The following is a 55358-nucleotide window of genomic DNA, read 5'->3' on the forward strand; positions in this document are numbered from 1 at the left end:
GACCATTTGCTGGCCCTGTTCGAGCCGTCGCACATGAACTTCGAGCATGACCGGCGGCAAGACGCGGCGGGAGAGCCTTCGCTGGCGGAAATGACCGGCAAGGCCATCGATATTTTGGCCAGGAATCCCGAAGGCTATCTGTTGCTGGTGGAAGGCGGGCGCGTCGATCACGGCAGCCATAACGGCAACGCCTACCGCACGCTAAGCGACGCGGTCGCCCTGAACGAGGCGGTGAAAACCATTGTCGGCAAGGTCAACCTGGACGAAACGCTGGTGATCGTGACCGGCGATCACAGCCACACGCTGACCATCGCCGGCTATGCCAAGCGCGGCAATCCTATCCTCGGCATTTCCGTCGGCGTCGACGGTAAACCTCGGCTGGGCAGCGACGGCAAGCCCTACACCACCCTCGGTTTCGCCAACGGCCCCGGCGGCGCGATCCCGCTGACCGAGCGCCCGGCATTGACCATGGAGCAAACCACCGCGCCCGACTTTATTCAGCCGGCGCTGGTGCCGCTGAAAAGCGAGACGCACGGCGGGGAAGATCTCGGCATCTACGCCATCGGCCCCTGGGCACATCTGTTCCAGGGTACGGTTGAGGAGAACTACACCTTCCACGTGATGAATTACGCCAGCCGCATCAGCGAACGCCTGTCAGAACGGTAGATACAAAAAAGCCGCATTACGCGGCTTTTTTATCGTTGAAAGCGGCCGGCTATCAGCTGGCTTTTTTCTCGTGCGCCTGGCGGTAGGCCACCAGATCTTCGATGGTCAGCACCACCATGTCGTGCTGTTTGGCGAAGGCGATCACTTCCGGCGCATGCGCCATGCTGCCATCGTCGTTGGTCAGTTCACACAGCACGCCGGCAGGTTTGAAACCGGCCATGGAGACCAGATCGATGGTCGCTTCGGTGTGGCCGCGACGGCTCAGCACGCCGCCCGGCTGCGCGCGCAGCGGGAACACGTGGCCCGGACGGTTCAGGTCGCTCGGCTTGGCGCTGTCTGCCACCGCCGCACGGATGGTGGTCAGGCGATCGGAAGCGGAAACCCCGGTGGTCACGCCCTGCGCCGCTTCGATGGTCACGGTGAAGGCGGTCTGGAACTGGCTGGAGTTGTTGGTCACCATCATCGGCAGCTCAAGCTGCTGACGGCGTTCTTCGGTGATGCACAGGCACACGATGCCGCTGCCGTGGCGAATGGTCAGCGCCATCTGCTCAACGGTCATGGTTTCCGCGGCGAAGATCATGTCACCTTCGTTTTCACGGTTTTCATCATCGAGCACCATCACGCCGCGCCCGTTGCGCAGTGCGTCGATCGCGCGTTCAACGCGTTCTGTCGGCGTGCCGAAGTCTGAAAGTAGCGTCTGATTCATGGTAAAAAACCTCATTAAAAATTATGGATTACCAGAACCAGGGCGATCTTGAGGAGTAGCTAGCAATAGCTAAAAAAATAACGCAAGCGGGCGCATGCCCGGCAGATACCGTTACTCTCTCCCATCCGGACTATAACCGTCGGCCCCGGAATTACACCGGATCTGCTGACCTCTAACCGGCCTTTACAGGCTGGCTGAGCGCTCGCGGGCTTTCACCGTAGAAGGTGATTTACCGCCGGTGGGGACTTTCACCCCGCCCTGAGAATAAGCAAGATGACTATAACGCTAATGGATAGACAGGGCAATTGGCAAAAGCACAATTCGGCCACGCGCGGCGAATGCGCTTAATGGTGTTTATCCGGCGGGCAACTCGCATTACACTAAGCGGCAGCTATTAAACTCTGAAAGGGATACGCCATGATTGACCCGAAAAAAATCGAACAAATCGCACGCCAGGTTCATGAGTCCATGCCTAAAGGCGTTCGTGAATTCGGGGAAGACGTTGAGAAAAAAATCCGTCAGGTGCTGCAGTCGCAGTTGACCCGCCTGGATTTGGTTAACCGCGAAGAGTTCGACGTGCAGACTCAGGTGCTGTTGCGCACCCGCGAAAAGCTGGCGCTGTTGGAACAGCGCATGGCCGAGCTGGAAAGCAAGCTGAGCGCGGCGCCGGCCGCCAAACAGGAAGACGAATAATTCCCGCCAAGGGCGCGCACCGCGCGCCCTTGTTCTTTACGTCGCCCGGCGTTAGCCGCGCCCGTCTTTGATCGCTTTGATGATGTTGGTGGTCGACAGGCCGTCTTCAAAGTTCAGCACTTTGACATCGCCGCCGTTGGCCCACACTTCCGCACTGCCGGCAATCTCTTCCGGCTTGTAATCGCCGCCTTTGACCAGCAGATCCGGCAAGATGTCGGCGATCAAGCGCTGCGGCGTGTCCTCCTCGAACGGCACCACCCAATCCACCGCTTCCAGCGCGCCCAGCACAATCATGCGGTTCTCCAGCGCGTTGACCGGGCGTTTTTCCCCTTTCAGGCGTTTGGTCGACGCATCGCTGTTCACCGCCACGATCAGGCGATCGCCCAGCTTGCGAGCATTGGCCAGATAAGAGACGTGGCCGGCATGCAGAATGTCGAAGATGCCGTTGGTCATCACCACTTTTTCGCCGCGCTGACGCGCCTGCGCGACGGCCTGTTTCAACTGCGCTTCGGTCATCACGCCAAAACCGGTCTCGGCGCGGCCGCGCACCGCGTTCTCCAGTTCGATCGGCGACACGGTGGAGGTACCGAGCTTGCCCACCACCACGCCGGCGGCGGCATTGGCCAGGAAACAGGACTCTTCCAGCGAGTTGCCGGCGGCCAGCGAGGCGGCCAGCACGCCGATCACGGTGTCGCCGGCGCCGGTCACATCGAACACTTCCTGCGCCTGGGTCGGCAAGTGCAGCGGCTCAACGCCCGGCTGTAGCAGCGTCATGCCGTGTTCGGAACGGGTAACCAGCAGCGCCGACAGCTCGAAATCCGCCACCAGCTTCATGCCGCGTTCCACCAGTTCCGCTTCATCCTTACAGTGGCCCACCACCGCTTCGAACTCGGACAGGTTCGGCGTCAGCAGCGTCGCGCCGCGATAGCGCTCGAAATCGGATCCTTTCGGATCGATCAGCACCGGCACCTTGGCGGCGCGCGCCAGTTGGATCATGCCCTGCACCTGGCTGAGCGCGCCCTTGGCGTAATCGGACAGCACCAGCGCGCCGATCTGCGGCAGCGCCTGCTGAATGCGCTCCAGCATCGGCTGCGGATCAACGTTGGAGAAGCCTTCTTCGAAGTCGAGACGGATCAGTTGCTGGTTGCGCGACAGCACGCGCAGCTTGGTAATAGTCGGATGGGTCGGCACCGAGACGAAGTCGCAGCGCACGTTGACTTCATTCAGCTTGGCGCTCAGCGCCCGCGCCGCATCGTCGATGCCGGTCAGGCCCACCAGACGGGAAGTGGCGCCCAGCGAAGCGATGTTCATCGCCACGTTAGCCGCGCCGCCGGGACGCTCTTCGATGGTATCGACCTTGACCACCGGCACCGGGGCTTCCGGTGAAATGCGGCTGGTCGGCCCATACCAATAGCGATCCAACATGACGTCACCGACCACCAGCACACCGGCGCGGCGAAAATCAGGCAGCGTAACTTTCATCCGATAACTCCAAAAAAGAACAAAATTTTAGTGGCGCAGATATTACCACAGACCGCCGGAATACCCGCAAAAAGGTATTAATCCAGCCATTTGGCCCAGCTGGCGCGCACCTGCTCGCGCTCGGCGGCAAACAGCTCGCTGCCGACCTTGCCGGAATGTTCCTGCAGCGCCAGGTGGTGGATCTCGTCGCGCATGGTGACATAGGCCTGGGTCAGCGCGCGCGCCTCTTCATCCGGCATGATGTCGTAATTGGCCATCAGCTCGAAGATGCGCACGTTGTCCGACCAACGCGTCAGGCGCGGTTCACCCGGCGCATAGCGTAAGACCAGATATTGGGCGATAAATTCGATGTCGGTAATGCCGCCCTCATCGGCCTTGATATCAAACAGATCGCGCTGCTTGTTGCCGAGATGGTTGCGCATCTTTTCGCGCATCTCGCGCACTTCGCGCTTCAGGGTCTGCGCATCGCGCGTTTTGCACAGGATCTCGCGCCGGATCGCGTCGAACTGCTGATGCAGCGCCGGATCGCCGTGCACGATGCGCGCGCGCACCAGAGCCTGATGCTCCCAGGTCCAGGCTTCGTTTTGCTGGTAGTCGGCGAACGCCTCGACGGTGCTGACCAGCATCCCCGCGGCGCCGGAAGGCCGCAGGCGCGCGTCCACCTCATACAGAATGCCCGAGGACGTGCGGGTGCTGAACAGATGCATCACCCGCTGCGCCAGCCGCAGGTAGAACTGGCGGCCGTCGATGCAGCGATCGCCGTCGGTCATCACCTCCGGCGGGCAATCCAACAGGAACACCAGATCGAGATCGGAACTGTACCCCAGCTCCCAGCCGCCCAGTTTGCCATAGCCGATCACCGCAAAGCCGCGCCCCTCCCGCTCCTGCAAATGGGTGGGCTGGCCATAGCGCGCCACCATGTCGCTCCAGGCCTGTTGCACCACCGCGTCGATGATCGCCTCTGCCAGATAAGTCAGGTGATCGCTCACTTTCATCACCGGCAGCGCGCCGGCGATATCCGCAGCGGCGATGCGCAGCTGCTGAGCCTGTTTGAACTGACGCAGCGCCTCCAGCTTTTGCTCTTCGTCGTCTTCCGGCACCCGCAGCAGATACTGCCGCAGCTCGCTGCGGTAGGCGTCCAGCGCCACCGGCTGATACAGCGTGGCCGGATCCAGCAGCTCGTCAAGCAGCAGCGGGTAACGCGACAGCTGGTTGGCGACCATCGGCGACGCGGCGCACAGGCGGATCAGATGGCTGAGCGCCGCATGGTACTCCACCAGCAACTCGAGATAGGTAGTGCGGGTGACGATGCTCAGCAGCAGCTGCGCCAGCCGCACCAGCGCGGTCGGTGCGTCCTGCCGCGGGCACACCTCCGCCAGCAGGCGCGGCATCAGCTGATCGAGCACGTCGCGGCCGCGCGGGCCGATGGTGCGCTTGTCGACGTCGTGACGAAAATCGGCGATGGTGCGCAGCATCTGTCGACGCGCCTCTTCGTCAAGGTGCGGCGTCAGCGGCGCCAGCTCGTTCTCCTCCAGCGCGTCCTGCCACAGACTGTGATAGTGCTGGTAATCGGGATCTTCGCCGACATCCGGGCTATCGTCGCCGATCAGGTCGTCGAACACCGCGCGCACCGCCTGCATGTGCACGTCCAGCGCCGCCATCAGCGCCGGCCAATCCGCCAACCCCATGCCGTAGGCCAACCGGGCCTGATCGAGCGCCTCCTGCGGCAGCGTCTGGGTTTGCTGATCGCCGATCGCCTGCAGCAGGTTCTCCAGCCGCCGCAGGAACAGGTAGGCGGCGCTCAGCGCCCGCACCTGCTTGCTTTCCAGCAGCCCCAGCTCGCCCACCGCCTGCAGCGTCGGCAGCAGCGAACGCCCCTGCAGCGCCGGTTCACGGCCGCCGCGGATCAGCTGGAATACCTGGGTGATGAATTCGATTTCGCGAATGCCGCCGGCGCCCAGCTTGATGTTGTCCTTCAGGCCGCGCCGCCGCACTTCACGGGCGATCATGCCCTTCATGTTGCGCAGAGACTGAATGACGCTGAAATCAATGTAACGACGGAACACGAACGGCCGCAGCGTTTTACGCAGCTCCTGGCTGTAGGCGTCTTCCGCCCCGCCCATCAGGCGCGCCTTCACCATCGCATAGCGTTCCCAGTCGCGCCCCTGTTCCTGGTAGTAATCCTCCAGCGCCGCAAAGCTCATCACCAACGGGCCGCTGTCGCCGAACGGCCGCAGCCGCATGTCCACGCGATAGACGAAGCCATCGATGGTCTGTTGATCCAGCGCCTTGATCAGCCGCTGGCCGAGACGGGTGAAGAACTGGGCGTTATCCAGCTCGCGCCGCCCGCCCTGGGTTTGACCATTTTCCGGGTAAGCGAAGATCAGATCGATGTCCGACGAGAAGTTCAGTTCGCCGCCGCCCAGCTTGCCCATGCCGAGGACCAGCAGCGGCTGCGGTTCGCCGTCGGCATTGCACGGCGTGCCCCACTCGCGGCAACAGGTTTGGTACAGCCAGTCGCGCGCGCTGACGATCAGCGTCTCCGCCAGCCCGCTCAGCTGCAGCAACGTTTCTTCGGTCGAACACAGCCCCTGCGCCTGCGCCCAGGCGATGCGCACCAGCGTTTCGCGGCGAAACAGACGCAGCGTGCGCATCAGTTGCGCTTCGTCGCGCACCTCTTCCAGCTCGTCCTGCAACCAGGCGGCGTAGTGTTGCCACTCGCCAGGCGCCGGCGGCTGTTCGCGCAGCGTCGCCAGCCAGGCCGGCTGGGCGAGCAGCGCGTCGCTGACGAAGTCGCTCGACGCCAGCACCCACTGCTCTTGCTCGCTAAAGGCGCAGTCCGCGCCGTGAACTTCCTGAAAACGCTGCACAACCTGCTGTGCCTGAGCCTGTAACGCGGCTGAAAGTGGCGACATAGTGTATGACCCGTTCTGCGGCCCACGGCTGGCGGGCCGGCTGGATTAACGAAGCGCGCCGTTTAACCAGAATGGCGCATGCGATAAGGCCTGTTTGCGGCTGGCTTCATACCAGCCCTGGCGGCGCTCGCTCAGCGCCGCCTGCAGCTCGCGCCAGGCGTCGATATAAGGCCCGGTCTGCTCGTCGGGGTAAGCGCCCGACAGCAGGACCAGCGCCGAAATCTGACGCGTCAGGCGCGGCAATTGTTCCTGATATTCATCTTCGTTCAGCGTACGGCTGAAGGCTTCTTTCAGCTCCGCGCCGCTGCGCCCCAGCATGATGTCGCTGAAGCGTTTGAAAGAACCGTCCAGTTTGGCCTGCCCTTTGGCGTCGATAAACGGCCGCCAGGCGCCGCGCACCAGCCATGATGTGAGCGCCAACTTACATTGCAGATAGGCCGCGCTGTAGCACAGGTTCTCCGGTTGCGCGGCTTTGTCCGCCAACAGCGGTTCGAGCTCGGTCAGGCGGGCGCGCAGATCGGCGCTGGCCTTGCGCGGCACCAGGCCGCCGAAGATCACCAGCGCCTGGCGGATAGTGCCGACCGCTTCGAGGACCGCCCCGCGCGCCTGAGCATCGCCGCGCAGCCACAGCTCCTCATGGTACTGCCAATGGTTGAGCGCCAGTTCGAAGGCGGCGATCATCCCCTGCTCCACGGTCGCCTTCGCCGCCGGCTTCAGCACCCGCAGCGGGCGCACCTCGCGCGGCGGATTGCCCTGCGCCAGGTGGTAGCCGCGCGCCGCCTTGCTCAGGCTGCCCTGACGCAGCCCGCCATGGGCCGCCAGCTCGCCGGCCAATGCCAGCAGATCGGCGGTGTTGCCTTTCAGCAGCTCCAGTTCGATCTCGCTGAGGGCTTCGCTGAGGTCACCGGCGCGCACCTCTCCCTGATCCAAGCCAATCTCGATCTCGCTTTGGCCGTAAGTGACCACCCACTTTTCACGCGCAAAGTCGGTACGGAACAGCGGCTGCAACGCCTGCTGCAGCGCCGCGATATCACAATCCTGTGGCCAGATGTCGGCAGGAAACTGCGCCAGCGCCAGCTGCGGCTCGGCGATAGCGACGTTGTATTCCGGACGTTGGTGCAGGCCGGCCACCACTTTACCGGCGGTTTTGATGGTCATCTCATAACGATCGTCGAAACCGCGAATGCGCAGCCCCATGTCGTGATTGCGCAGGAAGTTATCGGCCGTTTCGAAGTAAATGTTGGTCAGTTTTTGCGGCGCGGAATGCTGATGCGGCCAGGCGGCAAGCCATTGCGGCAGAGCGGCCACCGCTTGCGGCGCGGCGATGAATTTCAGTTCAATTTCAACGGTCATAATTCTTTAACACCAATAAGTTATGCATTCACGTCTGTTTCAGCGCGGCGCGTTCGGCCGCCGCATACTGCCCAATGACGCACAGTTGCCGTTATCTTACCGCGATTCCTGGCGCCTTAACCCTGCTAACTGTAGAAAAAACCTGTTACGTTATAAAACGCCGCGCAACTCACAGAATCAGCCACAGTAAGATAGTTCTCATTCCGGTTTTGGCGTTGCGTCGTCAGACTGAACGCTCTACTATCGTTCCATAAATTCACCAAGAAACGATGAACTAATGCAGAAATTACGCCTGATTTGCCTTGCCGCGCTGAGCTTCAGCATCACTTGGGGCGCACATGCCGAAGATAAACGCTATATCTCCGATGAGTTAAGCACTTACGTCCATAGCGGCCCAGGTAATCAGTACCGTATTGTCGGCACTCTGAACGCCGGTGAAGAAGTCACCCTGCTGAGCGTCAACGACAGCACCAACTACGGCCAGATCCGCGATCCGAAAGGCCGCACCACCTGGATCCCACTCGATCAGCTCAGCCAGACGCCGAGCCTGCGCACCCGCGTGCCCGAGCTGGAACAGCAGGTGAAAACCCTGACCGACAAGCTGGCCAACATCGATAACACCTGGAACCAGCGCACGGCGGAAATGCAGGAAAAAGTCGCGGGCAGCGACAGCACCATCAGCAGCCTGCAGAAGGAAAACCAGGATCTGAAAAACCAGCTGGTGGTCGCGCAGAAGAAGGTTAACGCCGTTAACCTGCAGCTCGACGACAAACAGCGCACCATTATTCTGCAGTGGTTCATGTACGGCGGCGGCGTCGCCGGCGTCGGCTTGCTGCTGGGCCTGCTGTTGCCGCACCTGATCCCGCGCCGCAAGAACAACAATCGCTGGATGAACTGATCTCAGTATCGTTCAGTTTGAGTATGGGCGCCTGCGGGCGCCCTTTTCATTGGCGCCGACATCCCGCGGCCAATTCATGTAATCTGATAGACAGAGCCTTACACGATATTCAGGAGTCAACAGTGCAGATTTATCTGGTCGGCGGCGCCGTTCGCGACAGCCTGCTCGACATTCCGGTGGTCGATCATGATTGGGTGGTGGTGGGCGCCACGCCGGCCGAGCTGCTGGCATTGGGCTACCAGCAGGTCGGCAAAGACTTTCCGGTATTCCTCAATCCCGACACCCACGAGGAGTACGCGCTGGCGCGCACCGAGCGCAAATCCGGCCAGGGATACACCGGTTTTACCTGCTATGCCGCGCCGGACGTCACGCTGGAGGAGGATCTGCTGCGGCGCGATCTGACCATCAACGCCATCGCCCGTTCCGCCGAGGGGGAGCTGATTGATCCTTACGGCGGCGTGGCCGATCTGCAGGCGCGCGTGCTGCGCCACGTTTCCGACGCCTTCGGCGAAGATCCGCTGCGCGTACTGCGCGTGGCGCGCTTCACCGCCCGCTTCGCCCACCTGGGTTTTCGCATCGCCGACGAAACGCTCGGCCTGATGCGCCGGATGGCGCACAGCGGTGAACTGGCCGCGCTGACCGCCGAACGCGTCTGGAAAGAAACGGAAAAGGCGCTGCAAAGCCAGAGCCCGCAGGTCTATTTTCAGGTGCTGCGCGACTGCGATGCGCTGGCGGTGCTGTTCCCGGAAATCGACGCGCTGTTCGGCGTGCCGGCTCCCGCCAAGTGGCACCCGGAGATCGACACCGGCGTGCACACGCTGATGGCGTTAGCGATCGCCGCCCGCCTCACGCCGGAGGTGGACGTGCGCTTCGCCACCCTGTGCCATGACCTCGGCAAGGGATTGACGCCAAAAGAGTTCTGGCCGCATCACCACGGCCACGGCCCGGCCGGTGTGCGGCTGGTTGAGGCGCTGTGCCAGCGGCTGCGGGTGCCCAACCCGGTGCGAGATCTGAGCAAGCTGGTGGCCGAGTACCATGATCTGATCCACACCGTGAACAAGCTGCGGCCGGAGACCCTATTGAAGCTGTTCGACGCCATCGACGTCTGGCGCAAGCCGCACCGGCTGGAGCAGATGATCCTGACCAGCGAGGCGGACGCGCGCGGCCGTACCGGCTTTGAGGAGAATCCCTATCCGCAGGGCGACTATCTGCGCCAGGCGTATCAGGTGGCGAACGCGGTATCTATTAAAGAGGTGGTGGCCAGCGGGCTGCAGGGCACCGCGATCCGCGACGAGCTCAAACGCCGCCGCCAGCAGGCGCTGGCCGAGTGGAAGCTCACCCAAACCATCATCAACGATCAGGCATAAAAAAACCCCGCGGAGCGGGGTTTTTTCTTGGCGTGAAGGCTTACAGGAACACCATGTAAACCACGGCCGCCACGATAAAGCGGTAGATAGCGAACGGTACGAACGAGATGCGTTTGATCAGCGACAGGAAGGTCTTGATCGCAACCAGCGCCACCACGAAGGCGGTGACGAAACCGACGGCGAACATCGGCAGGTCGCCCCAGGTCAGGAAGTGCAGGCTCTTATACAAATCCAGGCCGCTGGCACCAATCATCATCGGCACAGCCAGAATGAAGGAGAACTCGGACGCCGCATAGCGGTTCACGCCCACCAGCATGCCGCCGGCGATAGTGGAACCCGAACGGGAGAAGCCCGGCCACAGCGCCAGACACTGGAAGCAGCCGATCATGAACGCCTGACGGTAAGTGATGTCATCCAACCCTTCCGCGCTAGGCTTCTTCGGCTTCAGCCATTCCGCCGCCAGCAGCAGCAGGCCGCCGACCACCAACGCGTACATCACGTTTTTCGGCGCAAACAGCGACTTGATGAAATCATGGAAGGCCAGCCCCAGCACCACCGCCGGGATCATCGCCAGCAGGATGTGCCCCAGCTTCAGCTGGCCGCTGGTTTTGCCTTCGTGCTCCACCGGCTTGCCGCCGAAATGGATGCCGATCAGACCGAACAACCGGCGCCAGAACATCACGACGACGGCCAGGATCGACCCCAGCTGGATAATGACTTCAAAGGTTTTGGCTTTGTCGCCAGTGAAGCCCAGCCACTCGCCGACGATGATCATATGCCCGGTGGAAGAAACCGGCAAAAATTCGGTTAATCCCTCGACAACCCCAAGAACAAACGCAATAAACAGTGAATGCATGTCTGCCATGTGCTTCGCTCACCCCATAAAATAACGGCTATCACATAAAAAAGCGGCAATGCTTAAAGACAATGCCGCTAAAACAATTCTCAGGATTAAGACCAGGTTAACGGTCTTTCGTTGCAAGCAGATGACATAAAATCATGCGGGACGGGTGCCGCGCTCAATGATCACGCCGACCCGATTGGCATGTGCTACAGCGCCCGGTTTGCTGACCTTAATACGGACCCAGGGGGAATTGAAGCGCTGGAGCAAAATTTCAGATATTTCCTCCGCCACGCGCTCCACCAGCGCGAACCGGTTCGACTCCACGTGTTGGATCACGGCATCGCTGACGTCGGCATAGCTCAGACAGTCATTTACGTCGTCGCTGGCGGCGGCCGGCCGGTTATCCCAGCCCATTTCGATATCGAACACCAGTTTCTGACGAATGCCCTGTTCCCACTCATAAACGCCAATGGTGGTAATTACGGTAAGCTCTTCAATAAATACGATATCCATCACGTCATTCTCTGTTTTTGGCCTTGCCGGATACCACTTCCAGCGGAATGTGCGTATTATCCATAGATGTTGCGAGTAAAACGACCATTATTAAACGGAACCGCGTTATGAGTGCTACCGCGCTTGGCATGATTATCTTCGCGTATCTGTGCGGCTCGATTTCGAGCGCGATCCTGGTTTGCCGGATCGCCAGGCTGCCGGACCCGCGTGAACATGGCTCAGGAAACCCCGGGGCGACCAACGTCCTGCGCATCGGCGGCCGGCTGGCGGCGGCGGCGGTGCTGGTGTTCGATATTCTGAAAGGGATGTTGCCGGTCTGGCTGGCCTACAAACTCAATGTGCCGCCGCTGTATCTGGGCCTGACGGCGATCGCCGCCTGTCTTGGGCACATCTATCCGGTGTTCTTCCACTTCCGCGGCGGTAAAGGCGTGGCGACGGCGTTTGGCGCCATCGCGCCTATCGGCTGGGATCTGACCGGCCTGATGACCGGCACCTGGCTGCTGACGGTGTTGCTCAGCGGCTACTCTTCGCTCGGCGCCATCGTCAGCGCGCTGATCGCCCCGTTCTACGTCTGGTGGTTCAAACCGCAGTTCACCTTCCCGGTGGCGATGCTCTCCTGCCTGATCCTGATGCGGCATCACGACAATATTCAGCGCCTGTGGCGCGGCCAAGAAGGCAAGATTTGGGGCAAGTTCCGCAAGAAGAAAAACGACGCGGATGAGGATAACGGCGACCAGCCGAAAGACGAATAACGTAAGGGCCGGATAATCCGGCCCTTTGTTTTATACCGCAGGCAGTTCCGCCAGCGGCCAGCGCGGCCGCACCGACACGCTCAGCTCCGGGTTGGCGCCGCTCTTCAGCCGCACCATGCCGGCATAGGCGATCATCGCGCCGTTGTCGGTGCAAAATTCCGGGCGGGCATAGAACACTTCCCCGCCGCGTTTCTGCATCATCTCCGCCAGTTTGGCGCGCAGCGTGCGGTTGGCGCTCACGCCGCCGGCCATCACCAGGCGTTTGAAGCCGGTCTGCTCCAGCGCGCGTTTGCATTTTATCGCCAGCGTATCCACCACCGCATCCTCGAAGGCGCGGGCGATGTCGGCACGCGTCTGATCGTCGTTGCCGTTGGAGCGAATGGTGTTGGCGGCAAAGGTTTTCAGCCCGGAGAAACTGAAGTCCAGTCCCGGACGGTCGGTCATCGGCCGCGGGAAGGTGAAACGCCCCGCCGTACCCTGCTGCGCCATCTTCGACAGCATCGGCCCGCCGGGATAATCCAGGCCGAGCAGCTTGGCGGTTTTGTCGAACGCTTCGCCGGCGGCATCGTCGATCGACTCGCCCAGCAGTTCATATTCACCGATGCCGGTGACGCTGATCAGCTGAGTGTGGCCGCCGGAGACCAGCAGCGCGACGAACGGGAACGCCGGCGGGTTATCTTCCAGCATCGGCGCCAGCAGGTGGCCTTCCATGTGGTGCACCGGCACCGCCGGCACGTTCCAGGCGAACGCCAGCGCGCGCCCGACGGTAGCGCCGACCAGCAGCGCGCCTACCAGGCCCGGCCCGGCGGTATAAGCCACGCCGTCGATATCGGCCGGGGTCAGGTTGGCCTCTTTCAGCGCCGCCTGAATCAGCGGCACGGTTTTGCGCACGTGATCGCGGGAGGCCAGTTCCGGCACCACGCCGCCGTAGTCGGCGTGCAGCTTCACCTGGCTGTATAATTGGTTGGCCAACAAACCGGTTTGATCGTCATACACTGCAATTCCGGTTTCATCGCAGGACGTTTCTATACCCAGTACTCGCATTACATTTCCCATCATTCACGTGCGGCCGCCAGTCTACCACATTCCGCCGCATTTACCGCCGATGCGGCGCATCTTGTCACCGGCTTGCGCCTATGTCGATGATTCATCCAGAAAATGCCCGAGCGATTAAACACGAGCATTTTTTTCTGATTAGTCTATAATCAGCGCCCGGTGCAAAATTGCGCACGTTGCGGCAGAGCGACGCGGGTTTCAATTTGCTGTGATGCTTTACAAAGCAGCATCCATTGGAGTAAAATTCCGCACCATTTTGAAAAGGCTGGCGCTTGGCCAGCAACAAACCGAATTTTATTGAGGTGAGAGGCACATGCCGGTAATTAAAGTACGTGAAAACGAGCCATTTGACGTTGCTCTGCGTCGTTTCAAACGCTCTTGCGAAAAAGCAGGTGTTTTAGCTGAAGTTCGTCGTCGTGAGTTTTATGAAAAACCAACTACCGAACGTAAACGCGCTAAAGCTTCTGCTGTGAAACGTCACGCGAAGAAACTGGCTCGCGAAAACGCACGCCGCACTCGTCTGTATTAATTCTTCGGGGGCAACCCCACCGCGTGAATTTCTGATTTTCAAAATCGCGCAGACCGAGTAGTTGCATACGAAGGCCGTGCTTTCCGAAAGGAATGCGCGGCTTGTTCTCGTTTATAGGCTAATGAAGTAAGGGCTTATGGCTGGACGAATTCCGCGCGTATTTATCAATGACTTGCTGGCTCGCACCGACATCGTCGATTTGATCGACGCCCGCGTGAAGCTCAAGAAGCAAGGCAAGAACTACCACGCGTGCTGTCCGTTCCACCACGAAAAGACGCCTTCATTTACCGTTAATGGCGAAAAGCAGTTTTATCACTGTTTTGGATGTGGTGCGCACGGCAACGCCGTCGACTTTTTGATGAATTACGACCGACTCGAGTTTGTCGAAACCATCGAAGAGCTGGCGACCATGCACGGGTTGGAAGTGCCTTACGAAGCGGGCACCGGGCCGACCCAGATCGAACGCCATCAGCGCCAGAGCCTATACCAACTGATGGAACAGCTCAGCGCGTTCTATCAACAGTCACTGCAGCAGTCCTCCGGGGCACCGGCGCGCAGCTATTTGCAGCAGCGCGGATTAAGTGACGACGTTATTCGCCATTTCGCCATCGGCTTCGCGCCGGCGGGATGGGACAACGCCCTGAAGCGTTTCGGCCGCGACGCCGACTCGCGCCGCGCATTGAACGATGCCGGCATGCTGGTGACTAACGATCAGGGGCGTTCGTACGACCGTTTCCGCGAACGGGTGATGTTCCCCATCCGCGACAAGCGCGGGCGCGTCATCGCCTTCGGCGGCCGCGTGCTGGGCGACGGCATGCCCAAGTACCTGAACTCGCCGGAAACCGAAGTTTTCCATAAGGGCCGCCAGCTGTATGGCCTGTATGAAGCACAGCAGAATCACCCTACCCTGCAGCGGCTGCTGGTGGTGGAAGGGTATATGGACGTGGTGGCGTTGGCGCAATTCGGCATCGATTATGCCGTCGCCTCGCTCGGAACCTCGACGACGGCTGAACACATTCAGCTGCTGTTCCGCGCCACCGACAACGTCGTCTGCTGTTACGACGGCGACCGCGCCGGCCGCGAAGCGGCCTGGCGGGCGCTGGAAACCGCGCTGCCGTACCTGAACGACGGGCGCCAGCTGCGGTTCATGTTTTTGCCCGACGGCGAAGACCCGGACACCCTGGTGCGCAAGGAAGGCAAAGAAGCCTTCGAACAGCGAATGGAGCAGGCGCAGCCGCTGTCCACTTTCCTGTTCGAAAGCCTGCTGCCGCAGGTGGATTTGAGCAGCCCGGACGGGCGCGCCAAGCTGAGCACGCTGGCGCTGCCGCTGATTACTCAGGTGCCGGGCGAAACGTTGCGCTTGTACCTGCGTCAGGAGCTCGGCAACAAGCTGGGGCTGCTGGACGACAGTCAGCTCGACAAGCTGATGCCCAAGCAGGCTGAAAATGCGAATCCTTATCAGGCGCCCCAGCTAAAACGCACAACCATGCGTATACTGATAGGGTTACTGGTGCAAAATCCGCAGTTGGCTACACTTATCCCTTCGCTGGAAGGGTTGGAGCAGACCAAACAGGCGGGATTGCCGCTGTTCGTCGAACTGGTGCAGACCTGTTTGGCGCAGCCGGGCCTGACAACCGGGCAATTGCTGGAGCTGTATCGCGACAACAAATTCAGCCAGCAGCTTGAAACCTTGGCGACCTGGAACCATATGATCGTTGAGGACATGGTCGAACAGACCTTTTTGGATACGTTGGCCAGCCTGTACGACTCGGTGCTCGAGCAACGGCTGGAAACGCTGATCGCGCAGGCCAGAACGCGCGGCCTGAGCCCGGAGGAACGTGAAGAAGTCCGTTCCCTCAACCAGGTTTTAGCGAAGAAAAACTGAATACCAAACGGCTTAAGTGCCGATAATTGCGAGGGCAGAGCCCTGCACAGTGCCGCCATAGTGGGCCGCGGCGATAACGAAAACGCCCCAAATGCTATTGTTGGCGGTTTCGCCGACCGACACCAACCTAAATACTCTGAAGTGTGGATACCGTCTTATGGAGCAAAACCCGCAGTCACAGCTGAAGCTACTTGTCACCCGTGGTAAGGAGCAAGGCTATCTGACCTATGCTGAGGTCAATGACCATCTGCCGGAAGATATCGTCGACTCCGATCAGATCGAAGACATCATCCAGATGATTAACGACATGGGCATCCAGGTGATGGAAGAAGCACCGGACGCCGATGACCTGCTGCTCGCCGAAAACTCGAACAGCACGGACGAAGATGCGGAAGAAGCCGCCGCACAGGTTCTGTCCAGCGTGGAATCCGAAATCGGCCGCACCACCGACCCGGTGCGCATGTACATGCGCGAAATGGGTACCGTCGAACTGCTGACGCGCGAAGGCGAAATCGACATCGCCAAGCGCATCGAAGACGGCATCAACCAGGTGCAGTGCTCGGTTGCCGAATACCCGGAAGCCATTACCTATCTGCTTGAGCAGTACGATCGCGTCGAAGCGGGCGAAGCGCGCCTGTCCGATCTGATCACCGGCTTCGTCGATCCTAACGCGGAAGAGGACATCGCCCCAACCGCGACCCACATCGGTTCCGAACTGTCGAGCGAAGAGCAAGACGACGACGAAGAAGATGAGGATGCCGAAGACGACGACACCGAAGACGACAACAGCATCGATCCTGAGCTGGCGCGTCAGAAGTTCGCCGAACTGCGCGATCAGTATGAAGCGACGCGTCTGGTGATCAAAAAGAACGGCCGCAGCCATGCCAGCGCCGCGGACGAGATCCTGAAGCTGTCTGAAGTGTTCAAGCAGTTCCGCCTGGTGCCGAAACAGTTCGACTTCCTGGTCAACAGCATGCGCACCATGATGGATCGCGTTCGCACCCAGGAACGCATCATCATGAAGCTGTGCGTTGAACAGTGCAAAATGCCGAAGAAAAACTTCGTCACCCTGTTCGCCGGCAACGAAACCAGCGATTCCTGGTTCGAAGCCGCACTGGCGATGGCCAAGCCATGGTCGGAAAAGCTGAAAGACGTGGCTGAAGACGTGCAGCGCAGCCTGCAGAAACTGCGTCAGATCGAAGAAGAAACCGGCCTGACCATCGAGCAGGTCAAAGACATCAACCGTCGCATGTCGATCGGTGAAGCGAAAGCTCGCCGCGCGAAGAAAGAGATGGTTGAGGCCAACCTGCGTCTGGTTATTTCCATCGCCAAGAAATACACCAACCGCGGCCTGCAGTTCCTGGATCTGATCCAGGAAGGCAACATCGGCCTGATGAAAGCGGTAGACAAGTTCGAATACCGCCGCGGCTACAAGTTCTCGACGTACGCCACCTGGTGGATCCGTCAGGCTATCACCCGCTCCATCGCCGACCAGGCGCGCACCATCCGTATCCCGGTGCATATGATTGAGACCATCAACAAGCTCAACCGTATTTCGCGCCAGATGCTGCAAGAGATGGGCCGCGAGCCGACGCCGGAAGAGCTGGCCGAGCGCATGCTGATGCCGGAAGACAAGATCCGCAAAGTGCTGAAGATCGCCAAAGAGCCAATCTCGATGGAAACGCCGATCGGCGACGACGAAGATTCGCATCTGGGCGACTTCATCGAGGATACCACCCTCGAGCTACCTCTGGATTCCGCGACCTCGGAAAGCCTGCGTTCCGCCACCCACGACGTGCTGGCCGGCCTGACCGCGCGCGAAGCGAAAGTGCTGCGCATGCGTTTCGGCATCGACATGAACACCGACCACACGCTGGAAGAGGTTGGCAAGCAGTTTGACGTTACCCGTGAGCGTATTCGTCAGATCGAAGCCAAGGCGCTGCGCAAGCTGCGTCACCCAAGCCGCTCCGAAGTGCTGCGCAGCTTCCTGGACGACTAAGTCCGGCGGTTGCACTCAAAACAAAAACCCCGGCCTGCCGGGGTTTTTTTATGCCTCAGAACATGCTGTTGCCGCTGGCGGTCTTCTCCGGCACCGGCTGCGTCACGTCCCAGTGCTCAACGATTTTTCCGGCGCCGTCGAGACGGAAGATATCGATGATCGCCGCTGTCTTGCCGGCCTCGCGCCCGCTGACCTCCACATGCAAAATCACATAGTCACCGTCGACGAACGCCTGTTTTACCTCACTGTGCGAGTTGGGGTAACGCGTTTTCAGCAGCTCGACAAATTGACGAAAACCCGCCACGCCGTCCATGGCGTTGGGGTTATGCTGCTTGTACTGTTCCCCCAAAAACGGCCGCGCCGCCGCAAAATCCTTGTTGTTCAGCCCCTGCCGATAAAACTCCAGCACGTTCTGCTTGTTGCGCGCTTCCTGTGGTGAATGCCCCGCCTGTGCAGCGCCGGTCACCAATAACAGCACCATCACACAGCCTTTCATTATCGATGTCATCGCATACTCCCTTATGTCATTGCAGCGCCAGGAACAGCTCGCGATAGCTGGCGGTAAGCTGCTCCAACGTGGCGCGGTTCAATCCGCTGGGGTTGGGCAATACCCACACCTCGGTTTGCCCCAGCATCATCGCCTGCTTGCCCCAGGGCGCGTTTTTCACCCCGAAGGCGGTGGTGAACGCCTGCTTGCCTAAAATCGCCAGCGCGCGCGGCTGGTAGCGCAGGATCTTCTCTTGCAGCGCCTCACCGCCGCTGCGCAACTCGTCGCGCGACAGCTCGCTGGCCGCCACCGTCGGGCGCGCCACCAGCGCGGTAATGCCGCAGCCGTTATCCTTCAGCTGCTGCCACTGCTCCGGTGCCAACTGGCTCTCGGTAAAGCCGGCCTGATGGATCACCTTCCAGAAGCGGTTGCTGCCGTTGGCGAAAGGGTAGCCCTGATGGGCGGAAGAAAGGCCGGGGTTGATGCCGCAAAACACCACCCGCAGGCCAGGCGCCAGAAGTTCCATGAGTATCGTGAGTCCATTGCAGGGATTTACTGCGGTTATCGCAAAATCCGCCAGCAATTACAACAGGCTAGAACTGCGCAGAAAAGCAACACACGGGCGGGTAACAGTAGACCGCCGCTTAAGGATTCCCTATAATCTCGCGGCTTGGCCCCTTAGCTCAGTGGTTAGAGCAGGCGACTCATAATCGCTTGGTCGTTGGTTCAAACCCAACAGGGGCCACCAAATTTTTGCTTTAAAATCATATAAAAAAGCCACTTTTCTCGAAGTGGCTTTTTTATTTCTTGCTCACAGTGGCGGTAAAATGGCGGCAGTATGCCAACACTCTCAGCTATCTTTACCCTCTTAACCAGCCTATAGCCAGACTTACCAGGAAGCCGGCAAAGAAGATCGCGACAGCCGCAGCGATAGATTTCCACCACTCATCAAACCAGAACAAGGCAACAAATGCCGCTATAGAGAACAGGCCAATGACTATGGACTCAGCCAAGTCAGCAGTTTGTCGGCCAACAAATTTAACGAACTTCACAAGAAAGGATTTTAGCCAGTTCATTGATTTTATTACTTAACGATAGGAAGTCATCATCACTTAACCATTAGTTAAAATCCAACCGCTGGCTTTTGATTGATCCATCCGCTATCGGTCACCTCTTACAAGGCTACACAAAGCAATAGTGACAAACACCAGTAACAGGAATATTGCCGCGCTCAGAATTCGTTGCCACCATTCGTCGAACCAGAACAGTGAGCCAAACGCAGCGACAGAAAATATCCCGCCCAAAATCGCTTCCACAAGGTGCGACAATCCTTTACCGAGCTTACTGCCCCAAGACTTTAGATAGCTCATGATTCACACCTTCACAGAACATTTTCGATTTGCTGGTATAGGCAACAAAGGGTTCAAGATACTCCTCCGCCAGAAAGTAGATCATGTCCAAATTTCGTGGCGTGAGCTTATGGTACGTTGAGGGATATTGTTCCCGCAAACGACGCGAAGAAACGGCGGCCTGTTCAATAATTCCTTGTAAAAGAATGATGTTTAGCCCAGCAATGGTGACACCTTTGAATACCCATTTGAAAAGTGTGCTGCCGATAACCTTTTTCAAAATATGGTGTGTGATTTGCTGAACCAGAATGAACTGCGTCCCCATACGTCCTGTAAGATAACCCTCTACATGGTTTAATTTTTGGCTTAGCACGGTTTGTGTTTGCAGATCCATCCGCTGATAGCAGTCACGGATAATCACCGCTATCAGCTCACGTAGCGGGGCTTCGATACCATAGCCGGCACGAACGACCTTGATGAACCGTTCCGTTTCGATTTCATTGCGGCGCTTAAGCTCTCGACCGCCGAGCCCTGCTCCCTGCCATGTCCTACGAGCACTATAGGCAATGCCCCTTGGTAAAGACTCTATTCCCTCAAGAATTCCTTGAGCTACGGCTTTCGCATCCATAACAATCCCTTATCAGCGCCCTGGCCGTACCCTATACTAACTTCGCTTAAAATATCAACACCCCTTTCATCCTAATGAAGGGCGCCCCTCGGCATAATGGCTTTTTTGTTTCCCGCTGCCGTGCCACACTTCCCTCTCGGCATTCCTGATTTATTCCGACTCATAAGGCCCCTGCATGATCGTCAACTGCGACCACGACAACCTTGATGCCTGGCTGGCGCTGCGCTCGGCGCTGTGGCCCACCTGCCCGCGGGAAGAACACCGCGCAGAAATGCGCGAAATATTGGCTTCGCCGCACCACACCGCGTTTATGGCGCGGGGGCTGGACGGCGCTTTCGTTGGCTTTGCCGAGGTCGCGCTGCGCTACGATTATGTCAACGGCTGCGAATCGTCGCCGGTGGCGTTTTTGGAAGGGATTTATACCGTCGAACGCGCCCGCCGCCAGGGCTGGGCGGCGCGTTTGATCGCGCAGGTGCAGGAGTGGGCCAAGCAGCAGGGGTGCAGCGAGCTGGCGTCGGATACCGATATCGCCAATCTGGACTCCCAGCGCCTGCATGCGGCGCTGGGCTTTGCAGAAACGGAACGGGTGGTGTTTTACCGAAAAACGCTTGGCTGATCAGGCGGCCTTGCTTTGCCGCTGATGCGCCAGCTGCTCGGCGCGCAGCAGGATCTCCTGCAGATCGTCCTCGTCGATATCGAACAGATCCCCCTCCATCAGCGCCTCGTGCAGATCGGCGCGGGTGATGGCAACGGCATCGATCGGCAGATTGGTCGGCTTGGCCTCCGCCGGCGCCAGCGCGTGCGGGTAGCGCCGCCCGGCCAGGTTATTGAACAGAATGGCCAGCGCCGCCAGCAGCACCGAGTTCAGCAGCACCGGGTACAGCACAAAGTGATAGCCCATCTGGTGAATGCCGGGGCCGCCGAGGATGGCGGTCAGCGCCACCGCGCCGCCCGGCGGATGCAGGCAGCGCAGCTTGAACATCAGGCCGATGGCCACCGCCGCCGCCACGCCGCAGGCCAGGCCCGGATCGGGGATCAGCAGACCGGCGCTGACGCCCACCGTCGCCGCCAGCGCATTGCCGCCGACGATCGACCAGGGCTGCGCCAGCGGGCTGTTGGGCACGCCGAACAGCAGCACCGCCGAAGCACCCATCGGCGCGATAAACCACAGGTTCACCTCACCCAAAATAAAGTGGCTGATCCAGCCGGCGAGCATCAGCCCCAAACCGGCGCCGACGCTGGAAATCAGCATCTCTCGCTTGCCCACCGCCAGCGGGTGCGGCCACAGGCGCGCAACTCCCACTCTTACCCGTTCTATCCACTGCGTCTTCATGTTACCCGATACGGCTCAATTCACGTGTTGGCAACAAATATATCACGTCGCGCCAGCGCCGCCGTCCGCCGCGTCATAAAAGAACTTTTAGGCTAACAGATTGATTTTTAGCCTCCCCTCGACAATGATGAATGTTCCCCCCTTAACCCCGAGGAACCGCCGATGTCTCAACCGATCACCGAGCTTTATACCGACAGTGAATTTTTCAGCCCGTACGCCATGTCCGCCTTTGTCGTGCTGACGGAAAAAGGCATTCCGTTCACCGTGAAGCCGGTGGATCTGGCGAGAGAAGAGAACAAAGAGGCAGCCTACGCGGCGCTGTCGCTCACCCGCCGGGTGCCGACGTTGGCGATCGGCGAGTTCCAGCTCTCGGAGTCTTCGGCGATCGCCGAATACCTGGAAGACATCCACCCGGCCCACGCCGTGTATCCGCGCGACGTGAAGCTGCGCGCCAAGGCGCGCGAGATCCAGGCCTGGCTGCGCAGCGATCTGCTGCCGATCCGCGCCGAGCGCTCGACCGAGGTGGTGTTCAACAACGGCAAGTTCCCGCCGCTGTCCGAAGCCGCGCAAGAGGCCGCGCGCAAGCTGATCGCCGCCGTGGAAAAGCTGCTGAGCCACGGGCAGGACAATCTGTTCAGGGAGTGGTGCATCGCCGACACCGATCTGGCGCTGATGCTCAACCGGCTGGTGATGCACGGCGATCCGGTGCCGGAGCGCGTGCGCCACTATGCGCACAAGCAGTGGCAGCGCCCGTCGGTGCAGGCCTGGCTGGCGTTGTCGGAAAAGCGGCGCGCGTGAGAAAAAAATCGGCGGCCACGACGCCGCCGTTCTCAATGCCGAGAAACAACATCACTGCTTGAGGGAAGGCAAATCACCATCCAGAGGGCAGATAGCCTAACAATGAAGCGATGGCGTACACCGCGCTGGCCAGGTACAGCAACACAATGCTGATCTGCAGCAGCGGATGCGTGATCCAGTTGCACTGCCAGCGCGGGGTTTGGTCGCCGTGTTTGCGCGCGCCGCGCAAGATCAGCATCGGCATGATCGACAGGATCACCCCGCTGAACACCCCGGCGAAGTAGAGCGCGTTGACGAACGACACCAGCCCGCTGTAAGCCAGCACGAACGGCGGCACCACCACGAGCAGCAGCACGCCGAAACGGCGCAGCGGCAGCTCGTCGTTGCCCAGCCTAAACTTGTCGAAAATATTGGTCAGAAAACTGCCGCCCAACCCCCAGTACGAGGTCAGCATCGCGCACAGCGCGAAGATGTTGGCGGAGAAGAACGCCCACTGCCCCAGCGCCTGGCCCCAGGAAATGGTGGCCACATCGGAGATGTCATCCAGCCCGCTGAGCGCAATCACCGACATCGGCACCACCGCCAGCAAAATGAAGGTCACGACCATGCCGACGATGATCGCCTTCGGCAGTTGTTCCGGCTTGTCGGCGAAGCCGCGCGCCATTTCCGGCACGATGTACTGCGCCGAGAAGCAGAACACCACCACGTTGAACACCGGCACCATATAGCGCCAGTCGCCGTCCAGCAGGTTGCGCATCTGGGTGGTGTCTTTCAGCAGCGTCGCCGCCACCAGCGCGGTCAACATTACCACCATGCCGATGCTGATGAACTTCTCGCCGCGGCCAATCGCTTTCAAACCGAGGTACAGCACGCCGGCGGCGGGCACGAAGAACAGCAGGCTGCCCAGCGCCGGCGAGATGCCGAACAGCGATTGCAGCAGCTTACCGCTGCCGGTCATATAGGCGGTGAGCGCCCCAACGCTGTTGACGCATACCGAAGCGAACATCAGCCAGGCGCCCAGGCCGCCGACGTAGCGCTTCGCCAGTCCGCTCAGCTGCAGATGCGCGCGGGTACGCAGCGTGGATTCGGCGACGTACAGCATGGTGATGGTGGTCAGGCTTCCCACCAGCACCAGCCAGAACAGCAGCGGCAGAAAGCCGGCCTTGCTGGAGGCGTAGGCGATGGAGAGCACCCCGGCGCCGATGTTGGTGCCGACGATCATCGCCACCCCTTCGAGGAAACTTAACGATTTGGCGGGTGCAGGTGCTCGCACCCCGGCGGCAAGCACCGGAGAAACAGAGATATTATCAGACATGCATCATCCTTTATCGCCCGGCGACACTGGCCGCCGGGATGGGTTAACGTCCTGACGCTCAACAGCTCACATCGATACACAGGTATTTCAGCTCCAGATATTCTTCTATCCCGTAGCGCGATCCTTCACGCCCGAGCCCTGACTGTTTCACGCCGCCGAACGGCGCCACTTCGTTGGAAATCAGCCCGGTGTTGATGCCGACCATGCCGTACTCCAGCGCCTCCGGGACTCGCCATTGGCGCGCGGCGTTCTGCGTGAACAGGTAGGCGGCCAGGCCGAATTCGGTATCGTTGGCCATGGCGATGGCTTCCGCCTCGTCATGGAAACGGAACAGCGGCGCCACCGGCCCGAAGGTCTCTTCTTTGGCGAAGCGCATCTTCTGCGTCACGCCGGTTACCACCGTCGGCTGGAAGAAGGTGCCGCCCAGCGCGTGCGGCTGGCCGCCGGTGGCGATCTGCGCCCCTTTGATCAGCGCGTCGTCGATGTGGCTCTGCACCTTCGCCACCGCATCGCTGTCGATCAGCGGCCCCTGAGTGGTGCCTTCCTGGCTGCCGTCGCCGACTTTCAACTGCTCGACCGCCGCCACCAGCTTCTCCGCCAGCCGCTCGTAGATGCCGTCCTGCACGTAGATGCGGTTGGCGCACACGCAGGTCTGGCCGCTGTTGCGGAACTTGGAAGCCATGATGCCCGCCACCGCCGCGTCCAGATTGGCGTCGTCGAACACGATAACCGGCGCATTACCGCCCAGTTCCAGCGACAGTTTCTTGATGCTCGGCGCGCACTGCGCCATCAGGATGCGGCCGACCTCGGTCGAGCCGGTAAAGCTCAGCTTGCGCACCACCGGGCTGTCGCACAACACCTTGCCCACCTGCGCCGCTTCCCCAGTCACCACCTGCAACACGCCGGCGGGAATGCCGGCGTCCTGCGCCAGCTTGGCCAACGCCAGCGCGGTCAGCGGCGTTTGCTCGGCCGGTTTGACGATGATGGCGCAACCGGCCGCCAGCGCCGGCGCCACCTTGCGGGTGATCATCGCCGCCGGGAAGTTCCACGGGGTGATGGCCGCGCACACGCCGATCGGCTGCTTCACCACCACCAGGCGCTGCGAAGCCTGAGGCGCCTGCAATACCGCGCCGTCCACCCGCTTGGCCTCTTCGGCGAACCAGGTGATGAACGACGCGGCGTAGGTCACTTCGCCGCGCGCTTCCGCCAGCGATTTGCCCTGCTCGGCGGTCATCAGCTGCGCCAGATCTTCCTGCGCGGCCAGCACCTTATCAGCCCAGGCCAACAGCAGCGCGGAACGCTGCTTGGCGGTCAGCTGTTTCCACTCGTTTTGCGCCCGCTGCGCCGCCGCGATCGCCTGCTGGGTTTCCTCTTCGCTGACCAGCGGAATGCTGGCCAGTTCGACGCCGGTGGCCGGGTTGATCACCGCTTCACGTTTGCCGCTCAGGGCATCGCACCACTCGCCGTTGATCAGACACTGGCTGCGCAACAGCTCGGGACTATTCAATTTCATGCCGATCGCTCCTTAGTGGGCCAGCGCGCGGGACAGAATGCCCATCGCCTTGGTGAACTGATCGTCCGGGATGGTCAGCGGGTAGAGGAAGCGGATCACGTTGCCGTTCACGCCGCAGCTCAACAGCAGCAGCCCTTCCTCCATCGCCTTCTGCTGCACCTGGCGGGTGATCTCCGCCGAAGGCTTGCCGGTAACCGGATCGTTGAACTCCACCGCCACCATCGATCCCTGCGCGCGCACATCGGCGATCGCCGGGCTGGTTTTGCGCGCCTGCTGCAACACTTCCACCAGGTGCTGACCCAAGCGCTGAGCGCGCTGGCACAGCTGCTCTTCGTCGATCACGTCCAGCACCGCGTGCGCGGCGGCCACCGCCAGCGGGTTACCGGCATAGGTGCCGCCCAGCCCGCCCGGCGCCGGCGCGTCCATCACCTCGGCGCGGCCCGCCACCGCCGACAGCGGCATGCCGCCCGCCAGGCTTTTCGCCATAGTGATCAAATCGGGCTTAACGCTGTAGTGCTCCATGGCGAACAGCTTGCCGGTACGGGCGAAGCCGGTCTGCACTTCGTCGGCGATCAGCAGGATGCCGTGCTGGTCGCACAGCGTGCGCAGCGCCTGCATGAAATCGGCCGGCGCCACGTTGAAACCGCCCTCGCCCTGCACCGGCTCCAGCACAATAGCCGCCACCTGCTTGGGATCGATATCCGCTTTAAACAGGCGATCCAGGCTGTTCATCGCGTCTTCGGTGGTCACGCCGTACAGCGCGTTGGGATACTGGCCGTGGAACACCGAGCCGGGGAATGGGCCAAAGCCCAGTTTGTAAGGCGCCACTTTGCCGGTCAGCGCCATGGTCATATAGGTGCGGCCGTGGAAGCCGCCGCCGAAGGTGATCAAGCCCGGACGGCCGGTGTAAGCGCGGGCGATCTTCACCGCGTTTTCCACCGCTTCCGCGCCGGTGGTGAAGAAAGCGGTTTTACACGGGCCGGCGATCGGCGCGCGCTGGTTGATGCGCTCCGCCAAAGAAACATAGCTTTCGTAAGGAACGATCTGATAGGCGGTGTGGGTGAAGGCCTGCAGCTGCTTTTCAATTGCGGCGATCACCTTCGGGTGACGGTGCCCGGTGTTCAGCACGGCGATCCCCGAAGCAAAGTCGATCACTTCTTTGCCTTCCACATCCCACAGCGTGGCGTTCTCTGCGCGCTCGGCGTAAAAACCACACATCACGCCCACTCCGCGCGGGGTGGCGTCCTGACGGCGTTGGTTCAATTCTGCGTTTTTCATGCTGTTCTCTCCGGTCGGTGCCAGTTACACGTTTCGTTCACATTCGTGAAACAATGCCGTTTATTTACACAGGATGTGGCCCTATAATCGAGTGCCAGTTACGAATAATTGAGGGATCCAATTGCGCTCATTGAGTGGTGATCTGTTGCTGCAGCGCCTCGGCGAACAGCCCGATGACAAGCTGCACAAGCGGCTTTACAACGCGATCCGCACCAGCATTCTCGACGGCAGCCTGCCGCCCTCCAGCCGCCTGCCCGCCTCACGCGATCTGGCGCAGGAGCTCAGCCTGTCCCGCAACACCGTGTTAACCGTTTATGAACAACTGCTGGCGGAAGGCTACGTGTCGGCGCGCGCCGGCAGCGGCACCTTCGTCGCCGACACGGTGCCGGACAGCTGCCTCTCCACCGGCGGCGCCCCGGCGGACGGCAGCGGGCAACCGCGACGCGTCGAACTGTCGGCGCGCGGCGCCACGCTGCTGCACCACGCCAGCGCCAGCCCCAAACAGTGGGGGGCGTTCATTCCCGGCGTCCCTGACGTCAACACCTTTCCCCATCAGTTGTTCAGCAAGATCCAGGCGCGCCTCAGCCGCCGCCCGACGCCGCAGCGGCTGACCTACAGCAATCAGGGCGGCAGCCCGGAGCTGCAGCATGCGTTGGTGGAGTATTTACGGGTGGCGCGCTCGGTGCGCTGTTCGCCGGAACAGATCCTGATCACCGAGGGCATCCATCAGGCGATCGATCTGGTGACGCGCATGTTGTGCAATCCGGGGGATGACGCCTGGATCGAAGAGCCGGGCTATTGGGGGATCCGCAATATTCTGCGCATCAATGCGCTGAACATCTGCCCGCTGGCGGTGGACGAAGCCGGGCTGGTGCCGCCGGAGCAGCCGACCAACCCGCCGCGGCTGATCTTCGTCACCCCGTCGCACCAGTATCCGCTCGGCTCGGTGATGAGCCTGGCGCGCCGCCAACGGCTGCTGGCGCTGGCGCGCAACGCCGGCGGTTGGATCGTCGAGGACGACTACGACAGCGAATTCCGCTTTTCCGGCCAACCGATCCCGGCGCTGCAAGGGCTGGAGGCCGATGCGCCGGTGATTTACATCGGCACCTTCAGCAAGACGCTTTACCCGGCGCTGCGCCTCGGCTATGTGGTGTTGCCGCCGCCGCTGGTGCAAGCGTTGAAAACCGCCCACGCCGAGCTGTACCGCGGCGGGCACCTGCTGATCCAGAGCGCGCTGGCGGAATTTATTCAGGAGGGGCACTACACCGCGCATATCCGCCGCATGCGGTTGCTGTATGCCCGGCGGCGCGCCTTCCTGACCGGATTGATCGAACAGCATCTCGGCAAACAGGCGCTCAGCGAATTCAACAGCAACGCCGGATTGCACCTGATCCTCAACCTGCCGGACGAGGCCGACGACGTGGCGATCGCCGCCGCCGCCGGCGCGCAGGGGGTGCTGGTGCGGCCGCTGTCGCGCTACTACATGCTGCCCAACCGCCGGCGCGGCCTGCTGATGGGGTTTGCCTGCGTACCGGAAGAGCAGATGGCCGCGGCCTTCACCCAGCTGCTGGCCTGCATCAACACGCCCGAGGTGAAAAAGGCGGCCCCCTAGGGCCGCCTTCGCGCGTTACCAGGCCTGAAGCCGCCAGCCGTCCATCTGCCGCTGCAGGCGGTGCGTCGGCCGCAGCGCCTGCAGGAAGTCTTCGTCGTGCGACACCACCAGCATCGCGCCGGGGAAATCCGCCAGGGCGGTTTCGATCGCCAGCGACGACGCCAGATCCAGGTGGTTGGTCGGCTCGTCGAGCAACAGCAGCTGCGCCGGTTGTCGCCGCCACAGCGCACAGGCCAACGCCGCCTTGAGCCGTTCGCCGCCGCTCAGCGAGCCCAGCGGCAGCGCGATGCGATCCGCGCCAAGCTGCAGCTGCGCCAACCGGGTGCGCAACGCGCCTTCCACCAGCGGTGAATCCTGCAGCCCCAGATGCTCCATCACCGACAGATTCGGGTCGAGCTGCGACAGGGTTTGATCGAGGTAGGCCGTCGACAGCGGGCAATGACAATGGCCGGAAAGCGCCGTCAGCTGACCGAGAACGGTCTTCAGCAAGGTGGACTTGCCACAGCCGTTGGGGCCGGTCAACGCCACGCGCATCGGGCCGTCGATACGCAGATCCAGCGGCGGCGCGCTGACGAACGGCAGCTGCAGCTGCTCGAGCACCAGCACCTGCTTGTTCGCGCTCACTTCGCTGCCGGGCAGCGCCAGCAACACCGGCTGCTCCTCTTCCACCCGCTGATAGGCTTCGCGCACCGCCGCATCGAGGCCGTCGCGCTGATCCTGATGCTGTTTGCGCAGCGTGCCAAGGCTCTCCTTCGCCGCCGACTTGTAGGCCACCCGCTCAAAAGAGGCGATATTCAGCGTATCGACGACGCGCAGCGTTTGCGCCGAGCGCCGCTGGCTCATGTCGTGCTCTTTCTGCTGGCGAGCGCGGGTGCGGCGACGCTCCTCGCGCGCATGCTCCAGATCGGCGCGCGCCGCCTGCTGTTCCGTGTCGCGCTGGCGCCGGTAGTCATCGTAGTTGCCGCCGTAGCTGCGCAGCGCACCGGGTGTCAGTTCGACAATGCGCTCCATGCGCGCCAGCAGCTGCCGGTCATGGCTGGCGATCAGCAGCCCGCCGCGCCACTGATCCAGCTGCTGATACAGCCAGGCACGCCCGACGCTGTCGAGGTGGTTGGTCGGTTCGTCCAGCAGCAGAAAATCCGCTTCGCCCAGCAACGCGCCGCACAGCGCCGCGCGCATCCGCTCGCCGCCGCTCAGAGAGCTTGCGGATCGCAACGGATCGAAGGCCGGCAGCCCGGCGGCGACAAAGGCGTTTTGCAGACGATCGTTGAGATCCCAGCGCCCTTCCAGACGATCGATATCGTCCGCCAGCGGCTGCCCCTGCTCGAGACGCGCCAGCGCGGCGAACACCTCACCATAGCCCAGCAGCTGGGCCAGCGTGGTGTCCGCGGCGATCTCCGGCTGCTGCGCAACGTAAGCCAATGCGGCATGAGATTCGACGTGCCCGTTGCCCGGCCGATCCCGCCCGGCGATCAGGCGCAGCAGCTGGGTTTTACCGACGCCGTTGCGCCCTACCAGGCCGCAGCGCTGCCGATCGAAAGCGAGATCCAGCGGACCGAACAGCGTTTCGCCGTCAGCAAATTGGCAGGTCAGTTGATGTAAAACGAAATAAGGGGACTGCGCAAAGTGAGCCATAAGCACTCCTGAATGAGATCAAAACATCCCCACAGGGCGCGAGAGCGCACAGCGTGGGACCAGATATCAACAGGTGTGGGTGTTCATTTTCGGTTATGGCTCCGCAGAGAGAAGGAATTTACAACGCGCAAAGGTTAACCGATCTTTTGTTCGTTATGCAAACAGAGTCTGAGATTCATGACGTCTATCACATTCGGCGCAACGCAGATTCCCAAGCGGCGCGACAACGGCTAGATTTATCTCATCCGACCACTTGTGTTCACATAATTATAACAACGGGCCCCGATTTCACCCGATGGAGAGTGCAATGAGCAATTACCCTCACCTGCTGGCGCCGCTGGATCTCGGCTTCACCACCCTGAAAAACCGGGTGCTGATGGGATCGATGCATACCGGCCTGGAAGAGCTGCCCGACGGCCCGCAGCGGCTGGCCGCGTTCTATGCCGAGCGCGCCGCCGCTGGCGTGGCGCTGATCGTCACCGGCGGTATTGCCCCGAACGAACAGGGCGTGGTGTTTCGCGGCGGTTCGATCCTCAACAGCGAGGAGCAATTGCCTCACCACCGCCCGGTGACTGAAGCCGTCCACCGGGCGGGCGGCAAAATTGCGCTGCAGATCCTGCACACCGGCCGCTACAGCTATCAACCCAAGCTGGTGGCCCCTTCCGCGCTGCAGGCGCCGATCAACCCGTTTACGCCGAGCGCGCTCAGCGCAGCGGAGATCGAGCAGACTATCGCCGACTTCGCCCGCTGCGCGGCGCTGGCGCAGCAGGCCGGCTATGACGGCGTTGAGGTGATGGGATCCGAGGGTTATCTGATCAACCAATTCTTGACGACGCGCACCAATCAGCGCGACGACCAATGGGGCGGCAGCTTCACCAACCGCATGCGCTTCGCCGTCGAAACCGTCAGGGCAGTACGCCAGGCCGTGGGCCCGGAATTCATTCTGATCTACCGGCTGTCGATGCTCGATCTGGTGGAAGACGGCTCCAGCTGGCAGGAGATCGAGCAGCTGGCGCTGGCGGTCGAACAGGCAGGCGCCACGATCATCAATACCGGCATCGGCTGGCACGAAGCGCGCATCCCGACCATCGCCACCATGGTACCGCGCGCCGGATTCAGCTGGGTGACCCGCAAGCTGATGGGCAAGGTCAGCATCCCGCTGATCACCACCAACCGCATCAACGATCCGGCGGTGGCCGAGCAGGTGCTGGCGGACGGCTGCGCCGACATGGTGTCGATGGCGCGTCCGTTCCTCGCCGACGCCGCCTTTGTGCAGAAAGCCGCCGAGGGGCGCGCCGACGAGATCAATACCTGCATCGGTTGCAACCAGGCCTGCCTCGACCAGATCTTTGAAGGCAAGCTGACTTCCTGTCTGGTCAACCCGCGCGCCTGCCGTGAAACCGAAATGCCGCTGACGATGGCGGAAAAGCCGAAAAAACTGGCGGTGGTCGGTGCCGGCCCCGCCGGGCTGGCGTTTGCCACCACCGCCGCCAGCCGTGGTCATCAGGTAACGCTGTTCGACGCCGCCGAGCAGATCGGCGGCCAGTTCAACATCGCCAAGCAAATCCCCGGCAAGGAAGAATTCCATGAAACCCTGCGTTACTTCCGCCGTCAGCTGGCGCTGCGTGAAGTGACGGTCAAACTGGGCGCCAAAGTCGAGGCGGCGGATTTAAGCGAATTCGATGAGGTGATCCTCGCCTGCGGCATCGTGCCGCGCACCCCGGATATTCCCGGCATCGGGCACGCCAAGGTGCTGAGCTATCTGGATGTGCTGCGCGATAAAAAACCGGTCGGCCAGCGGGTGGCGATCATCGGCGCCGGCGGCATCGGCTTCGACACCGCCGAGTACCTTAGCCAGCACGGCGTCTCCAGCAGCCTGGATCAGGCGGAATTCAACCGCGAATGGGGCATCGACGGCCGCCTTGAACAGCGCGGCGGGCTGGCGGCGCAAGGCCCGCAGGCACCACGCGCCGCCCGGCAGATCTACCTGTTGCAGCGCAAAACCAGCAAGGTGGGCGAAGGCCTGGGGAAAACCACCGGTTGGATCCACCGCGCCAGCTTGGCGATGCGCGGCGTGAAGATGCTCAATAGCGTCAGCTATCGGCTGATCGACGACGAAGGGCTGCACATCACCCGCGCCGAGCAAGACAGCTGCCTGCCGGTGGACACGGTGGTCATTTGCGCCGGGCAGGAACCGCGCCGCGAACTGCAGCAGCCGCTGCTGGCGATGGGGAAAACCGTGCATCTGATCGGCGGCGCCGACGTGGCCGCCGAGCTGGACGCCCGCCGCGCGATCGATCAGGGCACGCGGCTGGCGATGGCGCTGTAAAAAAGGGGCGCATCGCGCCCCTGATATTGATGACAAACCTCATCCCTATGCCGGGGTGGCAGAGAGCAGCGAATAGAAAACAAGGAAAATCAATTTATTGATTTTCGGCTGATAACCACAAAGGGGGAAAAACCACGCTTTTTCCCCCTTTGTCTACAGCCTGAGGGGCGCATCGCGCCCCTTGTTATTCACGCTCAGCGACGCGCGCCGGATTTCACCGCTCGAAGGATCACGAACTTCTTGTTCGAGGCCACCAGCGTGCAGTTGCCGAACAAACGTTTGAGCTTCTGATGGTAGTCGAGGTGACGGTTGCCGACGATGCGCAGTTCGCCGCCCACTTGCAGGCAGCGCTTGGCGTCGCAGAACATCTGCCAGGCGGTGTGATCGGTAATGGCGTGTTGCTGGTGGAACGGCGGGTTGCACAGCACCGCCTGCACGCTTTCGCGCTCGATGCCCGCCAGCGCGTTGTTCACCTCAAACTGGCAGCGGTCCAGTTCTTGCGGCAGGTTGTGCTCCACGTTCAGCTCGCTGGAGGCCACCGCCATGTAGGATTCATCGACGAAAGTCACCTGCGCGTCCGGATTCTGCGCCAGCGCCGTCAGGCCAATCACGCCGTTGCCGCAGCCCAGATCGACGATATGGCCGTTCAGGCCGCGCGGCAGATGATCCAGGAACAGGCGCGCGCCAATATCCAGGCTGCCGCGCGAGAAGACGTTGGCGTGGTTGTGGATCAGCCAATCGGTGCCGTCCAGCGTCCAGTTGGTGGTTTCCGCCGCCGCCGGCGGGACGATGTCCGCCGCCTGGCAGAAAATCAGGCGCGCCTTCTTCCACGCCAGGCTGGTGCGCGTTGGGCCCAGCACTTTTTCAAACAGCTGCATCGTCGAGGTGTGCACGTCGCGCGCTTTGGCGCCGGCAACGATCAGCGTGTCTTCGGTCACGACGTGGCGCAGCGCGCGCAGCTGCTGTTCCAGCAGCGCCAGCGCTTTCGGCACGCGAATCAGCACCACCGCCGGCGCCGCCGGCAGCTCGGCCAGGCTGTCCAACAGTGTGACCTGCTCAGGATCCAGACCGTTGAGCTTGAGGTTGTGACGCGTCGCCAGCTGGCTCATGTACGAGTCGCTGACGCTGTAAGGACGATGCGCGTGCAGCGCACAGGCCAGGGTGCCGAAGTTATCGTTGAAAATCAGCACCGGGCGGCCACCGATATCTACGTTTTCAAGCTGTTGCAGCAGATATTCGTCCGCCGCTTCCCACGCCTGCAACTGGGTGGATTCTTCCTGTTGGGGATAACGCTCCAGCTCAAGTTGCTGTGTTCCCAGATCGAGTTGGCTCATTGCCCCTCCTGACTGATAAAATTTGGGCTGTTTATCCCCTAAAAACGCCCGTCAGTAAAATGTTTTTTCGGATAAATTGCGTATTGCGCCGCGTATCTGAAAACCTGCGCCCCTTTTCTCCTTCAACAACATTAACCTTTCCCTCCCGAGCACCCATGCCGATGTTTTTTTAACCTGACGGGGTGTAACTTTAAATGTTACACTGCCAGTCCCTATGGAAGGGGGAAAGCATGATTAAATCTTTCCGCGATCGCTATCTGGAGCAGTTCTATCTGGAAGGCAGGCGCAGCCGTCTTATCCCCGGCGCGCTCGAGCGGCAGTTGGCCAGAAAGCTCGATATGTTAGCCGCCGCGCAGCAAGAGCGTGATTTGCATCACCCCAAGGGTAACTATTACAAGCGGCTATCCGGGCCATTTCAGGGATGGTCGAGTCTGCGCGTCAATATGCACTGGCGGCTGATGTTCCAGTGGCGGCATGATGCCGCCGAAAAAATTTACCTCGATCCTCACCAAGATACCTGAACGAGGGGGAACCTATGTTGGAAACCACGACTCGCGAACCCACCACGGTGGGAGAAGTGCTGCAGGAAGAATATTTAACGCCGTTAGGCATCGGCCAAGAAGAACTGGCAAAGGTATTGGGCGTCACCCGCGCCACCGTCAATCGCCTGTGCAACGGGCATCGACGCATGAGCGTTGCCGAGGCCAATCTGTTTGCTGATCTGTTCGAAACGACCGCCGACTTTTGGCTAAACCTGCAGGCGGCACACGATCGCTGGGAAGCCAGACAGGCCGATGCGCAGCGTGTGCGGCTGCGGCCAATCAAAGAAATACTGGGACGCAATATCACTCATGCATGACATCGAACTCGCCTACCTGCAAGGCTACCCGGCGCATCTGCAAAGCCAGGTGCAGCAACTGATCCACCAGAACCGGCTGGGGGACGTGCTGCTGCAGCGCTATCCGCAGGTGCACGATTGTACCACCGACAAGTCGCTGTATCAGTTTACCGTCGATCTGAAAAACCAGTATCTGCGCAACGCCCAGCCGCTGAGCAAGGTGGCCTACGACAGCAAGATCCACGTCATGAAGCACGCGCTGGGCCTGCACACCGCCATCTCGCGCGTGCAGGGCGGCAAGCTGAAGGCCAAGGCGGAAATCCGCGTGGCGACGGTGTTCAAAGTCGCGCCCGAGCCCTTCCTGCGCATGATCGTGGTGCATGAGCTGGCACACCTGAAAGAGAAAGATCACAACAAAGCGTTCTACAGCCTGTGTTGCCATATGGAGCCGAATTACCACCAATTGGAGTTTGATACCCGGCTGTATCTGACGCACCTTTCGCTGTTCGGCGAGCTGTATGCATAGCGAGTGAGGGCGTGATAATCTGCGGTTTTAAGCCTGGACCGGAGCTCGCCATGATTCGCTTTGCCGTTGTCGGCACCAACTGGATTACGGAACGTTTTATCGATGCCGCCCATGAAAGCGGCAAACTCACGCTGAGCGCCGTGTATTCACGCTCGCTGGAACAGGCGCAGGCGTTTGGCGCCAACTATCAGGTCACGCAGTTTTTCGACTCGCTCGAGGCGATGGCCCAGTCCGACGCCATAGACGCGGTATATATCGCCAGCCCCAATTCCCTGCACTGCCCGCAATCGCTGCTGTTCCTGCGCCATAAAAAGCACGTGATCTGTGAAAAACCGCTGGCCTCCAACCAGCGCGAAGCGGAACAGCTGGCGGCCTGCGCGCGGGAAAATCAGGTGGTGCTGTTCGAAGCGTTCAAAAGCGCCTATCTGCCGAATTTTCTGGCGCTGCAGCAGGCATTGCCGAAAGTCGGCCGGCTGCGCAAAGCCTTCATCAACTATTGCCAATACTCTTCGCGCTACCCGCGCTACCTGGCCGGCGAGAACCCCAACACGTTTAACCCGCAGTTCTCCAACGGCTCGATCATGGATATCGGCTACTACTGCCTGGCCAGCGCGGTGGCGCTGTTCGGCGCGCCGCAGTCGGTGCTCGCCAGCGCCACGCTGCTGGAGACCGGCGTGGACGCCCACGGCACCGTCTGCCTGAACTACGGCGATTTCGACGTCACGCTTTCCCATTCCAAGGTCAGCGACTCGGCGATCCCCAGCGAGATCCAGGGAGAGGAAGGCACGCTGATTATCGACAAGATTTCCGAGTGCCAGGGCGTGGCGCTGACGCCGCGCGGCGGCAACCGCCAGGATCTGAGCCAGCCGCAGCACATCAACACCATGCTGTATGAAGCGCTGGCCTTCGCCGAGTTGGTTGAGAAACGTCAGGTGGAACATCCGGGGCTGGAGAATTCGCTGATCGTCGCCCGCCTGCTGACCGATATCCGCCGCCAGACCGGCGTCGTCTTCCCCGCCGACGGAGAATGAGATGAAACCGCTGCTCGTGATGCAAACCGGCGACGCGCCGCAGGCCATTCGCCAGGAATTGGCCAACTTTGATGGCATGTTCCTGCAACAGGGCAATATCGACGCCGAACGCGCGCACATCGTACACTTGCCCGCCGGCGAGCGGCCGTTGCCGCCGGCCGCCTATTGCGGCGTGGTCATCACCGGCTCGCCGGCGATGGTGACCGAACAGCTGCCGTGGAGCGAGGCGGCGGCCGAGTGGCTGCGCCAGGCGATGGCGATCAAACTGCCGCTATTCGGCGTCTGCTACGGCCACCAGCTGTTGGCCTACGCGCTCGGTGGCGAAGTGGGTTACCACCCGCAGGGCATGGAGGTGGGCACGCTGGAGATCGAACTGCTGCCCGCCGCGGCCGAAGACCGGCGGCTCACCCTGCTGCCGCCGCGCTTCAAAGCCAACCTGATCCACTCGCAGAGCGTGCTGACGCCGCCCGCCGGCGCGCAGACGCTGGCGCGTTCGCAGCAGGACGCGCACCAGATCCTGCGCTATGGCGATCATGCCCTGACCACCCAGTTCCACCCGGAATTCAACGGCGCGGTGATGAGCCAGTATCTGCAGTGGCTCGGCGAGCTGCATCCCGAGCAGCAGGCCCGCTATCAGCAACAACAACAACAGGTTAGCGACACGCCGTTCAGCCGCCTGCTGCTGCAGGGATTCGTCGTCAGCCTGGGCGCGCAAAAAGCGTTGGCCGGCTAACGCGATTCACGTTGACCGCCGACACATTTTGCATTACTTTCTGCTCTGCAAAGGGGAGTAACTTCATTGCCGGTTAATCGTCATTACGATGCGCAAGCATCCGGTTACCGGGCAACCTGATGTCAAAGGTGTAACCACCTTCATCAACGTTGTAAGTGAGACCTTGCCGGAAGGCGAGGTTTGCTTGCAGCGTTCACAGAGCGGCTGGCGTCTTCCGACGTTGGCCGTTTTTGTTTTTGAAGGATACCTCTGATGATGAATTCCGTTGGCACACCGTGGTTGTGGGGCAGCTTCGCCGCCGTCATAGTCGTGATGCTCGCAATCGATCTCCTGTTGCAGGGCCGTAAAGGCGCGCACACCATGACTATGAAGCAGGCCGCCAGTTGGTCGCTGGTGTGGGTCAGCCTCTCTCTGCTGTTTAATTTCGGTTTCTGGTACTACCTGAATGAAACCGCCGGGCGCGCCGTCGCCGATACCCAGGCGCTGGCCTTCCTGACCGGCTACCTGATCGAAAAAGCGCTGGCGGTGGATAACGTGTTCGTCTGGCTGATGCTGTTCAGCTACTTCGCCGTGCCGGCCAACCTGCAGCGGCGGGTGCTGATCTACGGCGTGTTGGGGGCGATCGTGCTGCGTACCATCATGATCTTCGCCGGCAGTTGGCTGGTCAGCCAGTTCCAGTGGCTGCTGTACCTGTTCGGCGCTTTCCTGCTGTTCACCGGTATCAAGATGGCGTTGGCGAAGGAAGACGACTCGGCAATCGGCGACAAGCCGCTGGTGAAATGGCTGCGCAGCCGCCTGCGCATGACCGACAGCCTGGAAGGCGAGCGTTTCTTCGTGCGCCGCAACGGCATCCTGTTCGCCACCCCGCTGGTGCTGGTGCTGATCCTGGTGGAACTGAGCGACGTGATTTTCGCGGTGGACAGCATCCCGGCGATCTTCGCCGTGACCACCGACCCGTTCATCGTGCTGACCTCTAACCTGTTCGCCATCATGGGCCTGCGCGCCATGTACTTCCTGCTGGCCAACGTGGCGGAACGTTTCTCGATGCTGAAATACGGCCTGTCGGTGATCCTGGTGTTTATCGGTATCAAGATGCTGATAATCGACTTCTTCCACATCCCGATCGGTATCTCGCTCGGCGTGGTGGCGGGCATCCTGACGCTCACCTTGCTGATCAACGCCTGGGTCAATCGCCGCAACGATCACCTGGCGAAGAAATAACCATAATCTGTTATCCGGGGCGCTAGTCGCCCCGCGATTGTTTGGCAATTCCCCCAAAACGCCAAACGTTATTACGATCACACAAATGTAACCAGTATGTTATCAAGTGTTGATCCGCGCTCAGAATTTCACCCTCGCCTCTTTCCAACATCATTCGATTACTGAATACTGATTCGGCAAACACACTTAGTTACAGAATCATATAAAGCTGTCCGGCGTCGTTCCCGCCGCGGCGGCCAGATAACATCAGGAAGAGAAGCACTATGCAAAAACTACTACAAAAGATCACGCAGGGCAGCCTGGTCAAACAAATCATGGTCGGCCTGGTGGCCGGCATTCTGGTGGCGCTGGTTTCACCGGCGGCGGCAGCGGCGGTCGGCCTGCTCGGCACCCTGTTCGTCGGCGCGCTGAAAGCGGTAGCGCCACTGCTGGTGCTGATACTGGTGATGGCCTCGATCGCCAACCATAAACAGGGGCAGAAAACCAACATTCGCCCCATCCTGTTCCTCTATCTGCTGGGCACCTTCGCTGCGGCGCTGGTGGCGGTCGTCGTCAGCTTTATCTTCCCTTCCACGCTGGTGCTGACCACCGGCGCAACCGACATTACCCCGCCGGGCGGCATTGTGGAGGTGATGAAGGGCCTGTTGATGAGCGTGGTGGCCAACCCGTTCCATGCGCTGATTAACGCCAACTACATCGGCATTCTGGCGTGGGCCGTCGGGCTGGGGCTGGCGCTGCGCCACGCTTCCGAAACCACCAAGGGGCTGATCAACGACATGTCCCATGCGGTCACGCTGGTGGTGCGCGCGGTGATCCGCTGTGCGCCGCTCGGCATCTTCGGCCTGGTGGCCTCCACGCTGGCGGAAACCGGCTTCGGCGCGCTGTGGGGCTATGCGCAACTGCTGATGGTGTTAATCGGCTGCATGCTGCTGGTAGCGCTGGTGCTCAACCCGCTGATCGTGTACTGGAAGATCCGCCGCAACCCGTATCCGCTGGTGTTCGCCTGCCTGCGCGAGAGCGGCGTGACCGCCTTCTTCACCCGCAGCTCCGCCGCCAACATCCCGGTGAACATGGAGCTGTGCAAAAAGCTGAACCTGAATGAGGACACCTACTCGGTTTCCATCCCGCTGGGCGCCACCATCAACATGGCCGGCGCGGCGATCACCATCACCGTGCTGACGCTGGCGGCGGTAAACACGCTGGGCATCGCGGTGGACGTCCCGACCGCCCTGCTGCTGAGCGTGGTGGCCGCCCTGTGCGCCTGCGGCGCCTCCGGCGTGGCCGGCGGCTCGCTGCTGCTGATCCCGCTGGCGTGCAACATGTTCGGCATTCCGAATGACGTGGCGATGCAGGTGGTGGCGGTCGGCTTTATCATCGGCGTGCTGCAGGATTCGGCGGAAACCGCCCTCAACTCCTCCACCGACGTGCTGTTCACCGCCGCCGCCTGCCAGGCGGAAGACCAGCGGCTGGCGAACGAAGACCCGCTGAAGGTGCGTTAATCGCGCGTTGCTTCATAAAAAGGCGCTCCCTCGAGCGCCTTTTTTGTCAGCTTTACAGCGTCACCCCGCTTTTAAAGATCGCCAGCTCGCGAAAGTCGTTGGTTTCATTACGCGCCGGACGCCCGTTGGCAATCTCGACAATCAGATCGATGAAGCGGCTGAGCAACGTCTCCATCGCCACGCCGTGGATCAGGCTGCCGGCGTCAAAATCGATCCAGTGCGGTTTCTTCGCCGCCAGCTCGCTGTTGGTCGCCAGCTTCACCGTCGGCACAAAGCCGCCGTACGGCGTGCCGCGCCCGGTACTGAACAGCACCATATGACAGCCGGCGCCGGCCAGCGCGCTGGTCGCCACCGCGTCGTTACCCGGCGCGCTGAGCAGATTCAGCCCCGGCACGCGCAGCCGCTCGCCGTATTTCAGCACGTCCACCACCTGGCTTAGCCCCGCCTTTTGGGTGCAGCCAAGCGACTTCTCCTCCAGCGTGGTGATGCCGCCGGCCTTGTTTCCCGGCGACGGATTCTCATAAATCGGCTGCTGATGGGCGATGAAATAGCGTTTGAAATCGTTGATCATGTCGACGGTTTTGTCGAAGGTTTCTCCATCGCGGCAGCGGCTCATCAGAATGCGCTCGGCGCCGAACATCTCCGGCACTTCGGTCAGCACCGTGGTGCCGCCGTTGGCGATCGCATAGTCGGAAAAGCGCCCCAGCAGCGGGTTGGCGGTAATGCCCGACAGCCCGTCCGAACCGCCGCATTCCAGGCCGAACTTCAGCTCGCTCAGGCGGCCCGGCTCGCGGCGATCGTGGCGCATCTCCCGATACAGCTCGTGCAACAGCGCCAGCCCGGCCTCCACTTCGTCGTCCTGCTGTTGGCACACCATAAAGCGCAACCGCCGCTCGTCCCCTATCCCCAGCGTGGCGCGAAAAGCATCCACCTGATTGTTCTCGCAACCCAGCCCGATCACCAGCACCGCGCCGGCGTTGGGATGGCGCGCCAGGTTTTGCAGCATGATGCGGGTGTTGGCATGATCCTGCCCCAGCTGCGAGCAGCCGAACGGGTGGCTGAACAGATGCACGCCGTCGATCCCGTCCGCCTGTGTTTGCTGCAAAAAGCGCTGCTGGATCTGGCGAGCGATACCGTTGACGCAGCCGACGGTCGGCACGATCCACAGCTCGTTGCGGATCCCCACTTCGCCGTTGGCCCGTCGGTACAGCCGCACCTCGCGGTCCGCCGCCTGCGGCGGCAGCGTCGGGAACTGCGGCTGGTAACGGTAGCTGTCCAGATCGCTCAGGTTGGTTTTGACGTTTTGCGAATGAATATGCTCCCCAGGCGCAATGGCCGCGAGCGCATGGCCGATCGGCTGGCCGTATTTGATGATGTCTTCGCCCTCGGCGATCGGGCCGAGTGCAAACTTGTGCCCGCGCGCCACCGGCTGCGCCAGTTTGACGACCGCCCCTTCCAGCTCAACGCGCTCTCTGGCAGCCAGATCGCGCAGCGCCACCGCCACGTTATCCTGCTCGTGAATCTTTATCGTACTTTGCATAAACCGGTCCCGGATAACGGCTACGCCAGTTCAATGGCGAAATAGTTTTTGGCGTTGTCGAAACAGATGTTTTTCACCATCTCGCCCAGCAGCGCGATATCCGCCGGCGCTTCGCCGTCCGCCACCCAGCGGCCGAGCATCTGGCAAAGGATGCGGCGGAAGTATTCATGGCGCGTATAAGACAAGAAGCTGCGGCTGTCGGTCAGCATGCCGACGAAGCGGCTCAGCAGCCCGAGCTGGGCCAGCTGCGTCATTTGGCGCTGCATGCCGTCCTTCTGATCGTTGAACCACCAGCCGGAGCCGAACTGCATCTTGCCCGGCGTGCCTTCCCCCTGAAAATTGCCGATCATGGTGCCGATCACTTCGTTATCGCGCGGATTGAGGCAATAGAGAATGGTTTTCGGCAGACCGCCCTGCCGCGCCTGAGCATCCAGCAGCCGCGACAGCGGTTCCGCCAGCGGCCGGTCGTTGATCGAGTCGAAGCCGATATCCGGCCCGACGGCGGCCAACATGCGGCTGTTGTTATTGCGCAGCGCGCCGATGTGATACTGCTGCACCCAGCCGCGACGCCGGTATTCGCCGGCCAAAAACAGCAGCACCGCGCTTTTGAACTGGGCGCTCTGTTCCGGCGTCGGCAGCTCGCCGTTCAGGCGGCGCAGCAGGATCGCATCCAGCGCCGCTTCATCGGCCTCGCCGAACACCACCACGTCCAGCGCATGATCGGCCACCTTGCAGCCGTGGGCGGCAAAGTGATCCATGCGCTTGTACAGGGCGTCGCACAGCGCGCTAAAGCGGCCGATAGCGGTGTCCGCCGCCGCCTCCAACTGCCGCAGATAGTCGTTGAAGCCGGGCGCATCGATGGTGAAAGCCTTGTCCGGCCGCCAGCTCGGCAGCACTTTGATAGCGAAACTGCGATCGTCGGCGATCGCCCGATGATGACGCAGATCGTCGATCGGATCGTCGGTGGTGCCGACCATTTTCACGTTCATTTGCTGCATGATGCCGCGCGCGCGAAACGCATCCTGCGCCAGCAGCGCATTGCCGCGCTGCCAGATTTCATCCGCCGTGGCCGGCGACAACAGCATATCCGTGATGCCGAACTGGCGGCGCAGCTCCAGATGCGTCCAGTGATAGAGCGGGTTGCCGATGGTGTGCGGCACCGTGGCGGCCCAGGCGTCGAATTTCTCGCGATCGCCCGCATCGCCGGTGCATAACCGCTCCGCCACGCCGTTGGTGCGCATCGCCCGCCATTTGTAGTGATCGCCCCGCAGCCAGATATCGTACAGGTTGCTGAAGCGGGTATTCTCCGCGATCTGCTGCGGCGGCAAATGGCAGTGGTAATCGAAAATCGGCTGCTGCGCCGCGTAGTCGTGATACAAGCGCCGGGCAAATTCACTGTCCAGCAGGAAATCTTCGCTTAAAAACGTCGCCATCTCGGGCTCCTTACTTGCCGTGAGGCACGGGGTTCGAATCACAAAAGTTATCACACCAATTTTTGCTAGCGTCCAGCAAATTTTTCCCGAGGTCTGCCGTCCATCCTCTCTCTACGCCCTTTTTCGCTCAATTTACCGGCAAAAATGCCCTATTTCACCGGCCACAGTATTGCTCAGGCGAATAATTCCTTTTGTGATATCACTCAACTTTTAAACCTGTATGACAGGTTATTGTCTCGCCAGCCGCATCGACGGCCACACCTTCAAACGGGGAGACACTTCGGATGCGTAAAATTAAAGGGTTACGCTGGTACATGATCGGACTGGTGACCATCGGCACCGTGCTGGGTTATCTGACCCGCAACGCCATCGCCGTGGCGGCGCCGACGCTGGAAGATACGCTGCACATCACCACCCAACAGTATTCCTATATCGTCGCCGCCTACTCCGCGTGCTACACCGTGATGCAACCGGTGGCGGGCTACGTGCTGGACGTGCTGGGCACCAAGGTCGGTTACGCCATGTTCGCCATTCTGTGGGCGCTGTTCTGCATGGGCACCGCGTTGGCCAACAGTTGGGGCGGGCTGGCGTTGGCGCGCGGCGCGGTCGGCATGGCGGAAGCGGCGATGATCCCCGCCGGGCTGAAGGCCAGCAGCGAATGGTTTCCGGCCAAAGAGCGTTCGATCGCCGTCGGCTATTTCAACGTGGGCTCGTCGATCGGCGGCATGATCGCCCCGCCGCTGGTGGTATGGGCCATCGTCGCGCACAGCTGGGAGATGGCGTTCATCATCACCGGCGTGCTGAGCCTGATCTGGGCCATCTGCTGGCTGCTGTTCTACAAACACCCGAAAGATCAGAAGAAACTGAGCCAGGAAGAACGCCGTTACATCCTCGAAGGCCAGGAAGCGCAGCACCAGACCTCTAACGCCAAAAAGATGTCCGCCTGGCAGATCGTGCGCAACCGCCAGTTCTGGGGCATCGCGCTGCCGCGCTTTCTGGCGGAGCCGGCGTGGGGCACCTTCAACGCCTGGATCCCGCTGTTCATGTTCAAGGCCTACGGTTTTAACCTGAAAGAGATCGCCATGTTCGCCTGGATGCCGATGCTGTTCGCCGATCTCGGCTGCATCGTCGGCGGTTATCTGCCGCCGCTGTTCCAGAAGTATTTCAAGGTCAACCTGATCGTCTCGCGCAAGCTGGTGGTGACGATGGGTGCGGTGTTGATGATCGGCCCCGGCATGATCGGCCTGTTCACCAGCCCTTACGCGGCTATCGCGCTGCTGTGCGTCGGCGGCTTCGCCCATCAGGCGCTGTCCGGCGCGTTGATCACCCTCTCTTCCGACGTGTTCGGCCGCAATGAGGTGGCGACCGCCAACGGGCTGACCGGCATGGCGGCCTGGACCGCCAGCACGCTGTTCGCCCTGGTGGTCGGCGCCCTGGCAGACACCCTCGGCTTCAGCCCGCTGTTCGCCGCGCTGTCAGTCTTCGACATTCTCGGCGCCATCGTCATCTGGACGGTGCTGCAAAACCGCCCGGCCGCCGAACCGCAGCCGGCCGCGCTGCAGCCCACCCCGGCGCGCAGCTGATCCCCCGCCCGGCCGCTGCGCCGGGCCCCTTGCTCCTCTGGCAGCGGTGCCGAATAAGTGGTATAACAAATCCGATGGCCACGCGCCCCTTCCCACCGCACCGTATAGAGCATTCACTATGGAATTCACTGAAACCAGACGCCTGTATCAGCAACTGGCCGCCGAGCTGAAGCAACGCATCGAAAGCGGCCGTTACCCGGTAGGCGACAAGCTGCCGGCCGAGCGATACATCGCCGAAGAGATGAATGTCAGCCGCACCGTGGTGCGCGAGGCGATCATCATGCTGGAAGTGGAAGGCTATGTGGACGTGCGCAAGGGATCCGGGATCCACGTGGTGTCCAACCAGCAAAAGCACCTGGTGGTGCCGGGCGACAGCATCGAGTTCGCCACCGCCGGCCCGTTTGAGCTGCTGCAGGCGCGCCAGCTGATAGAAAGCAACATCGCCGAATTCGCCGCCACCCAGGTGACCAAGCAGGATATCGTGCAACTGATGGAGATCCAGGAGCACGCCCGCAAAGAAGACCGTTTCCGCGACTCGCAGTGGGATCTGAAGTTCCACGTGCAGGTGGCGCTGGCCACCCAGAACACCGCCATGGCCACCATCGTGGAAAAAATGTGGGTGCAGCGGGTCAACAACCCTTACTGGAAGAAACTGCACGAGCATATCGACGAACGCTCGATCGCCAGCTGGTGCGACGATCACGATCAGATCCTCAAGGCGCTGATGCGCAAAGATCCTTACGCCGCCAAACTGGCCATGTGGCAGCACCTGGAGAACACCAAGCAGATGCTGTTCAACGCCACCAGCGACGACTTCGAATACAACGCCGACCGCTATCTGTTCGCCGAGAACCCGGTGGTGCATCTGGACGGCGTGAGCCACGAGCCGAAATAGCCACGGCGGTCAAAAACCGTCGGCTTATGTCAGGTAATGTAAAATCCGCTGAATCGATGCCGGAACCGCCGTTTGCCGTGTACTATTTCACCGTCGGCAACGTAGATTTCCCTGTTGCCAATCGTGCTATTTTGGTAGAGTTAGCCCACTTTTTTACCCATTGCTGCGGGGGCGGGACGCGAATAAATGCGCTGGTTGTTTGCCATGCTGATTGCTCTTTTCTGCTGGACCGGTTCGGTCTCCGGCCAACAGCTATGCGTGGCGTCATCCAAGCCCACCCCCAGCGCGCTGAGCAGCCTGCCGCTGCTGGCGGAGCCGGCGCTTTCCCCCTATGATCATGTGTATCGGGCACCAGCCGAAGCGCGCCGCAAAGCGCCCGGCAAGTTGCCGCTGCTGCTGCCCAGAGCGTACTCTTTCCCCGGTTCGCTGCTCGCGTCCTCCCTGCCGGCGCCGGTCTATACCCTGGCCGCAGAGCCGGGCTACCGAATTCGTTTCCCCCGCCAGGACACCCCGGCCCCCAACCGGCTTGCCCAGGTCGACTGGATGCTGGACGCCTCCAGGCAACAAAGTCGGCAGGCCGGCTGGAAAGAAAGCAACATGCAGTACCGTGGCACGCTGACTTACCACCTATGACCGGTGTCGCACCGCTTAGAAACCTTAAAGCAACGCCGTTTCATCGTTATCAGCATTCAGGATCGCCGCGCGCTTTCAGCCCACGCCCGCTCCGCCGCTGAGATAAAAATAAACAATGACGTTTTAGGAACACCGGATGGACATCATTAAAGAACTGATACATGCCTTATGGCAGCAGGATTTTGAGACGCTGGCGAACCCTTCGTTGGTGTGGACCCTCTACATCCTGCTGTTCATGATCCTGTTTTTGGAAAACGGCCTGCTGCCGGCCGCTTTTCTGCCGGGCGACAGCCTGCTGATCCTGGTCGGCGTGCTGATCGCCAAAGGCACCATGGGCTTCCCATTGACCATCGTTATCCTGACCGTCGCCGCCAGCCTGGGGTGCTGGGTCAGTTACATACAGGGCCGATGGCTCGGCAATACGCGAACGGTGCAAGGCTGGCTTTCGCATCTGCCGGCCCATTACCATCAGCGTGCGCATAACCTGTTCCACCGCCACGGCCTTTCCGCCCTGTTGGTCGGCCGCTTCCTGGCCTTCGTGCGCACCCTGCTGCCAACCATCGCCGGCCTGTCCGGCCTGAGCAACGCACGCTTCCAGTTCTTCAACTGGATGAGCGGCCTGCTGTGGGTCTTGATCCTGACGACGCTGGGCTTCGCCCTCGGAAAAACCCCGGTATTCCGCAAGTATGAAGATCAGCTGATGTTCTGCCTGATGATGTTGCCGCTGGTGTTACTGGTGGTCGGCTTGGTCGGCTCGCTGATCGTGCTGTGGCGCAAGAAACGCGCCAGCGGCCAGAACCCGGGGAAAGGGGCGTGACAGCAAAGCGCCCGCGCTGGCAATACGTCCTGATGATCGCGCTCGCCCTGCTGGCGCTGGCGACGCTGTTGGTGCCCTGCATGGTGCGCACCGAGAGCGAGCTGCGCATTCGCGCCAGCCAGCAAGGGCTGTCGCTGCCCGACGGTTTTTATGTCTACCAGCGCCTGGATGAGCGCGGTATCCGCATCAAAAGCATCACGCCGGAAGGCGATGGCTTGGTTATTCGTCTGGATTCGCCGGAGCAGCAGTTGCTGGCGCGCGAAGCGCTGCAAACCATCCTGCCTCCCGGTTACCACATCGCGCTGAGCGAATCTCCCGTGCCAACGCACTGGGTGCGCGAATTTGCGCGCTCCCCCCTCAATCTGGGATAATCCCCTTCAAATGAAGGGGATTCCTTTCATTGCCGTTATCTTCATTTTCATTCGCATCATTTAGCTCAAAAAACAATCAGTCGCGCCGAATTTCGGCTGATTCTTTGGGGGCGCGCCGGTTTCATGGCTATGCTGAAGGATAACTTCAGCCGGCGATGAACGCCCTCCTCTCGCGCTGCCGCCTCCGGCAGTCAGGAAAGCGGATGCCTGTTCAGGCATCCCATGAAAAGGAACTGAGAAATGAAATTTCGCCACTCACTGTTACTGCTGCTGCCACTCTGCGCGCTGCCGACGCTGTCCTCGGCCGCTGAGGGCGGCTGCGCCGCCAAAGCGCAAAATATCCAGCAGCAAATCGACTACGCGACTCAGCACGGCAACACCCACCGCGTGGATGGGCTGAAAAAAGCGCTGAGCGAAGTGCAGACCCACTGCACCGAAGCCGGCCTGCAGGCCGAACGCCAGAAAAATATCGCAGAGAAACAGCGCAAGGTGGACGAGCGCCGGGAAGAGCTGAAAGAAGCGCAACAAACCGGCAAGCTGGACAAGGTCGCCAAGAAGCAGCAAAAGCTGGCCGAAGCGCAGGCTGAATTGAAACGCGCCCAGGCGGAATAATTTTTTTACACCAGCGGATTTATCGATGAGAGCCCCATCACACGGGATTTCTTAAGCATATGGAATTGATGTCTGGTGTTATCTGCTGGTCATCACCCCTTTGCTCCGGCGAAAAAATCCGCTATGTTAAAAGTCTGTCGAAATAAACGTTAAGGAATAATCACATGGCACATGATTCAAATGCAGAAAACTTACGCGCTGAACTGAAGTCCTTAGCCGATACGCTGGAGGAAGTGCTGAACTCCTCCACCGACAAGCCGAAAGCCGAGCTGGAGAAGCTGCGATCGAAGGCGGAAGGCGCGCTGAAAGAGACTCGCGCTCGCCTGAGCGACGCCGGTGACAAGCTGGCTTCGCAAACCAAACAGATCGCCGGCCAGGCCGACGACTATGTGCGCGACAACCCGTGGACCGGCATCGGTATCGGCGCGGCGGTCGGCGTGGTGTTGGGCGTGCTGCTCGCGCGTCGTTAATCATGGCTGAACAACCGCAAGTGCGCGCACAGGGCCCCGCTAAAGGGGTCCTGGATATCGGTCAGCGCATCATCACGATCCTGGTCGGCATGGTGGAAACCCGTGTCCGGCTGGCGGTAGTCGAGCTGGAAGAGGAGAAAGCCAACCTCATTCAGCTGCTGATCATGGCCGGCATGACGCTGCTGTTCACCGCCTTCGGTTTGATGAGCCTGCTGATCCTGATCTTCTGGGCCATCGATCCGGTCTACCGGCTGGTGGCGCTGGGCGCAACAACCGGCGTGCTGCTGTTCCTGGCCGTGGTCGGCACCATCTGGACGCTGGTCAAGGCCCGTCGCACCACGCTGCTGGGCGCCACGCGCAAGCAACTGGAGCTCGATCGCGCCGAACTGGAGCGAGAGCCATGAGCCGCCGCCGCTATCTGGAATGGAAAAAAGAGAGGCTGATTCGGCAGATCCAGCAACAGCGTCTGGATCTGGCCGAAAACAAGTCCCTGTGGCTGGAAAAGACCGAACGCATCGACCGCGGCTGGCAAACGGTGTTTGGCCTGCGCCGCTATCTGGTGCTCGGTTCCAGCGTCATGGCGCTGTACGGCATCCGCCATCCCAGCAAGATGATCCGCTGGTCGCGTCGCGCTTTCAGCGCCTGGAGCGCTATCCGTCTGTTTAAAAAGACGTTTTCCGCCAAGTAAGCCGCTTGGTCTTTCCTTCAAACCTCCTGTTGCTCTGCCCGCATTTTCTCCCTTGATACAACGCGTCCAACCCCGGGGCCGGGCAACCTGCTGATCGGCGGCATTTTATTAGCACGCTAAAGATTCAGATTTTTTGAAAAATTACGACAGTTTTACTTGCTAACAACCTGAGCACTTCCCGCTTAACATTCACTCCATCAATACGATACGAGCCGGACAGGGCGAATGTCCTGATATACCGCTCGTTGACATGGCTTCCGCCGAACAGGCATACAAAAACACTTTGGAGTAGATGATGAAAAAATTAGAAGATACAGGTTTGTTGGTTGCTCGTATTCTGATGCCAATCCTGTTTATCGTGGCAGGCTACGGCAAAATGGGTGACGCCTACGCCGGTACCCAACAGTACATGCAATCGATGGGCGTGCCTGGCTTCTTGCTGCCGCTGACCATCCTGCTGGAATTTGGCGGCGGTCTGGCGATCCTGTTCGGTTTCCTGACCCGCACCGTGGCGCTGTTCACCGCCGGTTTCACCATCCTGACCGCGCTGCTGTTCCACACTGATTTTGCGAACGAAGTAAACCAGCTGATGTTCATGAAAAACCTGACCATCGCCGGCGGCTTCATCGTGTTGGCGGTCGCAGGCCCGGGCGGCTTCAGCATCGACCGTCTTCTGAACAAGAAATGGTAATCTAAACTGTCATTCAGGGCCCGGCATGCCGGGCCTTGTCGTTTTTTAACTCGGACACCAAGGAGATTCCCATGGGACAACTCGTCGATGGCGTTTGGCAAGACATCTGGTATGACACCAAATCTACCGGCGGCCGTTTCAAACGTTCAACCGCTCAGTTTCGCAATTGGGTGACCGCCGACGGTCAGCCGGGCGAACACGGCGTGGGCGGCTTCCAGGCCGAAGCGGGCCGTTATCACCTTTATGTTTCTCTCGCCTGCCCCTGGGCGCATCGCACGCTGCTGATGCGCAAACTGAAAGGGCTGGAGCAGATCATTCCGGTCTCGGTGGTGCACCCGCTGATGCTGGAAAACGGCTGGACCTTCGGCCAGGATTTTCCTGAAACCACCGGCGATCCGCTGTATCACGCCGACTTCCTGTACCAGATCTACCTGCGGGCCGATCCGCACTACAGCGGGCGCGTGACCGTACCGGTGCTGTGGGATAAACAGCGGCAAACCATCGTCAGCAACGAGTCCGCCGACATCATCCGCATGTTCAACAGCGCGTTTGACGGCGTCGGCGCTCGGGCAGGCGACTACTACCCGACCGCGCTGCGCGGCAAGATCGATGAGCTTAACGGTTGGATTTACGATCAAGTGAACAACGGCGTGTACAAGGCCGGTTTTGCCACCAGCCAGGAAGCCTATGACGAAGCGGTCAACGGGGTATTCAACGCGCTGGAACGCCTGGAGCAGATCCTGGGGCAGCATCGTTACCTGACCGGCGATCGGCTGACCGAAGCCGACCTGCGTCTGTGGACCACGCTGGTGCGTTTCGATCCGGTGTACGTCACCCACTTCAAGTGCGACAAACACCGCATCAGCGACTACCTCAATCTGTACGGCTTCCTGCGCGACATCTACCAGATGCCGGGCATCGCCGAGACGGTCAGCCTGCCGCACATTCGCAACCACTACTATCGCAGCCACGCCACCATCAACCCGCACGGCATCATTTCCATCGGGCCGGCGCAGGATCTGGACGAGCCACACGGCCGCGACCAGCGCTTCGGTTAAGGCGAAAAAAATCCCCTTGCCGCCCGGCAAGGGGATCTCATCCAACCGACGTTAACGCTGCGCGAACAGGCGCGGAATCTCACGCAGGAACCAGGCTTTCGCCTCCCCCATACTGTCACGCCGCCAGGCCATGATGATGTCGGCTTCGCGGCTGTATTCCGGCCCGACCACGCGCAGCCGCCCGGCTTCGATATCTTTCTCCACCATCGGATACGGCATGGTCGCCACCCCCAACCCGGCCAGCAGCGCCAGACGTTTGTCTTCAATGGTGCTCACCGTCAGGCGCTGTTGCTTGTCCAGCAGCTGTACGGTCAATACCGGGCGCTCACGGGCGGTGTCGGCCACCGCAATGCCGCGGTACTTCACGCGGGTCACTTCGGAAAGCGGCTCCGGCTCCAGGTGGATCGGGTGATCCGGCGCGGCGACATAAACGCTCATCACCTTATACAGTTTGCGGGTGTTGATCTCCGACGACGCGCGGAAATGCATGTCCGGCGCGATCACGATGTCGGCGCGCCCCTGCTCCAGCCGCTCCCAGGCGCCCGCCAGCACCTCGGTGAAAATGGACACCTGGGTGTTGGCCTTCAGCGCCAGCTTGTCAACCAGCGGGAACAGCAGGCTCGGCGGCGACAGCGCTTCACTGACGATAGTCAGGTGAGTTTCCCAACCGCGCGCCAACGCTTCGGCGTCGGTGGTCAGCTTATCGGCCGCCTCCAGCAGCACCCGACCGCGTTCCAGCAACATGCGCCCCACGTTGGTGAACTTGGTGCGGTGGCCCGAACGGTCGAACAGCACCACGTCCAATTCTTCTTCCAATTTTTGCATGGTGTAGCTGAGTGCCGACGGCACCCGGCCCAATTCGTCGGCGGCCGCGGCGAAGCTGCCGCGCCGGTCGATTGCATCCATCACCCTTAGTGCCTCAAGCGTGAGCGCCCGATCTCTGGCCATCGCATCCCTCTGTCAGGAAATTTGAATATGCCGACCAGATTAACTGGCTAACAATCCGACGTCCAGATGCTTACCATTTGGATAATGAATTTAGAGAGCCGATTGCCATGATTACATGCAGAACAGCACAACAATGCGGGCAAGCTGACTTTGGTTGGCTGCAGGCTCGCTACACCTTTTCCTTTGGTCACTACTTCGATCCCAAACTGATGGGCTACGCGTCGCTGCGGGTACTGAATCAGGAGGTGCTGGCGCCGGGCGCGTCGTTCCAGCCGCGCACCTATCCCAACGTGGATATCCTGAACCTGATCCTGCAGGGCGAGGCGGAATACCGCGACAGCGACGGCAACACCACGCGCGTTAAAGCCGGCGAAGCGTTGCTGTTGGCCACCCACCCGGGCCTGAGCTACAGCGAGCAGAACGTCAGCAGTGATACGCCGCTCACCCGCCTGCAGCTGTGGCTGGACGCCTGCCCGGAACGCAGCAACGAACGGGTGCAGCGCCTGGCGCTGCCGGCGGCGGGCAGCCTGCTGTTGGCTTCGCCGGACGGCGCGCAGGGCAGCCTGCAGCTGCGTCAACAGGTCTGGATCCATCATCTCGATCTGCAGCCGGGCGAAGAACAAACGCTGACGATTAACGGGCCGCGCGCTTATCTGCAGTCGATACACGGCACCATCGCCGCCACCGGCGAGCGCCACGAGGAACAACGCCTGACCTGCGGCGACGGCGCCTTCGTGCGCGAGGAGAATCGCCTGACGATCCGCGCCGAGACGCCGCTGCGCGCGCTGCTGATTGATCTGCCGGTGTAAGCCGGCCGGAAAACGAAAAACCCCGCGCAACTGACGTTGCGCGGGGTTTTCTTTTGTCGAGGGAGTTGACCGGTAAGCCGGGTTCTGTCGTGGACAGTCATTCCTCTAGGCCAGCAATCGCTCACTGGCTCAAGCAGCCTACCCGGGTTCAGTACGGGCCGTACCATGTGAACCCCTATTTGGCCTTGCTCCGGGTGGAGTTTACCGTGCCACGAACTGTTGCCAGCCGCGCGGTGCGCTCTTACCGCACCCTTTCACCCTTACCTGATCCCGCTTGCGCGGGCCATCGGCGGTTTGCTCTCTGTTGCACTAGTCGTAGGCTTGCGCCTCCCAGGCGTTACCTGGCACCCTGCCCTATGGAGCCCGGACTTTCCTCCCCTCCATCTGTCTCCCCGAAGAGGACGGCAATGAAGCGGCGACTGTCTGGTCAACTCCGGCGCGGATAGTAGCGTCGCGGCGGCGGCAGGTCAACCGCTTTACGGCTGTTGTTGCTCCAGCGCGTGCTTATACAGCGCATTTTTCTTCACGCCGTGGATTTCCGCCGCCAGCGCCGCCGCCTTTTTCAACGGCAACTCTTTTTGCAGCAGCGCCAGCGTGCGCAGCGCCTCAAGCGGCAGCGCATCCTCCTGCGCCTTGTGGCCTTCGACGATCAGCACCATTTCGCCGCGGCGGCGCACTTCATCTTCCTGCACCCACGCCAGCAGCTCACCCACCGGCGCGCCGTGGATGGATTCCCAGGTTTTGGTCAGCTCACGCGCCAGCACGACATAACGCTGCGGGCCCCAAACGGTGACCATGTCCTGCAGACTTTCCAACAGGCGGTGAGTGGATTCGTAGAAAATCAGCGTGCGCGGTTCCTCCGCCAGCGCCATCAGCGTATCCTTGCGCCCCTTGGTTTTCGCCGGCAGAAAACCTTCGTAGCAGAAACGGTCGGAAGCGACGCCCGCAGCGCACAGCGCGGTAGTGGCGGCGCAGGCGCCCGGCAGCGGCACCACGCGAATGCCGGCCTCGCGGCAGCGGCGCACCAGGTGATAGCCGGGATCGTTGATCAGCGGCGTGCCGGCGTCGGAAACCAGCGCGATGCTCTGGCCTTCCTGCAGTTTCGCCAGCAGCTGATCGGCCTTTTGCTGTTCGTTGTGATCGTGCAGCGCGAACAGACGCGCGTTGATCGCGAAGTGTTGCAGCAGCAATCCGGTATGGCGCGTGTCTTCCGCCGCGATCAGATCAACGCTTTTCAGTACCTCTAACGCGCGGTGGGTAATATCGCCCAGATTGCCGATTGGGGTGGGCACCACATACAGCGTTGATGCAGAAATGACTGATTGTTGGTGTTGATTCATTGTTTCATCCGGGTTGCCGATTTAATATTGAGCATCTTGAAAAAAACATCACTGGATACAGTATGCTTTCCTCAACATTCGTTCGTACCAAAGCAGGGCGTTCCAAGCCTGTCCGACTTACCGCAGTCATCGCGGCCGCCCTTTTCCTGGCAGGCTGTCCGAGTCGGGCCCCGCAAACGCCGCCCGCCAATATACAGGACGAAGCGAGCGCCAGCTCCGATTACTACCTGCAGCAGTTGCAGCAAAGCAGCGATGATAACAAGGCTGACTGGCAATTACTTGCTATTCGCGCCTTGCTGCGTGAAGGAAAACTGCCGCAGGCCGGCGACCAGTTGAATCAGCTGCCGAAAAACCTCAGCGGCGCACAGCAGACCGAACGCCAGTTGCTGACCGCCGAACTGCAGATCGCCAACAAGAGCTACGTCAGCGCCCGCAGCACGCTGGGCCACCTGGACAGCGGTGCGCTGTCGCCGAATCAAAAGGTGCGCTACTACCAGGCGCAGATCGCCGCCAACCAGGGCAAAGCATCGCTGCCGCTGATCCGCGCCTATATCGCTCAGGAGCCGTTGCTGACCGGCAAGGCGCACCAGGACAATCTGGATCAAACCTGGCAGGCCCTGCTGCAGCTGACGCCGCAGGAGATGAACAGCCTGGTGATCAACGCCGACGAGAACGTGCTGCAAGGCTGGCTGGATCTGCTGCGTGTCTATCAGGACAACAAGCAGGATCCCGATCTGCTGAAGGCCGGCATCAAAGACTGGCAGAACCGTTATCCGAAGAACCCGGCGGCCAAAACGCTGCCGGCTCGCCTGAATCAGGTGCTGAACTTCACCCAGGCCTCCACCTCGAAAATCGCCCTGCTGCTGCCGTTGAACGGCCAGGCGAAAGTGTTCGCCGACGCCATCCAGCAAGGGTTCGAAGCGGCGAAAAACGGCGGTTCCATGCCGGCGCCGCAGCCTCAAGCCGCGCAACCGGCCGGCGCGCCGGCCCAAACGGCGCCGGCCGATCAGGCCGCTGCCGGTGACATCAACGCCAACGGCGCGGTCAGCCCTTCGGCGCAAGAGAGCCAGCCGGCCGTGACCGCCGCGCAACCCGCTGCGCCGTCCAGCGCGCCGATAACGCCGCTGCAGGCCGCTAATGCGCAGGTCAAAGTGTACGACACCACCAGCCAGCCGCTGGCCGCCTTGCTGAGCCAGGCGCAGCAGGATGGCGCCACTCTGGTGGTCGGGCCGCTGCTGAAAGAGAACGTCGATCAGTTGTCCGCCAGCACCACCACGCTGAACGTGCTGGCGCTCAACCAGCCCGAAACGCCGAAAGACAACCTGAACATCTGTTACTTCGCCCTGTCGCCGGAAGATGAAGCGCGCGACGCCGCCCGCCACATCTGGGAACAACAGAAACGTCAACCGCTGCTGCTGGTGCCGCGCGGCGCCTTCGGCGATCGCGTCGCCAAGGCCTTTAACCAGGAATGGCAGAAGCAAGGCGGGCAAACCGTGCTGCGTCAGGACATCGGCTCCGCCGGTGAACTGCGCCAGATGGTGAACAGCGGCGGCATCCGCATGACCGGCACGCCGATGTCGAGCGCCCCGGCGCCGCAGAGCGTAACCATCGCCGGGCTGACCATTCCGGCGCCGCCGAGCGACGTGCCCGCCGCTACCGGCGGCAGCGTCGACGCGGTGTATATCGTCGCTACCCAGTCCCAACTGACGCTGATCAAACCGATGATCGACATGGCCACCAGCTCGCGCGGCAAACCGGCGATGTACGCCAGCTCGCGCAGCTACCAGGCCGGCGCCGGCCCGGACTTCCGTCTGGAAATGGAAGGTCTGCAGTTCAGCGATATTCCTCTGCTGGCGGGCTCAAACCCTCAGTTGTTGCAGCAGGCCAGCGCGCGTTTCCGCAACGATTACTCGCTGGTGCGCCTGTATGCGATGGGGATGGATGCCTGGACATTGGCCAACCACTTTGCTGAAATGCGCCAGCTGCCGGGCTTCCAGGTTTCCGGCACCACCGGCACGCTGAGCGCGTCGCCGAACTGCGTGATCAACCGCAAGCTGCCTTGGCTGCAATATCGTCAGGGTACGGTCGTGCCGGTCTCTTGAACCCACGCGCCGCCGGGGCGGGCTATGAGTTACTGGCCCGCCGCCATCTGGAACGCGCCGGGCTCACCTTCTGCGCCGCCAACGTCGCGGTGCGCGGCGGTGAGCTCGACCTCATCATGCGCGACGGCGCCACCTGGGTGTTCGTCGAAGTGCGCTACCGCCGCAACGACGCCTTCGGCGGCGCGGCCGCCAGCGTTACCTCTCGCAAACAACAGCGGTTGCTGCACGCCGCCGCCGTCTGGCTGGCGGGG

General features: G+C 61.1%; 54 protein-coding genes, 1 tRNA gene, 1 other RNA gene and 1 riboswitch (2 of these 57 only partly in view). Of the genes, 34 read left to right on the forward strand and 22 right to left on the reverse strand.

The window, feature by feature from the left end:
* Positions 1-666, forward strand: partial view of an alkaline phosphatase gene (locus ACJ8M3_RS17295; protein ID WP_089197452.1) — the 3' end only. Its footprint begins 867 nt before the window's first position; the window shows 666 of its 1533 coding nt (coding positions 868-1533); its start codon lies off the left edge, out of view; it ends in the stop codon at positions 664-666.
* Positions 667-718: 52 nt separating this feature from the next.
* Here the strand turns inward: ACJ8M3_RS17295 and ribB are convergent, their stop codons facing one another.
* Positions 719-1372 (reverse strand): 3,4-dihydroxy-2-butanone-4-phosphate synthase, encoded by a 654-nt coding sequence (gene ribB, locus ACJ8M3_RS17300; RefSeq protein ID WP_033636071.1) that lies wholly within the window; start codon positions 1370-1372, stop codon positions 719-721.
* Between the two features lie 109 nt (positions 1373-1481).
* A riboswitch (FMN riboswitch) is annotated at positions 1482-1642 on the reverse strand.
* 147 nt (positions 1643-1789) lie between these two features.
* Between ribB and ubiK the strand changes: the two genes are divergently transcribed.
* A complete protein-coding gene (gene ubiK / locus ACJ8M3_RS17305; protein WP_004937216.1) occupies positions 1790-2065 on the forward strand; it encodes a ubiquinone biosynthesis accessory factor UbiK in 276 nt (91 codons plus the stop codon).
* A gap of 51 nt (positions 2066-2116) precedes the next feature.
* Here the strand turns inward: ubiK and hldE are convergent, their stop codons facing one another.
* The 3 genes from hldE to ACJ8M3_RS17320 form a co-directional block, all read right to left on the reverse strand.
* Positions 2117-3547 (reverse strand): bifunctional D-glycero-beta-D-manno-heptose-7-phosphate kinase/D-glycero-beta-D-manno-heptose 1-phosphate adenylyltransferase HldE, encoded by a 1431-nt coding sequence (hldE, locus tag ACJ8M3_RS17310; protein ID WP_033644597.1) that lies wholly within the window; start codon positions 3545-3547, stop codon positions 2117-2119.
* A 77-nt stretch (positions 3548-3624) separates the two neighbouring features.
* Positions 3625-6462, reverse strand: a complete 2838-nt coding sequence (gene glnE, locus ACJ8M3_RS17315; protein ID WP_089197453.1) for a bifunctional [glutamate--ammonia ligase]-adenylyl-L-tyrosine phosphorylase/[glutamate--ammonia-ligase] adenylyltransferase — start codon at positions 6460-6462, stop codon at positions 3625-3627.
* 45 nt (positions 6463-6507) lie between these two features.
* Entirely contained in the window at positions 6508-7815 is a 1308-nt protein-coding gene (locus ACJ8M3_RS17320; RefSeq protein ID WP_060660227.1) for a CYTH domain-containing protein, read from the reverse strand.
* A 277-nt stretch (positions 7816-8092) separates the two neighbouring features.
* Here ACJ8M3_RS17320 and ACJ8M3_RS17325 point away from each other — a divergent pair, with 277 nt between their 5' ends.
* Positions 8093-8713 carry a TIGR04211 family SH3 domain-containing protein gene (locus tag ACJ8M3_RS17325; RefSeq protein ID WP_033644594.1) on the forward strand — a complete coding sequence of 207 codons (621 nt, stop codon included), beginning with the start codon at positions 8093-8095 and terminating at the stop codon, positions 8711-8713.
* Positions 8714-8835: 122 nt separating this feature from the next.
* Positions 8836-10080, forward strand: coding sequence for a multifunctional CCA addition/repair protein (locus tag ACJ8M3_RS17330; protein ID WP_089195200.1), 1245 nt, complete (start codon positions 8836-8838; stop codon positions 10078-10080).
* 40 nt (positions 10081-10120) lie between these two features.
* On the opposite strand, the gene bacA is transcribed toward ACJ8M3_RS17330, so the two are convergent.
* A complete protein-coding gene (gene bacA, locus ACJ8M3_RS17335) occupies positions 10121-10945 on the reverse strand; it encodes an undecaprenyl-diphosphate phosphatase (protein WP_033644592.1) in 825 nt (274 codons plus the stop codon).
* Positions 10946-11077: 132 nt separating this feature from the next.
* A complete protein-coding gene (gene folB, locus ACJ8M3_RS17340) occupies positions 11078-11437 on the reverse strand; it encodes a bifunctional dihydroneopterin aldolase/7,8-dihydroneopterin epimerase (RefSeq protein WP_015379095.1) in 360 nt (119 codons plus the stop codon).
* A 107-nt stretch (positions 11438-11544) separates the two neighbouring features.
* On the opposite strand from folB, the gene plsY reads away from it, so the two are divergent.
* Positions 11545-12189: a glycerol-3-phosphate 1-O-acyltransferase PlsY gene (gene plsY, locus ACJ8M3_RS17345; RefSeq protein ID WP_033644590.1), complete on the forward strand. Its 645-nt coding sequence runs from the start codon at positions 11545-11547 to the stop codon at positions 12187-12189.
* Positions 12190-12219: 30 nt separating this feature from the next.
* Here the strand turns inward: plsY and tsaD are convergent, their stop codons facing one another.
* Complete coding sequence (gene tsaD / locus ACJ8M3_RS17350) at positions 12220-13233, reverse strand: tRNA (adenosine(37)-N6)-threonylcarbamoyltransferase complex transferase subunit TsaD (protein WP_004937199.1); 1014 nt, start codon at positions 13231-13233, stop codon at positions 12220-12222.
* Positions 13234-13558: 325 nt separating this feature from the next.
* On the opposite strand from tsaD, the gene rpsU reads away from it, so the two are divergent.
* From rpsU to rpoD, 3 genes are all read left to right on the forward strand, one after another.
* Positions 13559-13774: a 30S ribosomal protein S21 gene (gene rpsU, locus ACJ8M3_RS17355; protein WP_001144069.1), complete on the forward strand. Its 216-nt coding sequence runs from the start codon at positions 13559-13561 to the stop codon at positions 13772-13774.
* A gap of 136 nt (positions 13775-13910) precedes the next feature.
* Positions 13911-15659 (forward strand): DNA primase, encoded by a 1749-nt coding sequence (gene dnaG / locus ACJ8M3_RS17360; protein WP_025304325.1) that lies wholly within the window; start codon positions 13911-13913, stop codon positions 15657-15659.
* A gap of 157 nt (positions 15660-15816) precedes the next feature.
* Entirely contained in the window at positions 15817-17658 is a 1842-nt protein-coding gene (rpoD, locus tag ACJ8M3_RS17365; protein WP_025304326.1) for an RNA polymerase sigma factor RpoD, read from the forward strand.
* 55 nt (positions 17659-17713) lie between these two features.
* Here the strand turns inward: rpoD and ACJ8M3_RS17370 are convergent, their stop codons facing one another.
* On the reverse strand, positions 17714-18166 hold the full coding sequence (locus ACJ8M3_RS17370; RefSeq protein ID WP_033644589.1) for a nuclear transport factor 2 family protein: 453 nt from the start codon (positions 18164-18166) through the stop codon (positions 17714-17716).
* A gap of 16 nt (positions 18167-18182) precedes the next feature.
* The gene (gene mug, locus ACJ8M3_RS17375; RefSeq protein WP_033644588.1) at positions 18183-18671 is read right to left on the reverse strand and encodes a G/U mismatch-specific DNA glycosylase; all 489 of its coding nucleotides are present in this window, start codon (positions 18669-18671) and stop codon (positions 18183-18185) included.
* A 146-nt stretch (positions 18672-18817) separates the two neighbouring features.
* Here mug and ACJ8M3_RS17380 point away from each other — a divergent pair.
* Positions 18818-18893 (forward strand) — tRNA-Ile (locus ACJ8M3_RS17380).
* A 112-nt stretch (positions 18894-19005) separates the two neighbouring features.
* On the opposite strand, the gene ACJ8M3_RS17385 is transcribed toward ACJ8M3_RS17380, so the two are convergent.
* Both ACJ8M3_RS17385 and ACJ8M3_RS17390 read right to left on the reverse strand, forming a co-directional pair.
* Positions 19006-19221: a hypothetical protein gene (locus ACJ8M3_RS17385; RefSeq protein ID WP_033644548.1), complete on the reverse strand. Its 216-nt coding sequence runs from the start codon at positions 19219-19221 to the stop codon at positions 19006-19008.
* A 265-nt stretch (positions 19222-19486) separates the two neighbouring features.
* A complete protein-coding gene (locus tag ACJ8M3_RS17390) occupies positions 19487-20122 on the reverse strand; it encodes a hypothetical protein (protein WP_060660224.1) in 636 nt (211 codons plus the stop codon).
* A 175-nt stretch (positions 20123-20297) separates the two neighbouring features.
* Between ACJ8M3_RS17390 and aac(6') the strand changes: the two genes are divergently transcribed.
* Entirely contained in the window at positions 20298-20738 is a 441-nt protein-coding gene (gene aac(6') / locus ACJ8M3_RS17395) for an aminoglycoside 6'-N-acetyltransferase (RefSeq protein WP_047026538.1), read from the forward strand.
* On the opposite strand, the gene ACJ8M3_RS17400 is transcribed toward aac(6'), so the two are convergent.
* Positions 20739-21455 (reverse strand): HPP family protein, encoded by a 717-nt coding sequence (locus tag ACJ8M3_RS17400; RefSeq protein WP_033644544.1) that lies wholly within the window; start codon positions 21453-21455, stop codon positions 20739-20741. It lies immediately after the preceding gene.
* 162 nt (positions 21456-21617) lie between these two features.
* Here ACJ8M3_RS17400 and yfcF point away from each other — a divergent pair, with 162 nt between their 5' ends.
* A complete protein-coding gene (gene yfcF / locus ACJ8M3_RS17405) occupies positions 21618-22253 on the forward strand; it encodes a glutathione transferase (RefSeq protein ID WP_089197481.1) in 636 nt (211 codons plus the stop codon).
* Between the two features lie 73 nt (positions 22254-22326).
* On the opposite strand, the gene ACJ8M3_RS17410 is transcribed toward yfcF, so the two are convergent.
* The 3 genes from ACJ8M3_RS17410 to ACJ8M3_RS17420 are packed head-to-tail and all read right to left on the reverse strand — an operon-like array spanning position 22327 to position 26359.
* A complete protein-coding gene (locus ACJ8M3_RS17410; RefSeq protein WP_089197482.1) occupies positions 22327-23568 on the reverse strand; it encodes an aromatic amino acid transport family protein in 1242 nt (413 codons plus the stop codon).
* Positions 23569-23626: 58 nt separating this feature from the next.
* Complete coding sequence (locus tag ACJ8M3_RS17415) at positions 23627-25081, reverse strand: NAD-dependent succinate-semialdehyde dehydrogenase (protein WP_089197483.1); 1455 nt, start codon at positions 25079-25081, stop codon at positions 23627-23629.
* A gap of 12 nt (positions 25082-25093) precedes the next feature.
* A complete protein-coding gene (locus ACJ8M3_RS17420) occupies positions 25094-26359 on the reverse strand; it encodes a 4-aminobutyrate--2-oxoglutarate transaminase (protein ID WP_047026542.1) in 1266 nt (421 codons plus the stop codon).
* Positions 26360-26480: 121 nt separating this feature from the next.
* Here ACJ8M3_RS17420 and pdxR point away from each other — a divergent pair, with 121 nt between their 5' ends.
* Positions 26481-27971, forward strand: a complete 1491-nt coding sequence (pdxR, locus tag ACJ8M3_RS17425) for a MocR-like pyridoxine biosynthesis transcription factor PdxR (RefSeq protein ID WP_089197484.1) — start codon at positions 26481-26483, stop codon at positions 27969-27971.
* A 15-nt stretch (positions 27972-27986) separates the two neighbouring features.
* On the opposite strand, the gene ACJ8M3_RS17430 is transcribed toward pdxR, so the two are convergent.
* Positions 27987-29606, reverse strand: a complete 1620-nt coding sequence (locus ACJ8M3_RS17430) for an ABC-F family ATP-binding cassette domain-containing protein (RefSeq protein ID WP_089197485.1) — start codon at positions 29604-29606, stop codon at positions 27987-27989.
* Between the two features lie 307 nt (positions 29607-29913).
* Here ACJ8M3_RS17430 and ACJ8M3_RS17435 point away from each other — a divergent pair, with 307 nt between their 5' ends.
* Positions 29914-31935 (forward strand): oxidoreductase, encoded by a 2022-nt coding sequence (locus ACJ8M3_RS17435; RefSeq protein WP_046687863.1) that lies wholly within the window; start codon positions 29914-29916, stop codon positions 31933-31935.
* Positions 31936-32129: 194 nt separating this feature from the next.
* Here the strand turns inward: ACJ8M3_RS17435 and rlmG are convergent, their stop codons facing one another.
* Positions 32130-33269 (reverse strand): 23S rRNA (guanine(1835)-N(2))-methyltransferase RlmG, encoded by a 1140-nt coding sequence (rlmG, locus tag ACJ8M3_RS17440; RefSeq protein WP_033644533.1) that lies wholly within the window; start codon positions 33267-33269, stop codon positions 32130-32132.
* Positions 33270-33499: 230 nt separating this feature from the next.
* Here rlmG and ACJ8M3_RS17445 point away from each other — a divergent pair, with 230 nt between their 5' ends.
* The 7 genes from ACJ8M3_RS17445 to sstT all read left to right on the forward strand — a co-directional run bounded on the left by ACJ8M3_RS17445 (position 33500) and on the right by sstT (position 39117).
* Positions 33500-33790: a type II toxin-antitoxin system RelE/ParE family toxin gene (locus tag ACJ8M3_RS17445; protein ID WP_042785415.1), complete on the forward strand. Its 291-nt coding sequence runs from the start codon at positions 33500-33502 to the stop codon at positions 33788-33790.
* 14 nt (positions 33791-33804) lie between these two features.
* Complete coding sequence (locus ACJ8M3_RS17450; protein WP_015379150.1) at positions 33805-34128, forward strand: HigA family addiction module antitoxin; 324 nt, start codon at positions 33805-33807, stop codon at positions 34126-34128.
* Positions 34121-34633 carry a M48 metallopeptidase family protein gene (locus tag ACJ8M3_RS17455; protein WP_089197486.1) on the forward strand — a complete coding sequence of 171 codons (513 nt, stop codon included), beginning with the start codon at positions 34121-34123 and terminating at the stop codon, positions 34631-34633. The genes ACJ8M3_RS17450 and ACJ8M3_RS17455 overlap by 8 nt, the downstream gene beginning before the upstream one ends.
* Before the next feature lie 50 nt (positions 34634-34683).
* The gene (locus tag ACJ8M3_RS17460; protein ID WP_046687865.1) at positions 34684-35664 is read left to right on the forward strand and encodes a Gfo/Idh/MocA family protein; all 981 of its coding nucleotides are present in this window, start codon (positions 34684-34686) and stop codon (positions 35662-35664) included.
* A gap of 1 nt (position 35665) precedes the next feature.
* Positions 35666-36397, forward strand: a complete 732-nt coding sequence (locus tag ACJ8M3_RS17465; protein ID WP_033644531.1) for a glutamine amidotransferase — start codon at positions 35666-35668, stop codon at positions 36395-36397.
* Between the two features lie 252 nt (positions 36398-36649).
* The gene (locus ACJ8M3_RS17470; RefSeq protein ID WP_089197487.1) at positions 36650-37618 is read left to right on the forward strand and encodes a TerC family protein; all 969 of its coding nucleotides are present in this window, start codon (positions 36650-36652) and stop codon (positions 37616-37618) included.
* A 263-nt stretch (positions 37619-37881) separates the two neighbouring features.
* Positions 37882-39117: a serine/threonine transporter SstT gene (gene sstT, locus ACJ8M3_RS17475; protein WP_089197488.1), complete on the forward strand. Its 1236-nt coding sequence runs from the start codon at positions 37882-37884 to the stop codon at positions 39115-39117.
* Positions 39118-39169: 52 nt separating this feature from the next.
* On the opposite strand, the gene ACJ8M3_RS17480 is transcribed toward sstT, so the two are convergent.
* Positions 39170-40657: a UxaA family hydrolase gene (locus ACJ8M3_RS17480; RefSeq protein ID WP_089197489.1), complete on the reverse strand. Its 1488-nt coding sequence runs from the start codon at positions 40655-40657 to the stop codon at positions 39170-39172.
* Between the two features lie 20 nt (positions 40658-40677).
* Positions 40678-42090, reverse strand: coding sequence for a glucuronate isomerase (gene uxaC, locus ACJ8M3_RS17485; protein WP_442514712.1), 1413 nt, complete (start codon positions 42088-42090; stop codon positions 40678-40680).
* A gap of 284 nt (positions 42091-42374) precedes the next feature.
* Here uxaC and ACJ8M3_RS17490 point away from each other — a divergent pair, with 284 nt between their 5' ends.
* The 11 genes from ACJ8M3_RS17490 (at position 42375) to ACJ8M3_RS17540 (ending at position 49908) form a co-directional block, all read left to right on the forward strand.
* Entirely contained in the window at positions 42375-43673 is a 1299-nt protein-coding gene (locus ACJ8M3_RS17490; protein ID WP_025304349.1) for an MFS transporter, read from the forward strand.
* Positions 43674-43791: 118 nt separating this feature from the next.
* Complete coding sequence (gene exuR / locus ACJ8M3_RS17495; protein ID WP_033636102.1) at positions 43792-44568, forward strand: transcriptional regulator ExuR; 777 nt, start codon at positions 43792-43794, stop codon at positions 44566-44568.
* A 186-nt stretch (positions 44569-44754) separates the two neighbouring features.
* A complete protein-coding gene (locus tag ACJ8M3_RS17500; RefSeq protein ID WP_033644524.1) occupies positions 44755-45201 on the forward strand; it encodes a hypothetical protein in 447 nt (148 codons plus the stop codon).
* A gap of 136 nt (positions 45202-45337) precedes the next feature.
* Positions 45338-46018 (forward strand): DedA family protein, encoded by a 681-nt coding sequence (locus ACJ8M3_RS17505; protein ID WP_033644523.1) that lies wholly within the window; start codon positions 45338-45340, stop codon positions 46016-46018.
* Positions 46015-46389, forward strand: a complete 375-nt coding sequence (mzrA, locus tag ACJ8M3_RS17510; protein ID WP_071845111.1) for an EnvZ/OmpR regulon moderator MzrA — start codon at positions 46015-46017, stop codon at positions 46387-46389. The genes ACJ8M3_RS17505 and mzrA overlap by 4 nt, the downstream gene beginning before the upstream one ends.
* A gap of 240 nt (positions 46390-46629) precedes the next feature.
* A complete protein-coding gene (locus tag ACJ8M3_RS17515; RefSeq protein ID WP_033644521.1) occupies positions 46630-47001 on the forward strand; it encodes a DUF1090 domain-containing protein in 372 nt (123 codons plus the stop codon).
* 164 nt (positions 47002-47165) lie between these two features.
* Complete coding sequence (locus ACJ8M3_RS17520) at positions 47166-47471, forward strand: DUF883 family protein (protein ID WP_004937125.1); 306 nt, start codon at positions 47166-47168, stop codon at positions 47469-47471.
* Between the two features lie 2 nt (positions 47472-47473).
* Positions 47474-47875: a phage holin family protein gene (locus tag ACJ8M3_RS17525; RefSeq protein WP_015379160.1), complete on the forward strand. Its 402-nt coding sequence runs from the start codon at positions 47474-47476 to the stop codon at positions 47873-47875.
* Positions 47872-48159 carry a YqjK-like family protein gene (locus ACJ8M3_RS17530; RefSeq protein WP_089197490.1) on the forward strand — a complete coding sequence of 96 codons (288 nt, stop codon included), beginning with the start codon at positions 47872-47874 and terminating at the stop codon, positions 48157-48159. Before ACJ8M3_RS17525 ends, ACJ8M3_RS17530 begins: the two co-directional genes overlap by 4 nt.
* A 295-nt stretch (positions 48160-48454) precedes the next feature.
* On the forward strand, positions 48455-48850 hold the full coding sequence (locus tag ACJ8M3_RS17535) for a DoxX family protein (protein ID WP_033644519.1): 396 nt from the start codon (positions 48455-48457) through the stop codon (positions 48848-48850).
* Between the two features lie 71 nt (positions 48851-48921).
* On the forward strand, positions 48922-49908 hold the full coding sequence (locus tag ACJ8M3_RS17540) for a glutathione S-transferase family protein (protein ID WP_033651262.1): 987 nt from the start codon (positions 48922-48924) through the stop codon (positions 49906-49908).
* A 51-nt stretch (positions 49909-49959) separates the two neighbouring features.
* Here ACJ8M3_RS17540 and ACJ8M3_RS17545 read toward each other — a convergent pair whose 3' ends face one another.
* Positions 49960-50856 carry a LysR family transcriptional regulator gene (locus ACJ8M3_RS17545; protein ID WP_025304355.1) on the reverse strand — a complete coding sequence of 299 codons (897 nt, stop codon included), beginning with the start codon at positions 50854-50856 and terminating at the stop codon, positions 49960-49962.
* A gap of 107 nt (positions 50857-50963) precedes the next feature.
* Here ACJ8M3_RS17545 and ACJ8M3_RS17550 point away from each other — a divergent pair, with 107 nt between their 5' ends.
* A complete protein-coding gene (locus ACJ8M3_RS17550) occupies positions 50964-51665 on the forward strand; it encodes a pirin family protein (protein ID WP_033651261.1) in 702 nt (233 codons plus the stop codon).
* Between the two features lie 57 nt (positions 51666-51722).
* Here ACJ8M3_RS17550 and rnpB read toward each other — a convergent pair.
* Positions 51723-52100, reverse strand: an RNA gene (gene rnpB, locus ACJ8M3_RS17555) — RNase P RNA component class A.
* Positions 52101-52141: 41 nt separating this feature from the next.
* Positions 52142-53005 (reverse strand): 16S rRNA (cytidine(1402)-2'-O)-methyltransferase, encoded by an 864-nt coding sequence (gene rsmI, locus ACJ8M3_RS17560; protein ID WP_004937108.1) that lies wholly within the window; start codon positions 53003-53005, stop codon positions 52142-52144.
* A 62-nt stretch (positions 53006-53067) separates the two neighbouring features.
* Between rsmI and ACJ8M3_RS17565 the strand changes: the two genes are divergently transcribed.
* Complete coding sequence (locus ACJ8M3_RS17565) at positions 53068-55107, forward strand: penicillin-binding protein activator (RefSeq protein ID WP_060660213.1); 2040 nt, start codon at positions 53068-53070, stop codon at positions 55105-55107.
* Positions 55104-55358: the 5' portion of a YraN family protein gene (locus tag ACJ8M3_RS17570; RefSeq protein WP_089192279.1), read on the forward strand. Its footprint extends 99 nt past the window's final position; 255 of the gene's 354 nt are visible here — the first part of the coding sequence; it begins with the start codon at positions 55104-55106; its stop codon lies off the right edge, out of view. The genes ACJ8M3_RS17565 and ACJ8M3_RS17570 overlap by 4 nt, the downstream gene beginning before the upstream one ends.

Origin of the sequence: Serratia sp. CY55921 (genome assembly GCF_052167655.1) — a bacterium.
GTDB classification, from domain to species: Bacteria; Pseudomonadota; Gammaproteobacteria; order Enterobacterales; family Enterobacteriaceae; genus Serratia; species Serratia ureilytica.

Coding starts and splice junctions, on each gene's coding strand:
- ACJ8M3_RS17445 (WP_042785415.1), top strand. CDS start 33,500: ATGATTAAATCTTTCCGCGATCGCTATCTGGAGCAGTTCTATCTGGAA.
- ribB (WP_033636071.1), bottom strand. CDS start 1,372: ATGAATCAGACGCTACTTTCAGACTTCGGCACGCCGACAGAACGCGTT.
- ACJ8M3_RS17540 (WP_033651262.1), top strand. CDS start 48,922: ATGGGACAACTCGTCGATGGCGTTTGGCAAGACATCTGGTATGACACC.
- ACJ8M3_RS17500 (WP_033644524.1), top strand. CDS start 44,755: ATGCGCTGGTTGTTTGCCATGCTGATTGCTCTTTTCTGCTGGACCGGT.
- ACJ8M3_RS17400 (WP_033644544.1), bottom strand. CDS start 21,455: ATGAAGACGCAGTGGATAGAACGGGTAAGAGTGGGAGTTGCGCGCCTG.
- dnaG (WP_025304325.1), top strand. CDS start 13,911: ATGGCTGGACGAATTCCGCGCGTATTTATCAATGACTTGCTGGCTCGC.
- ACJ8M3_RS17530 (WP_089197490.1), top strand. CDS start 47,872: ATGAGCCGCCGCCGCTATCTGGAATGGAAAAAAGAGAGGCTGATTCGG.
- ACJ8M3_RS17420 (WP_047026542.1), bottom strand. CDS start 26,359: ATGAAAAACGCAGAATTGAACCAACGCCGTCAGGACGCCACCCCGCGC.
- ACJ8M3_RS17410 (WP_089197482.1), bottom strand. CDS start 23,568: ATGTCTGATAATATCTCTGTTTCTCCGGTGCTTGCCGCCGGGGTGCGA.
- ACJ8M3_RS17480 (WP_089197489.1), bottom strand. CDS start 40,657: ATGCAAAGTACGATAAAGATTCACGAGCAGGATAACGTGGCGGTGGCG.
- ACJ8M3_RS17435 (WP_046687863.1), top strand. CDS start 29,914: ATGAGCAATTACCCTCACCTGCTGGCGCCGCTGGATCTCGGCTTCACC.
- exuR (WP_033636102.1), top strand. CDS start 43,792: ATGGAATTCACTGAAACCAGACGCCTGTATCAGCAACTGGCCGCCGAG.
- uxaC (WP_442514712.1), bottom strand. CDS start 42,090: ATGGCGACGTTTTTAAGCGAAGATTTCCTGCTGGACAGTGAATTTGCC.
- ACJ8M3_RS17460 (WP_046687865.1), top strand. CDS start 34,684: ATGATTCGCTTTGCCGTTGTCGGCACCAACTGGATTACGGAACGTTTT.
- ACJ8M3_RS17455 (WP_089197486.1), top strand. CDS start 34,121: ATGCATGACATCGAACTCGCCTACCTGCAAGGCTACCCGGCGCATCTG.
- ACJ8M3_RS17415 (WP_089197483.1), bottom strand. CDS start 25,081: ATGAAATTGAATAGTCCCGAGCTGTTGCGCAGCCAGTGTCTGATCAAC.
- yfcF (WP_089197481.1), top strand. CDS start 21,618: ATGTCTCAACCGATCACCGAGCTTTATACCGACAGTGAATTTTTCAGC.
- ACJ8M3_RS17565 (WP_060660213.1), top strand. CDS start 53,068: ATGCTTTCCTCAACATTCGTTCGTACCAAAGCAGGGCGTTCCAAGCCT.
- rpsU (WP_001144069.1), top strand. CDS start 13,559: ATGCCGGTAATTAAAGTACGTGAAAACGAGCCATTTGACGTTGCTCTG.
- bacA (WP_033644592.1), bottom strand. CDS start 10,945: ATGGCAGACATGCATTCACTGTTTATTGCGTTTGTTCTTGGGGTTGTC.
- ACJ8M3_RS17490 (WP_025304349.1), top strand. CDS start 42,375: ATGCGTAAAATTAAAGGGTTACGCTGGTACATGATCGGACTGGTGACC.
- ACJ8M3_RS17370 (WP_033644589.1), bottom strand. CDS start 18,166: ATGACATCGATAATGAAAGGCTGTGTGATGGTGCTGTTATTGGTGACC.
- ACJ8M3_RS17505 (WP_033644523.1), top strand. CDS start 45,338: ATGGACATCATTAAAGAACTGATACATGCCTTATGGCAGCAGGATTTT.
- ACJ8M3_RS17550 (WP_033651261.1), top strand. CDS start 50,964: ATGATTACATGCAGAACAGCACAACAATGCGGGCAAGCTGACTTTGGT.
- rsmI (WP_004937108.1), bottom strand. CDS start 53,005: ATGAATCAACACCAACAATCAGTCATTTCTGCATCAACGCTGTATGTG.
- ACJ8M3_RS17470 (WP_089197487.1), top strand. CDS start 36,650: ATGATGAATTCCGTTGGCACACCGTGGTTGTGGGGCAGCTTCGCCGCC.
- ACJ8M3_RS17385 (WP_033644548.1), bottom strand. CDS start 19,221: ATGAACTGGCTAAAATCCTTTCTTGTGAAGTTCGTTAAATTTGTTGGC.
- ACJ8M3_RS17320 (WP_060660227.1), bottom strand. CDS start 7,815: ATGACCGTTGAAATTGAACTGAAATTCATCGCCGCGCCGCAAGCGGTG.
- plsY (WP_033644590.1), top strand. CDS start 11,545: ATGAGTGCTACCGCGCTTGGCATGATTATCTTCGCGTATCTGTGCGGC.
- ACJ8M3_RS17390 (WP_060660224.1), bottom strand. CDS start 20,122: ATGGATGCGAAAGCCGTAGCTCAAGGAATTCTTGAGGGAATAGAGTCT.
- ACJ8M3_RS17450 (WP_015379150.1), top strand. CDS start 33,805: ATGTTGGAAACCACGACTCGCGAACCCACCACGGTGGGAGAAGTGCTG.
- mug (WP_033644588.1), bottom strand. CDS start 18,671: ATGGAACTTCTGGCGCCTGGCCTGCGGGTGGTGTTTTGCGGCATCAAC.
- tsaD (WP_004937199.1), bottom strand. CDS start 13,233: ATGCGAGTACTGGGTATAGAAACGTCCTGCGATGAAACCGGAATTGCA.
- sstT (WP_089197488.1), top strand. CDS start 37,882: ATGCAAAAACTACTACAAAAGATCACGCAGGGCAGCCTGGTCAAACAA.
- rpoD (WP_025304326.1), top strand. CDS start 15,817: ATGGAGCAAAACCCGCAGTCACAGCTGAAGCTACTTGTCACCCGTGGT.
- ACJ8M3_RS17465 (WP_033644531.1), top strand. CDS start 35,666: ATGAAACCGCTGCTCGTGATGCAAACCGGCGACGCGCCGCAGGCCATT.
- rlmG (WP_033644533.1), bottom strand. CDS start 33,269: ATGAGCCAACTCGATCTGGGAACACAGCAACTTGAGCTGGAGCGTTAT.
- folB (WP_015379095.1), bottom strand. CDS start 11,437: ATGGATATCGTATTTATTGAAGAGCTTACCGTAATTACCACCATTGGC.
- glnE (WP_089197453.1), bottom strand. CDS start 6,462: ATGTCGCCACTTTCAGCCGCGTTACAGGCTCAGGCACAGCAGGTTGTG.
- ACJ8M3_RS17515 (WP_033644521.1), top strand. CDS start 46,630: ATGAAATTTCGCCACTCACTGTTACTGCTGCTGCCACTCTGCGCGCTG.
- ubiK (WP_004937216.1), top strand. CDS start 1,790: ATGATTGACCCGAAAAAAATCGAACAAATCGCACGCCAGGTTCATGAG.
- ACJ8M3_RS17545 (WP_025304355.1), bottom strand. CDS start 50,856: ATGGCCAGAGATCGGGCGCTCACGCTTGAGGCACTAAGGGTGATGGAT.
- ACJ8M3_RS17535 (WP_033644519.1), top strand. CDS start 48,455: ATGAAAAAATTAGAAGATACAGGTTTGTTGGTTGCTCGTATTCTGATG.
- ACJ8M3_RS17325 (WP_033644594.1), top strand. CDS start 8,093: ATGCAGAAATTACGCCTGATTTGCCTTGCCGCGCTGAGCTTCAGCATC.
- hldE (WP_033644597.1), bottom strand. CDS start 3,547: ATGAAAGTTACGCTGCCTGATTTTCGCCGCGCCGGTGTGCTGGTGGTC.
- ACJ8M3_RS17430 (WP_089197485.1), bottom strand. CDS start 29,606: ATGGCTCACTTTGCGCAGTCCCCTTATTTCGTTTTACATCAACTGACC.
- ACJ8M3_RS17525 (WP_015379160.1), top strand. CDS start 47,474: ATGGCTGAACAACCGCAAGTGCGCGCACAGGGCCCCGCTAAAGGGGTC.
- ACJ8M3_RS17520 (WP_004937125.1), top strand. CDS start 47,166: ATGGCACATGATTCAAATGCAGAAAACTTACGCGCTGAACTGAAGTCC.